Consider the following 54,093-nt stretch of genomic DNA (forward strand, 5'->3'; position numbering starts at 1 on the left):
GGGCAGCAACTGGCCGACGGGGCCGCCGATGCTGTTCACGTCCAGGCTGTGCTTGCGCTGGATGCCGGCATGATTCAATGCGCCCCAGGTGAAGTCCACGCAGTTGTGGCGCACGTCGGCATAGTGCTTGCTGAAGCCGTGCGCCACTGGATCGTCGCCGAACGCCTTGAGCTTGTTGTACTGGGCTTCGGTGATTTCCAGAGAGCGCGTGTAATGCGGGTTCTTGTAGGTCTTTGCATCGCTGTCCACGATGTCGCCAGGTCCGTTCATGCTGCCGTGCTTGATCGGTGCAAAGCCGTAGCTCGCTGGATCTTTCCCCGGTGCTCGCAGGACGTAGAACATGTGACCGGGCCCGGATGTCTGCGGGGAACCATCCGGATTGCTCAGCGGCTGCTGCGTTACGGGGTCGAGAAGCGGTGTACCCGGTGCCGCAATGACGATATCGACGATGTAGCGTGGCTTGTCCATGTGCGTGGTGTTCCTCCTGGAAGGTGTACGAAGGCGCTGTGCTACTTGGCGAGCGGACGCGATTCGTGAATCAGCATCCTGGCGCTTGCGCCACGAAGTGGTGCGATGTCTTCAACCGTGCTGACCTGGACCCGATACCGGCCATGCGCCTGCAACGGCAGCAACGCGACATGCAATCGGTATGCGCCATCGCTGCCCCGTTGGATCTGGGCGTAGTTCAGACCCTTACCGCGGTGCCAGTCTGGCAGTGGCTGGCCAGATTGCGACTGTGCGATCTGATAAGCGTCGGGGCTTGCCAGCGGCTGCCAAGTGCCGCCGGACCATTGCTGAAGTCCAACGCGTAAAGGAATGTGCAGGTCGCGCGGAGAAGCAGCATCTGGCGATGGGGAGACGTGCTGCAGATCCAGTTCCACCGCATAAGTGCGGTAGCTGGCAAAATTGCGCGCCGTGGTTTCGAACTCGAACTGCACCTGCTGGCCGGGCGCGTCCACGGCGATGGGCTGTGAGAGTTCCAGCGGCTCTGGCGGTGGGGGCGGCCCCTTGTCGGCGCAGGCAGCAAGCAGCGCGGTCAGGCCGAGCAGGCTGATGCGCTGCCGGTGCGTGATGCGGGTGGTCATGCAGATTCCTCTGGCTCCTTGCCGTGGCCAATTGAACCCTAACGTTGGCGAGGCAGAGCCCGCAAGCGCAGGGACCGCGGTGTGGTGCATTCACATGTCGCCGCGCGAGGCGAGCTCCTGCGTCACCGTGTCGCAGGGGGCAAACCCTGAACGGGGTCCAAGGTTGGGCACAGGCCCGTAGAATGGCCGGGTGCGTCATTCTGTCCTCCACCGCCGGTTCCAGGCCCTGGCTTGGCTTGCCATGCTGCTGGTGCTGCTCGCCCCGCTGGTGAGCCGCTGGCTGGCGCAGGGTCACGTGGCTGCCGCTGCGCCGGTGGCCGCCATGGACCACGCAATGCACGCAGAGCATGCGCAGCACGCGATGGAAGGGCACCACGACCATCACGCGATGGCGATGCCGCACGGCGAGACCGCAAAGAAGCCGCCCGCCGATCCGCATGCCGATCACGAGATGGGTGTGGACTGCGATTACTGCCTGATCGCTGCACGGCTGATCACCCTGCTGGTGGCGGCCGTGCTGCTGTTGGCGCCGATGGTACCGGTGTGCCGCGCACTGTGCGGTGCGGTGCAGACGTTGCCGCAACGGATCAGCGGCACATTGGGCGCGCGTGGGCCGCCGGCACTGATGGCTGCCTGAGCCGCACGCGCGCTGCATTGAACGTTCTTCCATGAGGTTGCCGGCCACGGCCGGTGCCCGCACGCGCGTGTCTGTCCCTTTCTGATTGCTGCCCTGCCATTGCGGGGTGGCCTTGCATGCCGTGAAAAAATGAAAACGAACCCCAACCCCGCGTGCCTGCGCCGGGCGACGCTGCCTGTCCTGTGCGCGCTGCTGCTGCATGCTGCGCCCCTGCTTGCCGCCGACGCGGCACCCCCGACCACGCTGGATACCGTGCGGGTGGTTGACACCCGCAGCGGCGAGCTGTCCTCCATTGCCAGCGCAGGCTCTGCATTGGGCCTGAGCGTGCTGCAGACACCGGCCAGCCTGACGGTAATTTCGCGCGAACAGCTGGATCAGCGCGGCGACAGCAACCTCAACGATGCGATCAGCCGGGCGGGTGCGATCAGTGCCATGCCGCACCCGGGCAACGGTCTGAGTGCGCTGTCCAGCCGCGGCTTCACCGATGGCGCCTCGGTGATGCGGCTGTACGACGGGCTGCGCCAGTACGGCGGCGTGGGCATCACCTTCCCGTTCGATACCTGGTCGATCGAGCGCATCGAAGTACTGCGCGGGCCGGCCTCGGTCATCCACGGCGACGGTGCGATCGGCGGGGTGATCAACATCGTGCCGAAGAAGCCCTCGCGCGGCGCCATCGAAAACGAGATCAGCGTGACCGTGGGTAGCGAGGACACCGCGCGCCTGGGTTTCGGCAGTGGCGGCGCGCTGACGCCCGAGCTGGCCTACCGGCTGGATGTGAGCGGCAACTACAGCGGTGGCTGGGTCGATCGGGGACGCAACGGCGATGCCACCTTCTCCGGCGCGCTGCTGTGGCAGCCGCGCACCGACCTGCAGCTGACCTTGACCCACGCGCAGGGCCATCAGAAGCCGATGCGCTACTTCGGCACGCCGCTGGTGGAGGGACGCCAGTTGGACGCGCTGCGCCATCGCAACTACAACGTGGACGACAGCGAGATCCGTTATCGCGACCGCTGGACCCAGCTTGATGCGCTGTGGACACCGAACGCGAACGTGGAATGGCGCACGCGCCTCTACCAGATCGACAGCCAGCGCGATTGGCGCAACGCCGAGGCCTATGTCTACAACCCGCGCACCGGCCTGATCGATCGCTCGGGCAACACCCAGATCACCCACAACCAGGACCAGACCGGGCTGACCTCGACGCTGCGCGTGCAGGGCAATGTGGGCGGTAGGGCGAACAGCTTCGCGGTGGGCCTGGACGCCAACCGCGCGCACTTCAAGCACACCAACAACACCTATACGGGCAGCTCCGGCCCGGTCGATCCGGTCCATCCGGTGCCGGGCCAGTTCGCCAGCGACGCGCCGAACCTGCCGCGCTACCGCAACGCCGCCGAGCAGTACGCGCTGTTCGTGGAAGACCGGTTGGCGCTGAGCGAGCGCTGGTCGGTGCTGGCTGGCCTGCGCCACGATCGCGCGCGCATCGATCGCACCGATCTGATCAGTGGCCAGAACGCGTTCTCGAAAATCTACAGCAGCACCGGCTGGCGCGCCGGCACGGTATTTGCGCTGCAGCCGACGCTGAGCCTGTATGCGCAGTACTCGCAGGCGGCAGATCCGGTCAGTGGACTGCTGATGATCAGCCCCGCGAATGGAGCGTTCGATCTAGCCAAGGGGCGGCAGATCGAGGTGGGCCTGAAGCAGGCGTTCGACGGTGGCGAGTGGACGCTGGCGGCGTACCGCATCCGCAAGACCGGGCTGCTCAGCCGCGATCCGCTGGTGCCTGATCGCCGCGTGCAGGTGGGCGCGCAGACCTCGCGCGGCATCGAGGCATCGTTGAACTGGGCGTTCGCGCCGCGGTGGTCGCTCGATGCCAATGCGACGGTGCTGAAGGCCGAGTTCGAGGACTTCCTGGAAACCACGGGTTCGCCGCCGATGCTGGTCTCGCGTGATGGCAACGTGCCGCCGAACGTAGCCGAGCGCCTGGCCAGTGCGTGGCTCAGCTGGCAATTCGCACCGGACTGGAGTGCGGCGGGTGGCGTTCGCTACGTCGGCAAGCGCTACGCTGACAACGCCAATACACTGGAGCTGCCCGGCTACAGCACCACCGATCTGGCACTGACCTGGCAGGCGGCACCGCGCACGCGGCTGTCCGCGCGGTTGTTCAACGTGTTCGACAAGGCGTACTACGCCACCGCGTACTACACCAGCACCCAGTGGCTGCTGGGGGCGGACCGGCGCGTCGAATTCACCGTCGACCATCGCTTCTGAGGGCGCTGGCGATGTCGCTGCGATCCACCGCCAAGCGCTGGACCTACCTGGTGCATCGTTGGCTGGGCGTCGGCGGATGCCTGCTGATGCTGCTGTGGTTCGTCAGCGGCATGGTGATGCTGTTCATTGGTTACCCGAAGCTGACGCCCGGCGAGCGGCTGGCGGCATTGCCAGTGCTGGGTGAGGCCCGCGACCTGCAGGGGCTGTCTGTACTGCCGGCTGCTCTGCAGGCCGAGCCGGAGGCCGTGGCGCTGACCACGCTGCGTGGCGAGCCCGCCTATGTGGTGCGTAGTGGCAGCCACATGGGGGCCTGGTCTGCATACACCGGGCAGGCGCTGCCGCCGGTGTCGGCACAGCGCGCCGAAGCATCCGCTGCACAGTTCGCCGTAGGCCCGGCCTTCGTGGGAGCGATGCGCGTGGAGGAGGACCGCTGGACGCATTCGCGCGCATTGGATGTGCATCGACCGCTGTATCGCGTCGAGGTGGGCGGCGCGCAGCCGGGCGACCTGTATGTGTCCTCGCGTACCGGTGAAGTGGTGCTGGACGCCCCGCATGTGCAGCAGCGCTGGAACTATGTGGGCGCCTGGCTGCACTGGCTGTACTTCCTGCGCATGCAGTCGGTCGACCCGGTGTGGACGTGGGTGGTGATCGTGCTGTCCGCAATGTGCACGCTGGCGGCGATCAGCGGCATCGTGGTGGGAGTGTGGCGCTGGCGTTTCCGTGGGCACTATCGTTCCGGTGCGAAGACGCCGTACGTGGAGTCGTGGATGCGCTGGCACCATCTGATCGGATTGTGTGCTGCGGCCTTCGTGTTCACCTGGATCTTCAGCGGCCTGATGTCGATGAATCCATTGGGCGTCTTCAGCAGCACGCGGGAGGCGATCGATGTTGAGCACTACCGTGGCGGCGCGGTGGCGGTGGACGGTGCGCTGGGTGATCCTGACACGCTTCTGGCAGTGGCCGAAGCCGCGCGCTTTCAGCCGGTGGAGATTCAGTGGCGACGGATCAGTGGTGAACTGTTTGCGGTGCTGCTGGACGGGCAGGGTCATACTCGCATCGTGTCCGGCAGCAATGGGCATCTGCAGGTTACGCGGTTGCTGCCGGCAGCTTGGCTGCAGCAGAAGGTGCGTGCGTTGTCCGATGCACCGATGCAGGGCTTCGTGGTGCAGCATGCAGCGGATGCGTACTTCTATCCGCGTGCGCCCGAGGCCATGAATGGTGCAGCGGTACGCCGCTTCCCGGTGGCCGTGGTGGACTTTGGTGATGCCGAGGCGACGTGCGTCTATCTCGACCTGGCTACGGGCGATCCGTTGCTGACGATGGGTCATCGCGAGCGGGTGGTGCGCTGGTTGTTCTACTTCCTGCACAGCTGGGATCTGCCTGCGATGCTGCGCCAGGAAGGTGTCCGGTTGGCGGTGTTGCTGCTGCTGAGCGCTGCTGGCACCGCGCTGTGCGCCACGGCGACGGTGATCGGCTACCGGCGCGTGCGGATGAAGCTGCGCCGTAGGCGGCGTTGATGCGCCGCGCTACACCTGCAGCCAACGCGTGGACACGGCCACCAGCAACAAGGCCGTGGCCACGCCGATGAACGCGGCGATCAGGCCGAAATGATCTGCGGCGAAGCCGATCAGCGCCGGCCCGGCAAGGATGCCGGCAAAGCCGAGCGTGGACACGGCAGTGATCGCCAGTGCGCCGGGCATGCGGGTCTGGTGGCCGGCCAGCGAGAACAGTGCGGGGGCGATGTTGGCGCAACCGAGGCCGACCAGCACATAGCCCGCCAGCGACGCCTGCCACGGCGTGACCAGGGTCAGCACCAGTACGCCCGCGGCGGCGAGCAACGCGCCGAACACGATCGCGCGCTGGCGGCCCACGCGTGCCACCAGTGCATCGCCGAACAGGCGCGCGACGGTCATCGTCAGGGTGAAGGTCACATAGCCGATGCCGGCGAGGCTGGCATCGACGCGGCGCACGTCGCTGAGAAACACCGCGCTCCAGTCGAGCATCGCACCTTCGCCGAGGAGGGCGACGAACGCCAGCACGCCGATGAACAGCACGATGCCGTGCGGCAGGACCAGCATGGGCATGTCATGCGGCATGCGTTCGCTGTGCCAGTACGCCGCTGACAGCAGCATCACCAGCAGCATGGCACCAACGCCGACCAGCACGGATACCAAGGGAGGCAGATGGGCAGACAGCAGCACGGTCATGGTGGCCGCGCCGAGGAAGCCGCCGATGCTGAAGAAGGCATGGAAGCCGGACATCATCACGCGCCGTGCTTCGCGCTCGACGATGACGGCCTGTACGTTCATCGTGCAGTCCATCGCGCCCACGGCGGCGCCGAACACGAACAGCACCAGCCCCAGTTTCCAGGCCGAGCCGGCCAGGGCCAGGCCGGGCACGGTCAGGCAGATCAGCAGGCTGCTGGCCACCATCACCCGCCGGCAACCGAGGCGCGCGGCGAGCACGCCGGACAACGGCATCGCCAGCAGCGAACCAGCACCCAGGCACAGCAGCGCCAGCCCCAGCGTGGCGTCGTTGATCCCGGTGCGTGCCTTGGCGAACGGCACCAGGGTGGCCCACAGCGCGGTGGCGAAGCCGGGAATGAAGAACGCAGCGCGGGTCGCGTGCTGTTCGGCACGCGCGCGGTTGGCAACGGACATGAGCGGTACGGTCAGGGCGGAGTGGGGTGTACCGCGATGCCGGCGGCGCGGAAGCGTGCCGCCAATGCGGGCGGTGCGGTGGTGGTCAGCACCAGGTCGTCGATCTCGTCGAGGCTGGCGATCTGCCAGTGGCCGCGGGCACCGAGCTTTTCAGTAGTGGCGGCGACGATGACGCGGCTGCTGCACGCGACCATCGCGCGCTTCAGCGTGGCCTCTTCTGCATCCATTGCCCATACACCAGTATCGCCGTCCACCGCGCAGGGGCCGGGCAGGTACACGTCGGCGCGCAGGCGCTGCACCTGGCCCAGTGCTTCTGCGCCGACCGCACCGCCGCCGCTGGCCAAGCGGCCGCCGATCAGCTGCACCAGGGTGCCTTCAAGCGTGCTGGCGGCGGTGGCGATCTGCGGGGCATTGGTGATCACCGTCAGCCCGAGAGCGGGCGGCAGCTGCTGGGCGATCGCCAGGTTGGTTGAACCGGCATCGAGCAGTACAACCTGATTGGGTTGCAGCAACGCGCACACGCGTGCGGCCAGCTCGGCCTTGTCGCCGCGGTCGCGGGTCAGGCGCTCGCGCAGCGGGCGTTCCTTGGGCGGCGGCAGCACGGCGCCGCCGTAGACACGCTGGCACAGGCCCTGTGCGGCCAGCTCGCGCAGGTCGCGGCGGATCGAATCTTCGGAGACGGCATAGCGGCGCGCCAGTTCGGCAGCGACCACGCGCCCCTGCTGGCGCAGTTCCTCCAGGATCTGCCGGGTGCGCTGGGCGGGGAGGGGGCTGGGGTCTGAGCTCATGCCATAAGTCTGCACGTTCGTGCAGTAACGTGCAACACCGTGCATCGGGTATTGGGGGGCACGGGGCGGCTGGACTGCTGGTGAATCCGCCCGCGCCCACGTCTATGGATCGCCCTCGCGGCCCGGCATGATGGCGGGACTCCTGGCATGGAATCCCTGATGTCCCACACCGTTCACCGCAAGCTGCGCATCGGCGCGGACCAGTACACCGGCCAGAAAGTGGTCGATCAGCAGTTCCACGAGTGCGATTTTTCCGGCGTGGACCTGACCGGCACCGAGTTCATCAACTGCAGTTTCTACGATGCCGACAGCCGTACCGGCTGCCGCTTCAATGGCGCCACGCTGAAGGAAGCCAGCTTCCGCAGCTGCGACATCAGCATGTGCCACTTCAATTTCGTCAAGGCATTGGGCCTGGAAATCAGCGAGTGCCGCGCGCAGGGCGCGGATTTCAGCAGCGCCAGCTTCATGAACCAGATCACCCCGCGCAGCGGGTTCTGCAGCGCCTTCATCAAGAAGTCGAACCTGCGCTACGCCAATTTTTCGCGGGTGACGCTGGAGAAATGCGAACTGTGGGAAAACCGCTGGGATGGTGCGAACGTCAGCGGCGCCAGCTTCGCCGGCTCGGACCTGTCCGGCGGCCAGTTCGAGGGCATCGACTGGAACAGCGCCAACTTCACCGGCTGTGACCTGACCACTCGGAGCTGGGTGAGCTGGACCTGCGCAGCACCAACCTGCGTGGCGCCACGCTGGATCTGCAGCAGGTGGCGCTGTTGATGCAGCGCATCGGCATCACCGTGGTGCCGTAGGCTTCACCCGGCGTACGCCACCCAGCCCCTGAAGCTGAAGCCTGCATAGAACAGCTCCACGCCGTCGAAGCCGGCCTCCTGCAGCAGCGCCACTTCCTGTTCGGGCGCCAGCAGTGGCAGTCGCTCGGCAATGGCGTCGATCGCGCGCTGTGCATCGGCGTGGGCAACACCCGAGGCTTCGGCGAACGCGGCGTAGCGCTGCAACCAGCGCAGCTTGCCGTCCGGATCCTGCGGCACGCTGTGGTGGGCCACCACCAGCGGCGCGCCGGGCTGCAGGCGCCTGTGCAGCTCGCGCAGCGTGTGCAGGCGCTGCGCGGCATCGAGGAAGTGCAGGGTCAGCAGGCAGCTGGCACCATCGAAGCGCACGTCCGGGGCATCGTCGATGTAGCCTTCCAGCAGCTCAACGCGTGCGTTCAACGGGCCCAGTGTCTGCTCGGCCAGCGCGAGCATCGGCGCGGCCGGATCCACGCCCAGCAGCTGCCAGCCCGGTTGCGCCTCGGCAAAGGCCTTCAGCTCCAGCCCACCCCCGGCACCGAGTACCAGCACGCGGCCCTGCGCGGGAACGCGTTCGGCCAGCAGCAGGCGGCTCATCTGCTGCAGGGCGAGGAAACCGGGCACCTGGCGCAGCGGTGCTTCGGCATAGCGGGCCACCGCCTGCGGATCGGAGAACGTGGACATGCGCGGATTCCTGCAGCAGGGGACATACCACTGTAGCGCGGCGCGCAAGAGGCATTGCGCGCCGCTGCCGCACAGGCAGGGCAGGACTCAGGCCGCCGCGGCCTCAAGCACGTCTTCCAGCCGCACCTCGCCGAGGAAGCCACCGCTGCTGGTAGCCGGCCGCTGTGCTTCGACGGCGTGGGCGAACTGCACGCCGGCGTCGTCCTGCAGGCGCTCGAACAGCTGCTGCACCCTGGGGAACTCGCGGCGGTCGACCACCTGGTGGTAATCGTTCCAGCGGGCGATGCCGGCGAAGTAGGCGTCGGCGAAGCTGCGCTGCTCGCCCAGCAGCCACGGGCCTGTGCTGAGCATCTGCTCCAGCGCCTGGTGGGCTTGGCGCACCTTGGTGGTGCCATAGGCACGCAGCGCCTTGCCGTCATCGCCCTCGGCGTGTTCCAGCGCGTGCCAGAGCGGGGCGTAGGCACCGAAGAAGCTGGTGTTGAGATAGGCCAGCCGGTGGTTGAGGCGGTCGAAGCCGGAGGTGCCCTGTGCGAAGCCCAGCCCCTGCGCGACGCCCTGGGCGGCCAGGTGGTTGAGGATGGCCAGGCTCTCGCTGAGCAGTTCGCCCTGCGCGGTGCGCAGAGTGGGGGTTTCGCCCAGTGGATTGAGGCGGCGATAGTCTTCGCCCTGCACCTGGCCGGGCATGTCGATACGGCACAGGTGATACGGCTGGCGCAACCATTCCAGCGCGACGATGGAGCCGAACGAGCAGCCCGAGGGCACGCCGTAGAAGAGGATCGGGGTCATGGCAGGTTTCCGGTTCAAGCCGCGATGCGGCGGGCGAGGAAAGCGTGCCTGCGTGGACATTGCCCCGGAAGCGGTTCGAATGGCATCCTGAAGTCCATACCTGTGGACGTTGCGCATGCTCAACCTCAACGATCTGGCCCTGTTCGTGGCCGCAGTGGAGCAGGGCGGTTTTGCAGCAGGCGGACGCCATCTGGGCCTGCCGCGCTCGACGTTGAGCAAGCGCGTGGCGCTGCTGGAAGAACACCTCGAGGTACGGCTGCTGCAACGCAGTTCGCGGCGCTTCGCGCTGACCGAAGTCGGCCAGGCGTTCTTTGATCGCGCACGCGCGGCGTTGTCCGAGGTGGAGTCCGCCGAGGCCATCGTCCGTGACCGCCAGGCCGAACCGAGTGGCACCGTGCGCATCAGCGCTTCGATTCCGGTGGTGCAGGGCGAGCTCGCCGTGTGCCTGCCCCCGTTGGCCCGCCGCTATCCGCGGCTGCGCATCGAAGTTGAAGTGAGTGATCGTTTCGTCGACCTGGCGCAGGAAGGCATCGACATTGCCTTGCGCAGCCACTTCGGTCCGCTGCCGGATTCCGGTCTGGTGCAGCGCTCGCTGAGTAGAGAACGCATCGTGCTGGTGGCGTCGCCTGGCTATCTGGCAGGCGCGCCAGCAGTGGATACGCCCGAGCAGCTAAGCGCGCATGCCGGCCTGCTGACGGCGCGCCACGCAAGGCGCTGGACACTGCACGGCACCGACGCCCGCACCGTGCAGGTGGAGCCGCAGGTGGCGCTGGTCGGCAATGAGTCGCAGCTTCTGGTCGCGGCGGCCGAAGCGGGCCTTGGCATCACGGTGTTGCCGCACAGCCTGTGTGCCGCAGCGATTGCGGCCGGCCGCCTGCAGCAGGTCCTGCCGGCGTGGCATGCCGGCGAAGTGACCACCAGCGTGCTGCTGCCGCATCGTCGTGGACAGTTGCCGGGCGTGCGCGCGGTGGTGGATGCGCTGGTCGCGCATTACCAGCTCAACGCAGCGCCAGCGCCCAGGGAAAAAGGCGACGGAGGGGATTAAGTCGTTTCGGGCACAGTAGGGCCGATTACGACTTAATCCCCTCCGTCCCCTTTCTATGAGGCGTTCTGGAACAGGTTCGCGACGGCATAGTCGATGAACACCCGCAGGCGTGCACTGGGATGGCGCCCACCGGGCCATAGCAGCGAGAACTGGCCCTGGCGCGTAGGTAGTGTGGGCAACACCTGTTGCAGGCGGCCGTCGGCCAGCGCGTCGGCGGCGAGGAAGTCGGGCATCCAGGCCAGGCCCATGCAACCGATCGCAGCGGCCAGCACGGCTTCCATGTTGTTGCAGGTCATCGCCGTGGAAAGGCGCGCCCCGGCGTCGCCTTCGATGCCCGGCAGCTGCCACGGATGCAGTTTTCCGGTGGTGGGGTAACGGAAGCGCAGCGCGGTGTGCAGGCGCAGGTCGCCTACATCGCCGGGAATGCCGTGCGCCTTCAGATACCCCGGTGCCGCACAGAGGATGAAACGAAAGTCGCCCAGTCGCCGTGCGGTCAGGCTGGAATCGGCCAGCTCGCCGCTGCGTATCACCGCGTCCAGCCCTTCGCTGACCACATCGACGATGCTGTCATTGAACTCCAGTTCCAATTGCACCTGCGGATAGCGTTGCTGGAAGCCGGGCAACACCGGCAGCAGGAAGCGGTAGCCGATGGTGGGCAGGCCGATGCGCAGCAGCCCACTTGGAGCGTGCTGTCGTTGCGCCAGGTCCGCCTGCGCTTCGGAAAGTTCATCCAGTGCGCGGCGGCAGCGCTGCAGCAGCAGTTCGCCTTCGTCGGTGAGGTGCACGCGGCGGGTGGTGCGCTGGAACAAACGGGTGCCCAGGTTCTGTTCAAGGCGGGCGATGCGCTTGCCTACCGCCGAGGCGGACAGGCCGAGTACGCGGGCGGCGCCGACGATGCTGCCCGCCTCTGCGGTTCGGACGAAGGCGAGCAGAGCAGAGATGGAGTCCATGACCGACATGATTGCGGAACATATGGCCGCAATCAACGTCCATAGAGCCTGTTTTTCAGGAATAACGGCCCGCTCATCATCAATGCCCCTGATGGAAGGAGGCCCGCATGGCCCCGGATTCGACGTTCCCTGTACCTGCCCAGACGCCGCAACGCTGGACGCTGCTTGCGGTTTGCCTGGCCGCGCTGGCGCTGCCGTTGTCCTTCACCGCCGGTGCCGTCGCGGTGCCGGTGCTGGCCCGCTCCGCAGTGGCATCGCCCACTGCGCTGGCCTGGGTGACCAACGCCTTCATGCTCACCTTCGGCAGCCTGCTGCTCGCTGCCGGTGGCCTGGCTGATCGCCATGGCCGACGGCGGATGTTCCTGCTGGGCACGGCCGGCTTCACCGTCGCGACGGCCGCTGTATGCCTGGCGCCTACGCTGCTGTGGCTGGATCTGGCGCGCGGCCTGCAGGGCGTGGCCGCCGCCGCAGCGCTGGCCTCGGGCACCGCTGCGCTGGCGCAGGGCTGGCAGGGACCGAGGCGTGCCCGTGTCTTCGCCCTGCTGGGCACGACATTCGGTGCGGGCCTGGCGCTGGGGCCGCTGCTCGCGGGCCTGCTGCTGCAGGCGCTGGGCTGGCGCAGCGTGTTCGCTGCGGGCGGTGTGCTGACGTTGGCGGCGTTCGCCCTGGCCGCGCGCGCGTTGCCCGAAAGCCGGGGCGAGCGCGGACGGCTGGACATCGCCGGCATGCTGGGCTTCAGCCTGATGCTGGCGGCATTGACCCTGGCCCTGCTGTGGCTGGGAGAGTACGGCCTGCACGCCGGTCGCGTGCAGCTGGCGCTGTTGGCGACGCTGCTGTTGGGCGGCGCGTTCGTCTGTACCGAACGGCTGCATCCTTCCCCGTTGCTGGACCTCTCACTGTTCTGGCAACCGGCGTTTCTCGGCGTCCAGCTGCTGCCGGTGGCGACCTGCCTGGGCTACGTGGTGCTGCTGGTCGTGTTGCCTCTGCAACTGCTGGGCGTGCATGGCCAGAGCACGACGCTGGTGGGACTGCAGATGCTGGCGCTGTCCGCGCCGATGCTGATGCTGCCGATGCTGGCCGCGCGTTGGGCGGAGCGCGTTGGAAGCGCACGGCTGTGCACGCTGGGGCTGCTGGTGTGCGCCTCTGGCCTGTACCTGCTGTCGCGCCATGCGACGCATCCGTCGCCCTCGCAGTGGGTGCCGTTGCTGATGTGGGTCGGTGCAGGCACGGCCTTGCCGTGGGGGCTGATGGATGGGCTGTCGGTGAGCGTGGTGCCTGTACAGCGTGCGGGCATGGCCGCCGGCATCTTCGGAACCGTGCGGGTAGCAGGCGAAGGTATCGCCCTGGCCGCAGTGACGGCGCTGCTGGCGATGGTGGTCGACCAGCAGCTGCATGGGGCATCGCCCGCGTCGTTGGCGCGTGCCGGTGCCTATCTGGCGAGCGGGTCCCGCGACCAGGCGGCGGCACTGCTGCCGGCGATGAGCGCTGAGCAGCTGCAGCAGGTCAGCGCCAAGGCGCTGGCAACACTGCTGCGTGTACTGGCGCTGCTGACGGCTGTGTGTGCTGTGTTGTTGCACCTGTTGCTGCGGAAACGCAAAGGCATGTTGGCCGAGCATACGGCGTAGCAGGCTCATCGCCCCCTCCGCCGTCATCCCGTTGTCGTCTTCCGCTCACACCGCCCATGCCCACCCAGGTCTAATGTCGATCGTCCCCGTCCCCCACGGAGACCCGCCATGTGGCTGCTCGACCATCTCTGGCCCAGCCGTCGACCGCTTCCTCCCCCAGTCGCGGATGCGCCGCAGGCGCCGCCACGCCGGCCTTGGCTGAAACGACCCGCGCGGGCGGGGCGCAGCGGCATGGCGCCCTGGCAGAAGATCGCCACGCCGCCGCGGCGCACGCGCCACTAGTCGCTGCGGTCTGACGGGTGATTGATCCCGTCGCTGACCGGAATGACCCCCAGCGCGAACGGGTCGATGCCTTCCAGGCAGGCCACGTTGTAGCCGTACTCGTCCGGGTTGGAGCGGCGCCGGTGATGGGTGTAGATGCCGCACACGCCGCAGAAGTAGTGCTCCGCCACATGGGTGTTGAACTGGTACTTCTGCAGGTGATGCTGCCCGCGCACCACCTGCAGGCCCTGACGGGGGACGCTGGCGGCGATGGCGCCACGGCGGCGGCACATCGAGCAGTCGCAGCGGCGGGGATCGACGATCCCGTCCGGCAGGTCCAGCAGCAGCTCGACCGTGCCGCAGTGACAGGTTGCGCGGTGCCGGGGTTGGACCGGAACGCCGGCCACGGAAGTGATGCCCATCGTTGCTCCTGTGTGATTCATCTGGCCGCGGGGCCGCCGCAGACGGTGCGCCGGCGTGCCTGAACGGGCCGTAGATGCCACGGTGAACCCGCTTGTGGCTAACTATGCGGCTTCGGGACCGCGACAGGATGCCAGTGAGAGCCGCAGGACGTTGGATGACAGGAAGTGCCATGGCGCTGGCAGCGTTGTGGGTGACCGGGCTGCTGGCTTACCAGATGCCCGGGCCGGGCTGGCTGGCGAACGGTATTGCCGTGCTGTGGCTGCTGGCTGCGCTGTGGGCCTCGTGGCGGGTCGCGCGTGGCCGCAGCAGCCGTCGCCTGGGCCTGGCGTTCGGCGCTTCGCTGGCGCTGGCTGGCCTCTGGTGGCTGCTGCTGACCCCGCGCCAGGACCGCGTATGGGCCGACGACGTGGCCCAGCGCCTGCATGTGGTGTCCTTCGACGGGCGCCACGTGGTGTTCGACAGCGTGCGTGATTTCACCTGGCGCAGCGAAACCGACTACGACGCGCACTGGGTGCGCCGCGCGTACGATCTTGACCAGCTGCGCTCGGCCGACCTGGTGCTGTCGTACTGGATGGGCCCGGCGATCGCCCACACCCTCATCTCGTTTGGCTTCGAGGATGGGCGCCACGTGGTGTTCTCGCTGGAGATCCGCAAGGAGCGCGGCGAATCGTTCTCGGCACTGGGCGGCTTCTTCCGCAGGTTCGAGATGACCCTGGTGGCCGCGGAGGAAACCGACATCATCCGCACCCGCACCAATGCGCGCGGTGAGGACGTCTACCTGTACCGCCTGCATGGCATGGACCGCGCGCAGTTGAAGGAGCTGTTTGCCGCGTACATCGCACAGGCACGCGAACTGGATGCCAAGCCGGGCTTCTACAACACGCTCACCAGCAACTGCACCACCATCGTCTTCGACCTGGCCCGCCATATCGCGCCGCGCCTGCCGCTGGACTACCGCCTGCTGCTGTCCGGGTACCTGGCCGAGTACGCACAGGAAGTGGGTGCGTTGACCCCGGGTGTGCCGTACGCCGAGCTGCACGACAAGGGCCGCATCACCCAGCGTGCGTTGGACCTGGGCAGCGGCGAACACTTCTCCACCGTGATCCGCCAGGGCGTGCCTGGCACCGAGCAGGACCCGCAGTAATGACTCGACTCCTCCTGATCCGCTGGCAGCGTGCGCTGCCGGTGTTGTTCGCCGCCTTCCTGCTGCTGGGCAGCAGCGGTTGCGCGATGGTCACCGTCAAGCAGGTCAAATCCAGCGATTCGCTGGTCAACAAGCGTGCCGACGTGCTCAATACCGGCAAGCTCAGCCCCGCCGCGCGCGAGACGCTAAGCGCGGCAGGCCTGGACGAATCGCAGTGCGAGAAGGACTTCCTGGTCTGCCGCAGCACGCTGCTGATGACCGACGATCTCAATGTCGAGCAGCGGCTGTCGGCGCTGTCCGAACTGTGGGTGAAGGCCGCGCTGGCGCTGACGCCGAAGAAGACCGCAGCCGGTGATCCGCCGATGAGCGACGCAGCGCTGGACGCCTGGCTGGAAGCCGCGCGCTACGCCTATGCCTACCTGTTCTACAGCGGCCGCTCGCCGTCCGACCGTGCCTTCGAGGACCGGCAGACACAGGTGCGCGACTACTACAACTACGCCGCCGAGAAGGCAGCGGTGGTGCTGTTCGTGCGTGCGCGCGCCGCTGCGTTGGCTGGCGAGGACTACACGAAGCCGATCGCGGTTGGCAGCTGGACGCTGGCCTCCAACTACCAGCAGCTGAACCTGAAAAGCATTCCCGCGCAGCTGGTGCCGGCCGGCACGGTCAGCTTCGTCGGGCTGCGCAGTACTTATCGCCGTGATGGCTTCGGTGCCGAGCTGGTGATGGTGATGGACCCGCCGAAGCTGGTCGCACCGGTGATCGCGCCTGAGGGCCCGAAGGCCGAGACACCGCAGGATGACGAAGAGGGCGCACGCCGTGGCCGTCGCCACCGGCATGACGATTCGGTGCCCGAGTTCAGCGAGATGTCCTCGATCAACGTCACCGCGTTGCTGCGTTTCGAAGGCAGCAGCCTGGACGATGTGATGCGGACGCGCCGGGTTGAACTGGATGCCTATTCGCCGGAAGCCACCGAGCGCATCACCCTGCACGGCGAGCAGGTGCCGCTGGCCGGCAATTTCACCGCAGCCTACGGCCTGTGGCTTGCCCAGAGCGGCTTCGCCCGGCAGTCACTGCGCACCCTGTTCGGCATGAGCGAGGGCATCGGCGAGCCACACATCTACCTGATGCAACCGTGGGACCCGAACCGCCGCATCATCTTCATGCTGCACGGCCTGGCCAGCAGCCCGGAAGCCTGGGTGAACCTGGCCAACGAGATCATGGGCGACCCCGAGCTGCGCCAGCAGTTCCAGGTGTGGCAGGTCTATTACCCGACCAACGCACCGATCGCGCTGAACCGCTACGAGATCGCCAACGCGTTCAACGACACGCTGAAGCACTTCGATCCCAATGGCAGCACTCGTGCATCGAAGGATATGGTCTACATCGGCCACAGCATGGGCGGCGTGCTCGCGCGGCTGCTGGTGAGCGATTCCGGTGACGTGCTGTGGAACGACCTGCTGGCCAACTATGACCTGAAGGGCGAGCGTCTGAAGCGCGTGCAGAACAAGCTGGGGCCGTTGCTGCATTTCAAGGCACAGCCGAACGTGGAGCGTGCGATCTTCATCGCCGCTCCCCACCAGGGCACGGACATCGCCGGCAACAAGGTCGGGCGCCTGCTGGGCCGGCTGGTGCGCCTGCCGCTGACCATTCTCGGCAAGTTCGAGGACGTGTTCATGGCGCTGGCGCAGGCCGAGCAGCAGGTCGATGGCACGGCCAAGCCGAAGATTCCCAACAGCATCGACAACCTCAAGGCCAGCGATCCGTTCGTCAAGGCCGCAGCGCAGCTGCCGATCGAAGCGGGACTGAAGTACCACTCGATCATCGCCCAGCGCAAGCCGGAGCTGCCGGTGGACAAGTCCGATGACGGACTGGTGCCGTACTGGAGTGCGCACCTGCCGGGTGCACAGTCGGAGAAGGTGATCATTTCCGGCCACAGCGTGCAGGAGACCCCGCAAGCGGTGCTGGAAGTGCGGCGCATCCTGCACCGGGATATCGATGACGTGGGGACGGGGACCCGGTAGTGCCGGCCGCTGGCCGGCACTCTCCGCGCACGCGGGAATCCCGTGATGGTGCCGGCCAGCGGCCGACACTGCCGAAACCGGGCGACGCTACACCCGCCGCGCGATCACCGCGGCCAGCACCGCCAGGCCGAAGGTGATCGCCAGGCACAGCAGGTAGCCGGTGTGCGGCGCGCTTTCCACGAACAGCGCGAACAACGCACCGGAGACCGCCAGCGCGGTGGTCACCGACAGGGCCTCGCTCAGCTGCAGGGCCGACGTGTTGGCACCCTGCTCATGCGCTGCTGACAGCGAAAGCGTGAGTACCGAGAGGCTGGCGTAGATCATGCCCATGCCGAAACCGGTGACCGTCCAGCCCACCAGGGCCACCGGCAATGGCACTGCATTGAACAACACCGCAAGCGTTGCGGCGATGCCGACCGTCATCATCGCCGTGCCGACGCGCAGCAGCTGCTGGCGTGACCAGCCGCGCTGCTGGTGACCCTGCAGCCAGGAGCCAGCGAACCAACCGAGTGCGCCGAGGCTGAGCACCGCGCCGGCCCAGCTGGGCGGGAGCCCGCGTTCGCGCTGAAGCAGCAGCGGCAGGTAGGCTTCGCAGGCGAAGAATGCGGCGGCGGCGATGCCGCGCAGTGCGATCACGCTGGGCAGGCCCCTGCGCAGGATCAGCGTTCCGGCCGGCAGCAGGCGATGCACGCATAGCAGCTGCGCCAGCATCGCCACGCTGATGCAGAGCAGGGCGGTCGGACCGTGCTGCTGGCCGCCGAAGTACAGCAGCAGCGCCGCCAGCGATGCACCACTGGCCCAACGTACGACGTTGCCGCGCCCCTCGTCGTCGTTGCTGTCGGCGGAGGGTTGCATGCGCGCCAGCGCAGGCCGCAGCAACAGGGCAGCAGGGACTGCCAGCAGCGGCACCGCCAGGAACACCCAGCGCCAGCCGAGATGCTGGACGATCAGGCCGCTCAGCGCCGGGCCGACCATCGAGGGCACCACCCAGCCCGCCGAGAATGCCGCGAACACCTTCGGCCGCAGGTGCTCGGGGTAGCTGCGGCCGACCATCACGTACAGCGAGACCGAAATCGCGCCCGCACCCAGGCCCTGCAGCAGGCGCCCGGCCACCAGCATGCCCATGCGCACGGCGAAGCCGGCCAGCAGCAGGCCCAGCACGAAGCAGGCCAGGCCGTACCACAGCGGCCGTGCCGGGCCCTGGCGGTCGGCCCAGCGTCCGGCCAGGGTCATGCCGATCACGCTGGTGGCCAGTGTGCCACCGAAGGCCAGCGCATACAGGCGCAGGCCGCTGAGTGCTTCGGCCACCGTGGGCATCGCGGCCGCGACGGCCAATGCTTCGAAGGCGTGCAGCGCGACCAGCGCGACCATGCCGAGGGTGGTGGCGCGGTAGCGCGCGGACAGGATCGATGTGTCAGCCGGCAGGCGGGTGTCGGCGGGAGAGAGGGTCGGGGTCATACCGGTCAGGGGCGGGCCGCGCTTGTCAACGGGCGGCGAAGATAGCAGCATGCCACCTCAACTATAGTTGAGGTCAAGCAATGGCATCCCAGGAACTCAGCGTTGGCGAGGTTTCCCAGCGCAGTGGCGTGGCCGTTTCCGCACTGCATTTCTACGAGCGCAAGGGGCTGATCAGCAGCCTGCGCACCTCGGGCAACCAACGCCGTTACAGCCGCGACGTGCTGCGCCGGCTGGCGGTGATCCGCGTTGCGCAGCGGGTGGGCATGCCACTGGAAGCGGTCGGCCGCGCCTTCGAGAGCCTGCCTGAAGGCCGTGCACCGACCAAGGCTGACTGGGCCAAGCTGTCCGCGCGCTGGCGCACCGAGCTGGAAGAGCGCATCCACATGCTGCAGCTGCTGCGCGATGAACTGACCGGCTGCATCGGCTGTGGCTGCCTGTCACTGCAGCATTGCCGCCTGGCCAACCCTGGCGACGTTCTCGGCGAACGCGGCGATGGCCCGATGCGCTGGGAATGAAAAAGGGGACGCGCTCCCGGTAGCGCCGGGCCATGCCCGGCGGACGAAAACGACTTGATCCCCTCCGTCCCCTTTTTCTTACCAGACCGTGATCGTCTCGCCGCTCTGGATGCCTTCCACTGCACGCTGGAAGGCCAGTGCGGCGCGTTGTGCGCTTACCGCTTCGAAGCCCGGGAAGTAGGGGCCGTAGGCCGCCATTGATTCGATCAGTACGTTCGGGCTGACCACGTTGATGCGCAGGCCGCGCGGCAGCAGCTCCAGTGCGGCGGCGCGCACGAAGCCTTCCAGTGCGGCATTCACTGCGGTGGCGTTGACGCCGTCGCGGATCGGCTGCGCGCTGATGATGCCGCTGGTCAGGGTGATCGAGCCACCGGCATTGAGGTGGTGCTGCGCGGCCAGTGCCAGCCGCACCTGTCCCAGCAGCTTGTCCTGCAGGCCGATAGTGAACTGCTCGGGCGTCATCTCCTGCAGCGGTCCGAAATGCACCGAGCCGGTGGTGGAGATCACCGCATCGACTGCACCGGTGCGGGCGAACAGTTCGGCGACGCTGGCGTCGTCAGTCAGGTCCACACGCAGTTCGCCACTGCGGCGGCCGGCGGCGAGAATCTGATGCTGTTGGCCGAGCTGACGGGCGACTGCCTGGCCGAGGGTGCCGCTGGCACCGACGAGGAGGATCTTCATGGCCGTTCCTTGCGTGTGGGAGTGAGCGCAGTCTGCGCCGTCACAGCGTGGTTAGGTAAGCGGCGTATGATTCGCAGATTCCTAACTCTGGATTAGCAATGGATACCCTTCGCTGCATGCAGGCCTTCGTCGCCGTGGCCGAACGCGGCAGCTTTGCAGGGGCCGCCGAACAGCTGCAGGTGTCGGCGGTGATGGTGGGCAAGTACATCCAGCAGTTGGAAGCACATCTGGGCACCGCGTTGCTGCAACGGAACACCCGCCGCCAGCGCTTGACCGAAGCCGGCAGCGCCTACCTGGCCGGGTGCCGGCAGGTGCTGGAGCAGGTGCAGCAGGCCGAGGCCGATGTGGCCGGCCTGCAGGTACAGCCGCGTGGCCTGTTGCGGGTCAGCGCGCCCACCACCTGGGGCAGCTGCGTGCTGGCGCCGCAGCTGGCTGGCCTGCTGCGTGCGCAGCCGCAGTTGAATATCGAGCTGGACCTGAGCAACCGCCGCGTGGACCTGATCGAAGATGGCTTCGACGCGGCGATCCGGGTCGGGCCGTTGCCATCGCAGGAGGTGGTGGCGCGGCCGCTGCCGCCGTATGCGATGAGCCTGTGCGCGGCGCCGTCTTACCTGCGCAGGCGCGGCACGCCGCGAACACCGGATGACCTGCAGGGGCACGACTGCCTGAGCCACCTGGCCTGGCGCGGCGGGCATGGCTGGCAGTTGGCCAACGGCGAACAGGTCGACTGGGAGGCACGGCTGAGCAGCAACGATGGCTTCGCGTTGCGCGAAGCCGCCGTAGCCGGGGCCGGGCTGGTACTGCAGCCCACCGCACTGCTGGCGGCGGAGATCGCAGCGGGACGGTTGAAGCCGCTGCTGCGCGACTACCTGCCGGAACCGCGGCCGATGCACCTGATGTACCTGCCCGATCGACGCCCGCGCCCGCGTTTGCAGTGCTTCGTCGATTTCGTCATGGCCACGTTGGGGCAGTGATCATCGGGGTAGATGGGGTCAGATCCCTTTGCCTCGGCAAAGGGATCTGACCCCAGGGGATCAATCATTCGCCGCAGACAATTCCTGTCCACGCACCTGCGCGGCGCGCAGTGCGGTGTCCACCAGTGCCTCGAAGCCGCCAGCTTGGAAGCTCTCGATCGCGGCCTGGGTAGTGCCGTTGGGTGACGTCACGCGTCGGCGCAGCTCTGCGGGGCTCTCACCGGCCTCATCCAGCATGCGCGAGGCGCCCAGCAGGGTCTGCACCACCAGCGTGCGCGCGGCCTCGGCCGGCAGGCCCTGGGCAATGCCCGCCGCTTCCATCGCTTCGGCCAGCAGGAACACATAGGCCGGCCCGCTGCCAGACACGGCGGTGACCGAATCCATCAGTGCCTCGCGTTCGATCCACACCGTGCGCCCAGCGCTGGCCAGCACCTGTTCGGCCTGCGCGTGCTGCTGCGGATTCACCGAGGGCGTGGCATACAGGCCGGTCACGCCGGCGCCGAGCAGAGCGGGGGTATTGGGCATTGCGCGCACCACCGGCAGGTTGCCACCCAGCCAGCGCTCCAGCTGTGCGCTGGTGATGCCGGCAGCGATCGACACCACCAGCGGCCGGTTTGCCTGGGCCAGTGCCTGCAGCGACTGGCAGACCTCACGCAGCACCTGCGGCTTCACCGCCAGCAGCCAGGTGCTGCCCTGTGCGCCGGCATCGGTGGCGTTGTCGTGTACCTGCACGCCGAAGTCGGCAGCCAGCGACTCGCGCAGCGCTGCAACCGGTTCGGCCACATGGATGTGCGCGGCGGGCACGCCCTGGCGGATCAGGCCGGCGATCAGGCTGCGGGCCATGTTGCCGCCGCCGATGAAGGTGATGGAATCAGCTGCCATGGAAGTCTCCTTGGAAAATCAGGCCGGGCGCGCGCGCGCGCCGAACAGGGCGGTGCCGATGCGCACCAGGGTGGCGCCCTCGGCGATGGCTTCGGCGTAGTCGCTGCTCATGCCCATCGACAGCGTGTCGACCTGCGCGCGCTGGGCGGCCAGCGACTGGAAAAGTGTGCGCATGCGCACGAACGCATCCCGACGGCGCTCCACCTCGGGCCACGGCGCAGGAATCGCCATCAGGCCACGCAGGCACAGCGAGGGCTCGGCGGCAATCGCTGCGGCCAGCCCCTCGACATCCTCCGGTGCACAGCCGTGCTTGCTCGATTCATCGTCGATGTTGACCTGGATCAGCACATTCAGCGGGCCGCGTGCGGCCGGGCGATGGCGCGCCAGCGCCGTTACCAGCTTGGGCCGGTCCACGCTCTGCACCCAGTCGAAATGGGTGGCCACCGCCTCGGCCTTGTTCGACTGCAGGTGGCCGATCAGGTGCCACTCCAGCGCCAGGTGCTGCAGTGCCTGCATCTTGGCCAGCGCTTCCTGCACATAGTTCTCGCCGAAGGCCTGCTGGCCCTGTGCGGCCAGCGCGGCCACGGCCTCGGCCGGTTGGGTCTTGGACACGGCCAGCAGGCGCGGATCGGGCCGGCCGGCCGCCTCGGCGGCGGCATGCAGGTTGCTCAGGATCTGGGGCAGGGGAGTGGCCACGTAACGCGTTCCGTTGAATCAGGAGGCTATACTGCCGCCCGGGGAAAGATCCTTCCAGTCGAAGCCGTTATTGGGGAGTAGCCGCTCATGGATATCGCCGAACTGCTGGCGTTTTCCGTAAAGAACAAAGCGTCCGACCTGCACCTGTCTGCAGGCCTGCCGCCGATGATCCGCGTGGACGGCGACGTTCGCCGGATCAACATCCCGGCCCTGGACCACAAGCAGGTCCACGCGCTGGTGTACGACATCATGTCCGACAAGCAGCGCCGCGATTACGAGGAATTCCTCGAAGTGGACTTCTCCTTCGAGATCCCGTCGCTGGCGCGCTTCCGTGTGAACGCGTTCAACCAGAACCGCGGCGCCGGTGCGGTGTTCCGTACCATTCCGTCCGAGGTGCTCACCCTCGAGGACCTGGCCTGCCCGCCGCTGTTCCGCGAGGTGATCCAGCAACCTCAGGGCCTGATCCTGGTGACCGGCCCGACCGGCTCGGGCAAGTCGACCACGCTGGCGGCGATGATCGACTACATCAACAAGAACGAATACGGCCACATCCTCACCGTCGAGGATCCGATCGAATTCGTGCACACCTCGCAGAAGTGCCTGATCAACCAGCGCGAAGTGCACCGTGACACGCATGGGTTCAACGAAGCACTGCGCTCGGCACTGCGTGAGGACCCGGACATCATCCTGGTCGGCGAACTTCGCGACCTGGAAACCATCCGCCTGGCACTGACCGCTGCGGAAACCGGCCACCTGGTGTTCGGCACCCTGCACACCAGTTCGGCGGCCAAGACCATCGACCGTATCATCGACGTGTTCCCGGCCGGCGAAAAGCCGATGGTGCGTTCGATGTTGTCCGAGTCGCTGCGTGCGGTGATCTCGCAGGCACTGCTGAAGAAGGTCGGCGGCGGCCGTACCGCGGCGTGGGAAATCATGGTCGGCACCCCGGCCATCCGCAACCTGATCCGCGAGGACAAGGTGGCGCAGATGTACTCGGCCATCCAGACCGGCCAGCAGTACGGCATGATGACCCTGGACCAGCACCTGCAGGACCTGGTCAAGCGCAGCCTGATCACCCGCAACCAGGCCCGCGAGTACGCCAAGGACAAGCGCCTGTTCGAGTAAGGCGGGACAGCGACGGGCGGCGCGCGCAATGGCGCGGCCGCTCCGTGTTGTTTCCTCCACCGACCGTTACCTGGTAAACCGCTTTCCGGGAGCCCGCCGTGAACACCACCGCGACCACCATCGATTTCACTTCGTTCCTCAAGCTGATGGCGCACCAGCGCGCCTCTGACCTGTTCATCACTGCGGGTATGCCACCGGCGATGAAGGTCAACGGCAAGATCTCGCCGATCACGCAGACGCCACTGACGCCGCAGCAGAGCCGCGACCTGGTCCTCAACGTGATGACCCCGGCACAGCGCGAGGAATTCGAGAAGACACACGAATGCAACTTCGCCATCGGCCTGTCCGGTGTCGGCCGCTTCCGCGTGAGCTGCTTCTACCAGCGCAACCAGGTCGGCATGGTGCTGCGCCGCATCGAGACGCGCATTCCGACCGTGGAAGAGCTGAGCCTGCCGCCGATCATCAAGACGCTGGCGATGACCAAGCGCGGCATCATCCTGTTCGTCGGTGCCACCGGTACCGGTAAATCGACTTCGCTGGCGGCGATGATCGGTTACCGCAACCAGAACTCGACCGGCCACATCATCACCATCGAAGACCCGATCGAATTCGTGCACAAGCACGAGGGCTGCATCATCACCCAGCGCGAAGTTGGCATCGATACCGACAGCTGGGAAGCTGCGCTGAAGAACACCCTGCGCCAGGCGCCGGACGTGATCATGATCGGCGAGGTGCGTACCCGCGAAGGCATGGACCACGCCATCGCGTTCGCCGAAACCGGCCACCTGGTGCTGGCCACGTTGCATGCCAACAATGCCAACCAGGCGATGGACCGCATCGTCAACTTCTTCCCGGAAGACCGCCGCAACCAGCTGTTGATGGACCTGTCGCTGAACCTCAAGGGCGTGGTCGCGCAGCAGCTGGTGCCGTCGCCCGATGGCCGCTCGCGCAAGGTGGCGATGGAGATCCTGCTGGGCACGCCACTGGTACAGGACTACATCCGCGACGGCGAGATCCACAAGCTGAAGGAAGTGATGAAGGACTCGGTCCAGCTGGGCATGAAGACCTTCGACCAGAGCCTGTTCGAGCTGTACCAGGCCGGCGAGATCAGCTACGAGGACGCGCTGCGTTACGCCGATTCGCAGAACGAGGTGCGCCTGCGCATCAAGCTCAGCCAGGGCGGCGACGCGCGCACCCTGTCGCAGGGGCTGGATGGGGTGGAGATCTCCGAAATCCGCTGACCTGGCCGGCAACGGTCATGACCGGATTGATGAATTCCAGTCATGACCGACTGCGGTCCAGCCGGCTCAATCCATCGCCACCGCAGGCGTATCGTCAGCACTCCCCCTCTGGAGTACGACGATGCAGACACGTGAACTCGGCCGCAGCGGCCTGAAGGTTTCCGCTCTGGGCCTGGGTTGCATGGGCCTGACCCATGCCTACGGCCAGCCGGTCGAACCGAGCCAGGGCATCGCCCTGCTGCACGCTGCCGTCGAGCGCGGCGTGACCTTCTTCGACACCGCCGAGGTGTACGGCCCGTACACCAACGAAGACCTGCTCGGCCAGGCCTTGGCGCCCTACCGCGACAGGCTGGTGATCGCCACCAAGTTTGGTTTCAAGGACGCGCGCACCGATGCCGGCCTGGACAGCCGCCCGGAGAACATCCGTGCCGTGGCCGAAGCCAGCCTCAAGCGCCTGCGTACCGACCATATCGATCTGTTCTACCAGCACCGCGTCGACCCGAACGTGCCGATCGAGGATGTGGCCGGCACCGTGCGCGACCTGATCGCCGAGGGCAAGGTCGGCCACTTCGGCCTGTCCGAGGCGAGCGCTGCCACCGTGCGTCGCGCGCATGCGGTGCAGCCGGTCACCGCCGTGCAGAGCGAGTACTCGCTGTGGTGGCGCGAACCGGAGCGTGAGCTGCTGCCGACCCTGCAGGAGCTGGGCATCGGCTTCGTGCCGTTCAGCCCGCTGGGCCGCGGCTTCCTGACCGGTGCGATCAACGCCGATACCACCTTCGACGCCAACGACTTCCGTAACAGCGTGCCGCGTTTCGAAGTGGAGGCGCGCCGCGCCAATCAGGCGCTGGTGGATCGCATCAGCACGATTGCGGCAGCGCGCGGTGCGACGCCTGCGCAGGTCGCACTGGCCTGGCTGCTCGCGCAGGCACCGTGGATCGTGCCGATTCCGGGCACCACCAAGGTTCATCGCCTGGAAGAGAACCTGGGCGCGGTCGACCTGCAGCTGGCACCGGAAGAACTGCAACGCATCGCGCAGGCGCTGGACGAAGTGTCGATCGTTGGCGAGCGTTACAACCCGCAGCGTGCGGCACAGGCCAAGGGCTGATCACCGGGTGCGGACCGAGGTGGGTGCGGACCGTTGGTCCGCACACCTCATCCAGCCATCGGCCCGCGCAGCGCATCAAGCACCGTCCGCATCGCCACGGTCACGTGGCGGCGCGAAGGGTAGTACGCGTAGTAGCCATCGAAGTGCGGGCACCAGTCGTCCAGCACTGATTGCAGCCGGCCATCGTCCAGCATCGGCTGCACCCGGTCTTCCGGCAGCCAGGCCAATCCGCTGCCTGCCAGCGCAGCGGTGCGGGTCATGCCCATGGTGTTGAACGTCCACTGGCCGCTCACGCGCACGCTCAGTTCATTGCCGTCCTGGCCGAAATCCCACGGCATCAGCCCACCATGCGTGGGCAGCCGCAGGGTCACGCAGTTGTGCCCGGCCAGGTCGTCTGGATGCCGCGGCACCGCGTGCTGGCGGAAGTAGCTGGGCGCCCCGACCACGCGCATGCGCAGCGGCGGGCTGATCGGTACGGCGATCATGTCGCGCGCCAGCCGCTCGCCCAGGCGGATGCCGATGTCGTAGCGCTCGGCCACGATGTCGGCCAACCCGTAGTCGGCTGCCAGTTCCACCTTCAAATCCGGATACTGCAGCAGCAGCGGCGCCAGCCTGGGCCAGGCGATGTACTCGGCGGCGTGGCCGGTGGCATTGATACGGATGGTGCCGGCCGGGCGTTCACGGTACTCGGCCAGCGCGGCCAGCCCGTCCTCGATCTCGGCCAGGCGCGGGGCCAGGGTATCGAGCAGGCGGGCACCGGCTTCGGTGGTCGAGACGCTGCGGGTGGTGCGGGTCAGCAGGCGCACGCCCAGGCGCTGCTCCAGTCCGCGCATGGCATGGCTGAGCGCGGACTGGGACACGCCCAGCTGGGCGGCAGCCTTGGTGAAGCTGCCCTCGCGGGCAACGTGGACGAAGGCCTGCAGGTCGTTGAGATTTTCGCGGGGCATGCGGGAATGATACGGCCGGGCTGCGCCCGGCACCTGCTTCAAGCCAAGGCAACGTCAACGTCAAATGCGTGCATTCCGTGGGATGGCGGGGTGGGTCCGGTTGAGGGGGACGCCGTCCGTGTGGCTCGGTCGCGCTTGCTCGTGTGCGCTGTCCTGCGCACACGGCAAGACCGGGGGGGCGTCCTGCCCAACCCGCCCGAGGCATGCCTCGGGCCCATGGCGCTCACGCCCCGCAACCTGAGCCACCCCGCCTTCGACAGTTTCCCGCGAGCTGTTGGAACGGCATTCTGCCTTGGTGGGTGCCGACCGTTGGTCGGCACCGGGTCAAACGTGTGGGTATGTCGATTTCAGGGACTGTGGTTCGTCGAATGAATGACTTCAACGGGAGCTGCAGATGAGCACTGACACCAAGCCGAAAGGCCCGGCCTCGTACTTCCCCTCCATCGAGAAGACCTACGGGCAGCCGGTGGCGCACTGGTTCGGGCTGCTGGCGGGGAAGAAGGGCCTGAAACACTTGGAACTGGTCAGCTTCCTGAAGAGCGAGCACGGCCTGGGCCATGGCCACGCCAACGCGCTGGTGGCATACCACCTGGCCGGAAAGGGGTAACCAGCGGCCGGCGGAGGGCAGGGCAGGACGCATTCAGCTGAACGATTTCATCTGCAACTGTCATGCGGATCGTGTCTAATAGCGCTCCCCACCTGCTGTTCCCCCACCCGCATGTCCCTTCCCTCCCATGGCCCCGCGCCGTGCGACGACGCTGACGGCCACCTGGTCACCGCCGGTCCGCTGACCCCGCCGCCCGACAGCGCCGGCACCACCGCCGACGACAAAGCGCTGCGTCACTCGATCGCCGAGGACGTGCAGGGCATGGTGCTGGCCACTATTGTGGCCTCGCTGGGCCTGGCCATCTTCGCCAAGGGCGGGCTGATGATCGGCGGCATGGCGGGCATGGCCTTCCTGCTGCACTACGCGATGGGCTGGAACTTCGGCCTGGTGTTCGTGCTGGTCAACCTGCCGTTCTACTGGGTGGCGCTGCGGCGCATGGGCTGGGAATTCACCCTGAAGACCTTCGCTGCGGTCACCGCCTGTGGCGTGCTGACCGACCTGCTGCCGCGCTGGATCGACTTCTCGCACATCAACCCGCTGTACTCTGCGATCGTCGGTGGTGCGTTGTCCGGCCTGGGCATCCTGTTCTTCATCCGCCACCGTGCAAGCCTTGGTGGCATCGGCATCCTGGCGGTGTACCTGCAGCGCACCCGTGGCTGGAGCGCGGGCAAGGTGCAGATGTCCTACGACGCCTGCCTGATGGTGGCCGCGTTCTTCGTGTTGTCGCCATCGAAGGTGCTGTACTCGGCCATCGGCGCGGTGGTGCTCAGCCTGGTGCTGATGTTCAACCACCGCCCCGGCCGCTACATGGGCGTGTGACGTTCAACGGTGTTGCCGGCCAGCGGCCGGCACTACCTGAACCCATGCATGGCAGCGCCGGGCCATGCCCGGCGGATATCCATCAGCGGGCGGCGGCCTTCAACCACGGCGGCGACAGCATCAGCAGCCGCGCATGCACCGGGCAATCCTCGGCGTGCGCACCGGGCAGGTAGCCCAGGCTCATCAGGAATTCGCCGGTGATCTCGCCGCCGGTGAAGCGGAACGTCTTCTTGAACAGCTTCACCCAGTCGGCCTTGCTGCGCGGGTGGTGTGCATCCAGCCACGCCGCGAAGCTGCCATGGCTGGCCCGCAGCTGCTGGATCACCTGCGCGTTGTGGATCGCCGCCAGCACCTTCAGCCGGTTGCGGATGATGCCCGCGTCCGACAGCAGGCGCTCGATGTCCTGCTCGGCATACGCGGCCACGCGGTCGACATCGAAGCCGTCGTAGGCCGCGCGGAAGCCCTCGCGCTTCTTCAGGATCGTTTCCCAGCTCAGGCCGGCCTGGTTGATTTCCAGCACCAGCCGCTCGAACAGCTCGCGCTCGTCACGCTGCGGGAAGCCGTACTCGTTGGCGTGGTAATAGTCGTGCACCGGATGGCCCGGGGCGATGAGGCAGTAGCCGCTCATGGGGAAGGCTCGTTGGAATCGGATTCGGATTCGGGATCGATGGCCACCGCAGGGTGCCCGCCGATGGACAGCATCGGCCAGCGCGGTGGAATGAGCGTGAGTCTGCCGTCACGCAGGGCCTGGTTGATCGTCTCGGCCTGGCCGCTGACGGTGCCGAACAGCGCACCGGCCCGGCGCCACTGCGAATCCTTGCCACGTGCGTACAGTACGCAGTCCGGTCCACGGTGGGTGTTCAGCTCGCACAGCAGCACCTCGCCGGTACCATCGCCGTCCAGGTCGCGATGCACGATCAGGCAGTCGCGCTCGCTCTGGGCGCAGGATTCGCCATTGATCGATCGGGTGGCCAGAGCTTTCCACCAGTCGTCCGGTGGCGAACTGGATCCCTTGGCCAGCTTCAGCGCGCGCTGAAGCGCGGCGACGTCCTGCGGCCCCTTGTCGAGGCGATGGCCGTCGTCCCAGCGTGAGGTGCGTGCCAGTGCTGCAGCGATCACCTGTGGCGCGTTGGCATCAGCGGTGATGGCCGGATCGCGCTGCAGTTCGCGCAGCGCCTGCACGCCACGGCGCCCCAGATCGAAGCGCAGCACGTTGACGTCGCTGCTGGTGATCGCCGGCGGGTCCGCGCGCAGCCGCTCCAGTTGGCTGGACAGGGTCAGCCGCACCGGGTCCAGCAGGGGCGAGTTGCCCAGCAGGGCCAGTGCCAGCACCGCCCAGCACATCCAGCGGTTGACCGGCTCCAGCATCTGCAGCCAGCGGCGCTGCCGGCGCAGCACCGCCAGCGCGTAGCCCACGGCATAGCCGGCCGTGGCCAATGCGACGAGTACCGCCCAGAAGCGATCCAGGGTCCAGCCGTACTGCGCCACGCGCAGGCCCAATGCATACAGTGCCAGCGCGGCGTAGACCGGCAGCGTCAGCAGGCTGGCTTCGACCAGCCTGCGCAGCACCAGAGGGTAGGAGACACTGTCTTCCCCGTGCTGGTAGACCGCATTGGTGAACGCCACCAGCAGCAGCGACACCACCACCAGCAGGCTGGCGGCCGAACGGGTCTTCCACAGCGGTTCCAGCCCGGTAAGCGGCAGGCTCAGCACGAACAATACGGCGATGAACGACAGCAGCGGCAGCAGCCCACGGCAGATCGCGAACAGCACCTGGCGGGTGATCTGGATCGCGCGGTGCTGGGTGCGCCCGATCAGCACGCCGAACCCGGCCAGGCTGCCGGTGGCCAGTGCGATGAAAGCGTCCTGCCGGAACAGGTCGCGGAAGACATTCACGTCCAGCAGTTGGAACAGCGCTGCCCACAGCCACAGCAGCAGCCAGGTCAGCCCGGTGAACAGCGCCGCCAAAGCGAGGGTCAAACCGTTCTGCCAGGCGCGCTCGAACAACTCGGGATAGCTGGCGCGCCAGTGCCCATGCTGCAGCTGGAACTGCCACCAGGGCAGGGCCACGAACACCGCCACGCCCATGCCCAGGGTCAACGGAAACTGCAGCGCGCCCGATTCCAGTGCGGTCTCGCCATTGAGGTTCCAGCCGATCCAGGCGGCCAGCGCCAGCACCACCGCCGAGCCGAGCGCGGCCTGCAGCCACAGGCGGCGCTGGCCCAGCTCGACCAGGCTCAGCGCCACCGCGCTGGGAATGGCCAGCACCCAGGCGTACCAGCAGTAGCGCCAGCCGATATCGCGGAACGGCCAGGCATCGGACAGCTCCTGCGCGGCGTACAGCATCAGGCCCTGCAGCAGGGCGATCAGGACGATGGCGCTGCGTGCCGGCAGGGTCAGGGGCGATGAAGATGGCATCAATGACCTTCCGTGGCAAAGCACCATCCTAGCCCATCGCGGTTCGGCGCCATCGCGCGACCATCCCGCCCCCAGCAGGTAGAATGGGCCCATGCCTGTAATGCCGACCTCCCTTGCCGATCACCTGCTCGTCGCGCTGCCGTCGCTGCTCGACGCGACCTTTGCCCGCAGCGTCGCGCTGATCTGCCAGCACGACGAGAACGGGGCGATGGGCGTGCTGGTCAACCAGCCTTCCGAATACACGCTGGGTGAAGTGCTCGCGCAGATGGACATCACCACCGGTGATGGCGAGCTGCAGGCGCGCATGGTGCTCAATGGCGGTCCGGTGCATCCCGAACGCGGCTTCGTCATCCATGACGACGCGCGCGCGTGGGATTCCAGCCTGACCGTGGGCCACGGCCTGTACCTGACCACCTCGCGCGACATCCTCGAAGCGATGGCGCGTGGCGAAGGCCCGGCCAATGCGGTGGTCACCCTCGGCTGTGCCGGCTGGGGCGCAGGGCAGCTGGAAAGCGAGCTGTCCGAGAACAGCTGGCTGACCGTGCCGGCCGATGCCGAGCTGGTGTTCCAGCTGCCGCTGGAGCAGCGCTGGCAGGGAGCGGCTTCGCGCATCGGCGTGGACCTGTTCCGGCTGACCGACTACAGCGGCCATGTCTGAGCCCATCACGCCCGCCCCGGTTCCTGCTGCGCCGGCGATCCGCCGTGACGGCACCGTTCTGGGTTTTGATGTTGGCTCGCGACGCATCGGCGTGGCCATCGGCAGTGCTTTCGCCGCCCATGCGCGCGCGGTGGCGGTGGTCGATGTGCACGGCAACGGCCCGGACTGGACCGCGATCGAACGCCTGCTCAAGGAATGGAAGCCCGACGGCCTGGTGGTCGGCGACCCGCTGACCCTGGACGGCCAGGACCAGCCCAACCGCAAGCGTGCGCAGGGCTTTGCCCGCCAGCTGCGGGAACGCTTCAAGCTGCCGGTGGTGATGATCGACGAGCGTTCCAGCTCGGTCGAGGCGGCCCGCCGTTTCGCCGTCGAGCGCGCCGAAGGGCGCAAGCGTCGCCGTGATGCGGCCGCCCTCGACGCCGTGGCCGCGGCGGTGATCATCGACCGCTGGCTGTCGTCCCCCGACGACGCCACCCCCATTCCCTGACTGCACGACTCCCGCCATGACTGCCCAGCAAATCGATGCCTCCGGACGCCTGCGCCACCTGCTGACCCTGGAGGGCCTGCCGCGCGAAACCCTGCTGCAGCTGCTCGATCGGGCAGGGCAGATCCGCGACGCCGCAGTCGGCCGTGTCGGCAACAAGCGCCACGTGCTGGCCGGTTCGGCGGTGTGCACGCTGTTCTTCGAGCCGTCCACGCGCACCCGCAGCTCGTTCCAGCTGGCCGCGCAGCGCCTCGGGGCCGATGTGCTGAACTTCGATGCCTCGACCTCGTCCACGCGCAAGGGCGAAACCGCCTGCGACACGCTGCGCAACCTGGAAGCGATGGGCGTGCGCGGCTTCGTGGTGCGACACCCCGATGACGGCGCCGTGGCCGCGCTGGCCGAGGCGGCGGGCGAGGGCACCGCACTGATCAACGCCGGCGACGGCCGCAGCGCGCACCCGACCCAGGGCCTGCTGGACATGCTGACCCTGCGCCAGGCCAAGGGCCCGGATTTCTCGAAGCTGAAGGTGGTGATCGTCGGCGACGTGAAGCACTCGCGCGTGGCGCGCACCGACCTGCACGCGCTGCGCACGCTGGGCGTGGGCGAGATCCGCGTGTGCGGCCCGCAGTCGCTGCTGCCGGACGACGAGACCCTGAAGGGTTGCGTGGTCGGCGATGATTTCGACGCGATGCTGGAAGGCGTCGACGCGCTGATGATGCTGCGCCTGCAGCGCGAGCGCATGGAAGAAGGCCTGGTGCCGTCGCTGGAGCAGTACCACGCGCAGTATGGCCTGACCCGCGCGCGCCTGGCGCGTGCCGGCAAGGACGCTGCGGTACTGCACCCGGGCCCGATCAACCGCGGCGTGGAAGTGACCGACGACGTCGCCGATGGCCCGCAATCTTGGGTGCTGCGCCAGGTCGCCAACGGGGTCGCCGTGCGCATGGCCGTACTGGAAACCTTGCTGGGCTGACCACTTTGGTGGGTGCCGACCGTTGGTCGGCACTGAACCATCAGTGCGGTGAAGTGCGGGCCTGGCCATTGAATGGTTTCGGGCCTACCTGTATTGACGTGTTGCCCGATAGAAGAGAGATACCGGCAGGCGCACGCTTGGGCCCATGAACCGCGCACGCCTACGCCTTGGCCGCCATTCCCGGATCGGGCAATCCTACATCCTGACCACCGTCACCCAGGAACGTCGACGCTACTTCGATGATGCCACTGCGGCACAGGAGGTGATGGATGTGTTCCGTCGCATTGATGATGATGGCCTGACGCACTCACTTGCCTATGTGGTCATGCCGGACCACATCCATTGGCTTGTGGAGATCCGTGCGTTCTCGCTGGACTACATCATGCAACGCTTCAAATCGAGCAGTGCATTGCGGATCAACCGCATGCTGGGCAAGACAGGACCATTTTGGCAATCGAGCTATCACGATCACGCCATTCGTTCTGAAGAATCACTGTTTCGCCATGCGATGTACATCGTCGCCAACCCGGTCAGGGCGAACTTGGCGAGCTGCCTGGGAGAGTACCCGTATGCCTGGTGCCGATGGGAGATTGATGGGAGGTACCAAGCAATGGATTACCCCGAAGCGGAGAGATAGTGCCGACCAACGGTCGGCACCCACCAATACCCAAGCCGACCAACGGTCGGCACCCACCAATACCCAAGCCGACCAACGGTAGGTATCCACCAACAGATGTTTCCCAGCAGAAGCCGCGGTTCAGCGCTTCTGCGCGAACAGCCATGCCCACATTGCCGGGTCCGCGTAGGTGGCGTCCCAGGCATTGTGGTTGCCTTCGGGGTACTCGGTGTAGCGCACGTCACGCGCGTTGGCGTTCTGGAATGCGGCGTGCAGCCGGCGGTCGTCATCCGGCGGCACCACGTCATCCAGCGCACCATGGAAGATCCAGATCGGTGTGTGCCGAAGCCGCTTGGCGATCACGGCATAAGGATCGAATTCCTGGGCCACCTCTTCGACGAACAGGGTCGGACGCACCGCGCGCGGCGCCAGCACTGCGCCGCATACTGGCACGATCGCGGCGAAGCGCCCGGGTTGATCCAGCGCGATGTTCCAGCTGCCATAGCCGCCCATCGACATCCCGGTCAGGTACTGCCGCGAGGGATCGGCACCGAACTCGGCGATGGTGGCGTCCAGGGCGGCCAGCGCAACGCGGTTGTTGCGCCCGCTCCATTCCTGGCGGCCCGGCACCTGCGGGAATACGGCCAACGCGGGGAAGTCGGCCGCGTGCCTGCGCAGGTGCGGCCCCAGCCCGGCATGGGTCTGCTTGACGCCGTCGCCGCCACGCTCGCCGGATCCATGCAGGAACAGCACCACCGGCAGTGCGCCAGGCGTGCGCGCCGCGGCTGCCGGAATGAACACCTGGTAATAGGCGGTACGGCCATCCACTTTCACCGCACGCGATTCGAAGCGGCCACGTGTGCTGTCCGGGTGCGAGGCGCAGCCGGCCATCATCAGGATCGCCAGCATCGGCAGCCAGCGCATCATCGTACGGACCATCGACGTTCCCGGAGCGGTGGGTTCAGCCGCATCCTAGTCCGCCGCAGGTCAACGCGGCATCATGCGCCGCATCACTGCGGGCGCGGGAAGCTGGCGATGATATCCAGCTGTTCCTGGGCTTCGGCATTGCCGCTGGCGGCGGCGGCCTGCACCTGCGCCATGTCCGGGTGCAGCACCACCAGCAACGGGTTTTCGCAGACCGGGCAGTCGTACTCGGTGGCGTCCTCGTCCAGCTCCATCTCCATGGCACGCGAGCTGCCCTTCCATTCGCAGGCTGGGCAGGTGTGCTGCTGGTCGCGCCAGCCGGGCTGGAAATAGTTTTCGATCGTTGTTGCCATGAGGGTCCAGTTGGAATCGGGTCAGAGCCCCGCGCTGCGGGGATCCGACCCTGGGTCTTGGTGTGGGTCGGAGCTCCGCGTTGCGGGGATCCGGCCCGGCAGGGATCAATGCAGCAGCACCAGCGTGGCCAGGCCGAGGAAGGTGAAGAAGCCCATCGAGTCGGTCACGGCAGTCAGGAAGATGCCACTGGCCAGCGCCGGGTCGAAGCCGAAGCGTTTCAGGGTCAGCGGCACCAGCACGCCGGCCAGTGCCGCGAACAGCAGGTTGCAGGTCAGCGCGATGGCGATCACCGCCGACAGCCCGGGCGAGTGGAACCAGACCAGCACGATCAGCCCCAGGATCGAGCCGAGCAGCAGGCCGTTGAGCGCGGCCACCCGCACTTCCTTCCACAGCAGCGTGCGCGCGTTGGAGGCGCCCACCTGGCCCAACGCCAGGCCACGCACCATCAGCGCCAGCACCTGGGTGCCGGCATTGCCGCCCAGGCCGGCCACGATCGGCATCAGCACCGCCAGCGCCACCAGCTTGTCGATCGTGCCCTCGAAGTGGCCGACCACGCTGGAGGCCAGGAAGGCCGTGCACAGGTTGATCGACAGCCACATCAGGCGGCGGCGCATGGCGCGCCAGACCGGGCTGAACAGGTCCTCGTCCTCGTCCAGGCCGGCGGCGCCCAGCGCCTGGTGCTCGGCCTGGCCGCGGATGATGTCGACCACGTCATCGATGGTGATGCGGCCAACGAGGATGTTGTTCTCGTCCACTACCGGTGCAGAGATCCAGTCATGGTCGGAGAACTGCCGTGCCACTTCCTGGTCGCTCTCGCCGACGTCGATGGCCGGCTGCTCGTCGTCGATCAGGCGGTTGATCGGGGTGGTGTCCTCGTGGGTCACCAGTGCCGCCAGCGACACCCGGCCGAGATACTGGTGCCGCCGGCTGACCACGAACAGGTGGTCGGTGTGGTCCGGCAATTCGCCGCGCAGGCGCAGGTAGCGCAGCACCACGTCGACGTTGACGTCGGCGCGCACGGTCACCACGTCCGGGTTCATCAGGCGGCCGGCGCTGTCCTCGGGATAGGACAGCACCTGTTCCAGCCGCTCGCGGTTCTCGCGGTCCATCGACTTGAGGACTTCATCGATGACCGTATCCGGCAGGTCTTCGACCAGGTCGGCCAGATCGTCGATGTCCAGGTCTTCGACCGCGGCGATGATCTCGTCCGGGTCCATGTCCGCGAGCAGGCTTTCGCGCACGTCTTCGCCGACGTGGACCAGCACCTCGCCGTCGTCTTCAGGATCGACCAGGCCCCACACCACCTCGCGCTTGCCCGGCGGCAGCGATTCAAGCAGGTTGCCGATCTCGGCCGGGGCCAGGGTGTTGACCAGGCGACGTACCGGGCCCAGCCGGCCGCTGTCCAGTGCATCGGACAGCATCCGCAGTTGGCGCGCAGTCTTGTCGTGGCGTACAGCTTCAGCCATCGCAGCTCCCGCGGGATAAGAAAAGCCGCGATCCCGGCAAGGATGCGGCAACAGGGGTGTTCAGCGCGTCATTATCGCAAGGCGATGTTTCAGCGCATAGCCGCCGGATGGCACCACCCTTGGCGCTCAGGCCGTTTCCGCCACCAGCGCCAGCCAGCGTTCGATGGCGCGGCGGTCGCGCGCGGCCAGTAGTTTCGGTGCACGGGCGCGCAGTGCGCCCAGGTCAGCGTCGCGTATCGCGCGGCGTACCTCCAGCAACGTACCGGGGTGCAGGCTGAACTCGCTCAGGCCCAGCGCCAGCAGCAGCGGGGTCATCCGGGCATCACCGGCCATCTCGCCGCAGACCGCCACCGGGACGCGGTGACGCGCGCCGGTCTCGATCACCATCTGCAGCAGCCGCAGCACGGCCGGGTGCAGCGGTGAATACAACTCGCCCAGCGCCTCGTTGTTGCGGTCGGCAGCCAGCAGGTACTGCACCAGATCGTTGGTGCCGATCGACAGGAAATCGACCAGGTCGATGAAGCTCTCCAGCGCCAGCGCAGCGGCGGGGACTTCGATCATCGCGCCCAGCGGTACATGGTCGGACACCATGTGGCCTTCGCCGCGCAGCTGTTCGGTCAGTTTGAGCATGCGCCGGCGCACGGCCAGCAGCTCCTCGCGGGTGCTGACCATTGGCACCAGCACGCGCAGCTTGCCGTACGCAGACGCGCGCAGGATCGCGCGCAGCTGGGTGTCGGCCACCTTCGGCCGTGCCAGCGACAGGCGCACTCCGCGCAGGCCGAGTGCAGGGTTCTCTTCGTTGCTCAGGGTCAGGCCGGTACGGTCGGCCTTGTCCGCGCCCAGGTCCAGCGTGCGTATGGTGACCGGCCGCCCGCTCATGCCCAGCGCGGCATCGCGGTAGGTCTGGAACTGCTCTTCTTCGTCCGGCAGCTCATTGCGCTGCAGGAACAGGAATTCGGTGCGGTACAGGCCGAGCCCCTGCGCGCCCAGTGCATGTGCCTGGGTCACGTCTTCCAGTGATTCGGCATTGGCCAGCAGGGCAATGTCGACCTGGTCGCGAGTACGACTGGGCTTGCTGCGCAGGCGGCCGAGCTCGCGCTGCTCGCGCGCGTGCTCCTTCAGCCGGACGCGGTAGTCCCGCAGGTTGTCGGCCTGCGGGTTGACGGTGATGCTGCCGTCGGCGCCATCGATGATCAGCACATCGCCATCGGCGATGCGGCTGAGCAGCTGCGGCACGTTGACGATCAGGGGCAGGTGCAGGCTGCGCGCCAGGATCGCGCTGTGCGACAGCGCGCTGCCGGCGGCCGTGACGATGCCGACCACGCCCTGTGCCTGCAGCTGCGCCAGCTCGGAGGGCGCGATGTTGTCGCAGACCAGGATCTCGCCGGCCAGGCCTTTCACCGCCGACGGCCGTTCGGGTTGCAGGAAGGCGTGGATGCGCCCGATCACATGGTCGAGATCGTCCATGCGGCTCTTCAGATAGGCATCGTCCATGCCATCGAAGACCTTGGCCAGGCGGTCGCGCTGCAGGCGCAAGGCATAGCCGGCGCTGTACGGGCCGCTGCGGATCAGCTCGTCCAGGCCGTGCAGCAGCTCGGGGTCGTCCAGCAGCAGCGCGTGCAGGTCGAGGAACTCGCCCACTTCCTGGTTCAGGGCGCCATGCAGGCGCTGGCGCAGCTCGTGCATTTCCGTACGCGCGGCATCCAGCGCCCGGTGCAGGCGCGCCAGTTCGGCCTCGACCTGGTGGGCGGCCACGCGCTGCTCGGCCACCTCCAGCGCATGCGGCAGCCGCACGCGTGCCCGGCCCATCGCCATTCCGCGCGCGGCGCCGTGGCCGGCCAGCAGCTGTACCGGCCGTTGGCCGGAAGGGACCTGGCTGGCGCGTGCGCGCGGCACGCTCAGCTGTCCTCGTCGAAGCGGCGTTCGAACAGGCCGACCACCGCTTCCATCGCGGCGGCTTCGTCCTCGCCGTTGATGCGCACGGTGACCGGGGTGCCCTGGCCGGCGGCCAGCAGCATCACGCCCATGATGCTCTTGGCGTTGATCTCACGGCCCTTGGCGGCCATGGTCACGTTGCAGCGGAACGGTGCCAGGGTCTGCACCAGCTTGGCGGTGGCCCGGGCATGCAGGCCCAGGCGGTTGCTGACGGTGAGTTCTCGTTCAAGCATCGTCGACTATCGCTCCATTACGGGTACCCGCCGCGGCTGTGGCGGGCAGTTGATCCAGTCCCTGTTCCGGATAATTCATCACCCGCAGCAACATCGGCAGGCTCAGCGCCGATACCCGGCGAACCGGGGTCCCCAGCCGGGCCAGCTGCCCGGCAAGGTTGGCGGGGCTGGCGCCGTACAGGTCGGTCAGGATCAGCACGCCGTCACCTCCATCGACCCGCCGCAAAGCGGCCGAGGCGAGCGGGAGCAGGGCGTCCAGGTCTGCGTCGAACGGTACTTCGAAAGCTTCGGTTTTCAGCGGCAACTGCCGCAGGAGCCGGGTCGCCACGTCAAGCAGGGCGGTCCCGACCCCGGGATGTGTTACGAGGAGAATGCCACAGGTCATTACTGCACGTTAACAGGTCAAGGTGAATCGGCGATAGCAGCAGATGAGGGGTACTGTGTCCCGTATTCAGTGTTGCTCGGGTCGGGGCCCTTTTTCATTGAAAAAGGGATCCGACCCCATGCGTTTTTCGATGCCTGGCAGCGATTCATCCACGCATGGCATGGATCTACCGTGTCGACCAAGGTCGACACCTACCAACAGCGCACGGAATCTGTCAGAGGCGGGGCGGTGTGGGTAGGCAGGACCGTTGGCGCCATGGATGGCGCCATCGAGCCCCCAGGGGTGAGGGCGCTTTGCTTGCGAAGCACTGCTTCGCAAGCGCCCGAACGCCCAGCCGCCAGCGGCTGGGCCGGACCGCGGAGCGGGGTTCACGGCGTGTCCTGCCTACCCACACCGCCCCGCCATCCCACGGAATGCCGCTTTTGCTGTTGCTGTTGCTGTTGCCGGCCAGCGGCCGGCACTACCAACGGGTGCCGGGCGCAGCCCGGCCGACCACCCTCAATCCTGTTCGCGGTGGTAGGTGGCCACGTCCTGCCAGCCCATCTCGCGGGCGTGCCGGGCCATGCGCTCGGCCAGGAACACCGAGCGGTGCTTGCCGCCGGTGCAGCCGAACGCCACGGTCACGTAGCTGCGGGTGCCATCCCCCAGTTTCGGCAGCCAGGTATCCAGGAAATCCATCAGCTGGGCCAGGTAACGCTGCACGTCGGGCTGCGCTTCCAGATAGTCGCGCACGCCCGGCTCGCGGCCGCTCAGCGCGCGCAGGTCCGGGTCCCAGTGTGGATTGGGCAGCACCCGCGCATCGAACACGAAGTCCGCCTCGGCCGGTACGCCGCGCTTGTAGGCGAATGATTCGAACAGCAGCGACAGGCCGGTGGCATGGTCCATCGCGAACTCGGTGATGATCCGCCGCCGCAGCTGGTGCACGTTGAGGGTACTGGTATCGATCACCGCATCGGCCTCGCGGCGCAACGGTGCGGTCAGCTCGCGCTCGCGGGCGATCGCTTCGGGCAGCGACAGGCCCAGCTGGCTCAGCGGATGGCGACGGCGGGTGTCGGCGTAGCGCTTGAGCACCGTTTCGTCGCTGGCCTCGAAGAACAGTACCTTCACTTCCACGCCGGCGTCGGTGGCCAGCTGCCGCCAGTCGCCCAGCTGGCTCAGGTCGGCCTGGCCGCGGACATCGATGCCTACGGCCAGGCGGCGCGGTGCGCTGCCGTCGTGGTTGGCCAGCAGGCTGCGCACGAAGTCCGGCAGCAGGTGGATCGGCAGGTTGTCCGAGCAGTAGTAGTCCTGGTCCTCGAAGGTCTTCAGGGCGACGGATTTACCCGAGCCGGACAGGCCGCTGACGATGATCAGGGTCGGGGCGGTGGGGATTGCGGTGCTCATGGACAGGCTCTTCGAGGGGCAGGAGGATCAGGGTGTTCGCCGTTCCAGCAGGTTGCTGTGGCGGGCGATGAACATGGCCGCCGGGTCAATGCCCTTGGTGCGCAGGATGTGCAGGCGGGTGGCGGCTTCGGTCAGCACGGCCAGGTTGCGGCCGGGCATCACCGGCAGGGTGATCAGCGGAACGTCCAGGTCCAGCACATGGCGGGTGCCCGAGTCGCCGGTCAGACGCTCGTAGCCATGCGGGGTGGGTTCGGTCATCGGCTTGGTCAGGTGGACGATCAGCCGAAGGTATTTGTTCTTCTTTACAGCCGTGTCGCCGAACATCTCGCGCACGTTCAGCACGCCCAGGCCGCGCACTTCCAGCAGGTCCTGCAGCAGTTCGGGGCAGGTGCCGTCGAGTACATCCGGGGCGATCTGGGTGAACTCGGGGGCGTCGTCGGCGACCAGGCGGTGACCACGGCTGAGCAGCTCCAGTGCCAGCTCGCTCTTGCCCGACCCGGCCTCGCCGGTGATCAGCACGCCAATGGAATAGATCTCCATGAACACGCCGTGCAGGATCACCCTCGGTGCGAGCGTGCGCGCCAGGTGGTAGGACAGGTGGTTGAGCAGTTCGTGGCCGCGCTTGGGCGACAACCACAGCGGCGTGCCGGATTCATCGGCGGCGGCGCGCAGGTCTTCCGGGCAGGCCTGGTTGCGGGTCAGCACCAGTGCAAGCGGGTGCGACTGCATGATCTTTTCGATGGTCTCCCAACGCTGGCGCGGTTCCAGCGCATCCAGCCAGGACAGTTCCTCGGTGCCCAGGATCTGCACCTTGTTGGGATAGATGGCGTTGAGGTAGCCGGCCAGCGAGGGACGCCGCGAGACGGTATTGCCGGCCTCCAGCTCGCGCTTCTCACCGGATTTTCCTGCGGCCCAGCGCAGCCCCAGCCGCTCGCGCTGCTGTTCGAACAGTTCACGGGCGGTGATGCTGGTATTCATGCGGCGCTCGCAGGTGGGGTCATGTCCAGCGCCTCGCGCAGGGCCCGGGCATCGCCGGCCTCACGCAGGGCCTGGCGGATATCCGGCGCGGAAAACAGCTCGGCCAGCTCGGACAGCAGCATCAGGTGCTGGTGGGTGTAGTGGGCGGGGACGGCCATCGCGAACACCAGGTCCACCGGCTCATCGCCGCCGAAGTCGACCGGGCTCGCCAGACGCAGCAGGGCGCCACGGGGGCGGTCCAGGGTCGGCGCGCGGCCGTGGGGGATGGCGATACCGTGGCCGATCGCGGTGCTGCCCAGGGCTTCGCGCTGGCACAGGTTCAGATAGATCTGTTCGGCATTGGCCTGGCGGCAGGCCAGCAACCCGGCGGCGGCCTGCAGGACGCTGTCGCGGTCGGTGGCCGCGCAGAGCTGGGTCTGCACGGCCGCCAGGAGGTCAGTCAGGGGCATGTCTGCGGGGAACGGTGGCGATCAGCCACCATTGTCACCCACCGGCAGCGGTGCGTGCTGCTGTTTTTTCTCCTTGTGCTTGATGACCAGGCGGTCAAGCTTGTCCGCAAGCAGGTCGATCGCGGCATACATGGTCTGGCCGCCGGCCTCGGCGTGCAGGGTCTGCCCCGGGATGTTGAGGCTGGCGTCGACGTGGTGTTCGGTCTTCTGCAGCTTGAGGGTCACCCGCGCTTCGCAGTGCTGGTCGAAGTGTTTTCCGATCCGGGCCAGCTTCTCCTCCACATAGGACTGCAGGGCCGGGGTGACTTCGACGTCTTTGCCAAACGTTTCGATGCGCATCGGGTTTCTCCTGTGTTCGGATGTGCCAATGAACCTCTCCGCCGGGCGCGGCGGTGCGTCAAGCGATTCTGACCCTTTCGTGCGAGGCGGAGATGTTCATGGCTTCACGATACTTCGCCACGGTGCGTCGCGCTACTGGAATTCCCGACGATTTGAGCAGGTCAGCCAGCTTGGCGTCAGAAAGCGGCTTGCGCGGGTTTTCGTCGTCGATCAGGCGCCGGATCATCGCCTGGATGGCGGTGCTGGACGCCTCGCCACCGCCTTCGGTATCGATGCCCGAGGCGAAGAAGGCACGCAGCGGCAACGTGCCGCGCGGTGTGCGCACATGCTTGCGGGCGATCGCGCGCGACACCGTCGACTCGTGCAGGCCCAGTTCGGCGGCGATCTCGCGCAGGGTCAGCGGACGCAGCGCCTGTTCGCCGAACTCGAGGAAACCGGCCTGCTGCAGGATCAGGCTGCGCACCACCCGCAGCAGGGTTTCACCGCGCTGCTGCAGGCCCTTCAGCAGCCAGCGCGCCTCCTGCAGCTGGCCACGCAGGTAGCCGGCGTCGGCCTCGCCACAGCGGCGGATCAGCTGTTCGTAGCCACGGTGGATCACCACCTTCGGCCCGGCATGGGCGGCCAGCGCCGCGCGCCAGATGCCGTTCTGCCGCCACACCACCACGTCGGGCACCACGTAGGTATCCTGCGAAAGCGGCGCGATCTGGGTCCCCGGACGCGGGTCCAGCGAGCGCAGCAGGGCGACCGCTGTCTCGACCTCGTCCAGCGGCTGTTTCAGTTCATGGGCCAGACCGGCGACGCCACTGCGTGGCAGTCGTTCCAGCGGGCCTGCGGCAATCTGCCGCGCCAGCGCCAGGCCCGCGGTGTCGCCAGGCAACAGATCCAGCTGCAGCTGCAGGCATTCGCCGAGCGTGCGCGCGGCAACGCCGACCGGGTCGAAGCGCTGGATGCGATGCAGCACCGCAAGGATTTCATCCTCATCGGCATGAACCGACGGCAGCAGGGTTTCGGCGATGGTGGCCAGCGGTTCGCGCAGGTAACCGTCGTCGTCCAACGCATCGATCAGCGCAGCGCCGATGCTGCGGTCGTGCATGGAAAGATGCGACAGGTGCAGCTGCCACAGCAGGTGGTCGGCCAGCGTCTCGGTTTCGGCCACGCGCTCGGCGGCGCTGCCGGCGTCATCATCATCGTCGAAGCTGCCGCCACTGCCGGCAGCGCTCCAGTCGAGCTCGGCCGGTGCCCAGTCGTCGCCATTGTCGGTGCGTTCGGCCGGCGTGTCGGCGTCCGTGTTGTCGCCGCCTTCATTGGCGGCACTGCTGTCGTTGCTGTCGGCCCAGTCCAGCAGCGGATTGCTTTCCACGGCCTGGGCAATTTCAAGCTCCAGCTCGGTCGCGGACATCTGCAGCAGCTTGATCGCCTGCTGCAGCTGGGGGGTGAGCACCAGCTGCTGTCCCAACGATGTCTGCAGCCGAGTCTTCATGCCTGTGCCGAATGGAAGGAAAGGGACCCAGCACCTGCGGTCACAGCTTGAAGGAATCCCCAAGGTAGACGCGACGTACGTCAGCGTTGTCCAGGATCGCCTCCGGCGAGCCCTGGGCCAGCACGGTACCCTCGGCGAGGATATACGCGCGGTCGCAGATTCCCAAGGTCTCGCGCACGTTGTGGTCGGTGATCAGCACGCCGATGCCACGCTGCTTGAGATGGGTGACGATGCGCTGGATTTCGCCCACCGAGATCGGGTCGACACCGGCAAACGGTTCGTCGAGCAGGATCAGGCGCGGCTGCGCGGCCAGTGCGCGGGCGATCTCGCAGCGACGACGTTCGCCACCGGACAGGCTGGCACCGAGCTGGTCGGCGACATGGCCCAGCTGCAGCTCGTCGAGCAGGCTGTTCAATTCGCGCTCGCGGCCGGCCGAATCCAGGTCTTCGCGCAGTTCAAGCACCAGGCGGAGGTTGTCGGCCACGGTCAGCTTGCGGAACACCGACGGCTCCTGCGGCAGGTAGCCCACGCCCTGCTTGGCACGGGTGTACATCGGGTCGCTGGTGATGTCCTTGCCGTCGAGCACGATGCTGCCTGCATCGGCGGCGACCAGGCCGACGATCATGTAGAAGCAGGTGGTCTTGCCGGCACCGTTGGGGCCGAGCAGGCCGACCACTTCACCGGCGTCGAGGGTCAGCCCGAAGTCCTTGACGACTTCGCGCTGCTTGTAGCGCTTGCGCAGGCCCTTGGCGACGAGCATTACTTCTTGCTCCCCGCCGGCTTGGCCGGCGTGCTGGCCGGAGCCGCCGCCTTGGGTGCGGCGGCCGGCTGTGCCGCCGCGTTCTTGTTCTTCGGCGGAATGACAGTGCGCACGCGGCTGCCATCGCCACCGGAGTTCATCTCCCCGGTGCGGGTGTTGTAGACCATGCGCTGGCCGGCATTGGTGCCGCGCGCGCTGGTGACCTTGTAGCTGCCGGTCAGGGTGATGATCTCGGTCTTGATGTCGTAGTCGATGCGATCAGCCACCGCGTCCATCCAGGTGCCGTCGTCGAGCTGCTGCTTCATCGTGGCCTGCTTGCCGGTGAATACCGCACGCACGGCCTCGCCGTCCTTGAGGTAGATCTCCGCTTCGGACGCGCGGATGTCCAGCGTGCCCTGGGTAACGGTTACGCCCTGCGAGAGCACGGTCTTGCCATCGCCGGTGAGCACGCCCGACTGAGCGCCCGAGTCGATGGTCATGTTCTCGTTGCGGTCGGTGGACTTGGCAAAGCCAACGCTGGGAACAAGGAGACCGAGCGCGAGTACGGCTGCAAAGGGAATCTTCATCGGGGTCCGTTCTACCGGTGGGGCCGTCCGGGAAACCGGCGGCGGGTGGGTGGGCCGCCTTCCTTGCGCCGGTCCGGGGACGTCGCAGGAGGGTGGCGGAATCAGCGTCGGGGCGTGTATCGGCCCTTGGACTGGCTGAGGAAATGATACGTGTTGTTCTTCGAATCCACCTCGAAGCCCACGCCGGACTGTTCCATGCCGGGACGGGTCATGGTGACCCGCGCATCGGTGCGGGCACGGTTCTCCTTCGGGAACACGTCCAGGTGGTCGGTGCGGAACGTGGTCGGCACCACGCCCGGATCGGCCGGACTGTCGCCAGCGACATTGCCGCGCAGCTTCATCTCGTCGCCCTTGGCGCTGAGCCAGCCGGTCTCGGCGCGCAGGGTCCAGTGCTTGCCATCCTTGTCCGGCATCTCGAACAGTGGGGTGGCGATGTTGATGGTCTGGTCGCCGCGCTGCCGTTCCAGCCGCGGTGCGCGCAGGGTGGTCGATTCCTTGCCCTGCTCATCCAGTGCGACGATCTGGAAGTCGTGCAGGATGTAGTCCACGCCGGCGTCCTGGCCGGCAGTGGCCGGGCCCTTGTCACGGTTGCGCAGGGCGGCCCAGCTGCTGAGCAGGGCCGCCAGCAGCAGGCCGATGCCGAGCACGGTGCGCCAGTTCAGGGTGGGCAGGTTCATGCGCCGAACCTCGCCAGGACCGCGTCCACATGGCCTTGGGCGGCCAGCAGGATGTCGCACAGTTCACGGGCGGCGCCACGTCCGCCATCGGCGCGGGTCTGCCAGTGCACGCGCTCGGCGATCCACGGGTGGGCGTTGGCTGGCGCCACCGCCAGGCCGACCGCGCCCAGCGGCGCCAGGTCCGGCAGGTCGTCGCCCATGAAGGCCACCTGCTCCAGGCCGATGCCATGCTGCGCACACAGCGCCTGCACGCTGGCCAGCTTGTCGCCCACGGCGATCTGGGTGTCGATGCCGAGGTCGGCGCCGCGCTTGAGCGCGGACTGGCTGTTGCGCGCGGTGATCAGCACGGGATGGATGCCGTGCTGCTGCAGCAGTTTCAGGCCCAGACCGTCCTGCACGAAGTACGCCTTGCTCTCGTTGCCGTCCTTGTCGTAGTACAGCCGACCGTCGGTGAGGGTACCGTCCACGTCGAAGCAGGCCAGGCGGACGCGGGCCGCAGCGGCATGCAGGTGGGCGGGGAACGCGGGCAGCGGGGACCAGGGCATCAGGCGATCAGGCTCGGTGGGGGCGTGTGGGGCATTACAGACTGAATGGGGTCTACGGACTGTCGGTTAAACCACCCGGGCCCGCAACAGGTCATGAATGTTCAGGGCGCCGACCGCACGGCCCTGGCCATCGACCACGATCAGGCCGTTGATTTTCTGGGTCTCCATCTGCCGCGCGGCCTCTACGGCCAGCTGGTCGGCACCGATGGTGCGCGGGTTGCGGGTCATCACATCGGCGATCTTCGCGGTGCGCACGTCCAGCGCGCTGTCCAGCGCCCGGCGCAGGTCGCCGTCGGTGAACAGGCCGATCAGCACGCCATCGGCGTCGACCACGGCGGTCATGCCGAGCCGCTTGCGGCTCATTTCCACCAGCGCCTCGCTGAGGCTGGCATCGGCGCTCACGCTGGGCAGGTCCTCGCCGGTATGCATGACATCGGTGATGTGCAGCAGCAGGCGACGGCCGAGGCTGCCGGCCGGGTGCGAGCGGGCGAAGTCGTCGGCGGTGAAGCCGCGTGCGTCAAGCAGGGCTACGGCCAGCGCATCGCCCATCGCCAGCGAGGCGGTGGTGCTGGAGGTCGGCGCCAGCGCCAGCGGGCAGGCCTCGGCCGGCACGCTTACATCCAGGTGGATGTCGGCGGCGGTGGCCAGGCTCGACTGCGGGCGGCCGGTCATGGAAATCAGCATGTTGCCCTGGCGCTTGAGCACCGGCAGCAGCATCAGCACCTCATCGGACTCGCCCGAATAGGACAGGGCCAGCACCACGTCGGCTTCGGTGATCATGCCCAGGTCGCCGTGGCCGGCTTCGCCGGGATGCACGTAGAACGCCGGTGTGCCGGTGGAGGCCAGGGTGGCGGCGATCTTGCGGGCAATGTGGCCGGACTTGCCCATGCCGGTGGCGACCACCCGGCCGCGGCTGGCCAGGATCGCCTCGCAGGCCTGCTGGAAGGCCTCGCCAAGGCGGTCGGCGACGGCATCCAGCGCCTGCCGCTCGATCTCGAACACGCGGCGGCCACTGGCGACCAGGCCGGCAGGGTCGACGGAACGGGGGGGCAACAGGGATTCGGCCATGCGGATGCCACGCAGCGGAAGTAGAATGGAGGCACATTTTATTAGGAAAGCCCGTTGGACGCCGACACCATCCGCAATCTGATCGAAACCGGCCTGCCTGGCGCCCGCGCCGATGTGCAGGGCGATGATGGCGTGCATTTCGAAGCGACCGTGGTCTGCGAGGCCTTCGCCGGCAAGATGCCGCTGGCCCGCCACCGCATGGTCTATGCCACGCTGGGCGACCTGATGGGCGGCGCGATCCACGCGCTGGCACTGAAAACCGTGACCCCGGCCGAAGCCGGCTGAACCGCAGAAGATCCCGAATACATGGCCAAGATCGTTGTGACCGGCGGCGCTGCGCTGCACGGTGAAGTGAGCATCTCCGGCGCCAAGAACGCCGTCCTCCCCATCCTCTGCGCGACCCTGCTGGCCGATGAGCCGGTGGAGATCACCAACGTGCCGCACCTGCACGACGTGGTCACCACGGTGAAGCTGCTGGGCGAGCTGGGTGCCAAGGTCACCATCGACCAGGGCACGCTGTCGCGTGGCAGTGCGATCGTGGTCGACCCGCGTTCGGTCAACCAGCACGTTGCGCCGTACGAGCTGGTCAAGACCATGCGCGCCTCGATCCTGGTGCTGGGCCCGCTGCTGGCCCGCTTCGGCGCGGCCGAAGTGTCGCTGCCCGGCGGCTGCGCGATCGGTTCGCGTCCGGTCGACCAGCACATCAAGGGCCTGCAGGCGCTGGGTGCCGAGATCGTGGTCGAGAACGGCTTCATCAAGGCCAGCGCCAAGCGCCTGAAGGGCGGCCATTTCACCTTCGACATGGTCAGCGTCACCGGCACCGAGAACGTGCTGATGGGCGCGGTGCTGGCCGAAGGTACCACCATCCTCGACAACTGCGCGATGGAACCGGAAGTGACCGATCTGGCGCATTGCCTGATCGCGCTGGGCGCGAAGATCGAAGGCCTGGGCACTGCCCGCCTGGTCATCGAAGGCGTCGAGCGCCTGTCCGGCGGCCGCCACGAAGTGCTGCCCGACCGCATCGAAACCGGTACCTTCCTGGTCGCTGCGGCGATGACCGGCGGCAAGGTTACGGTCAACCGTGCGCGCCCGAACACCATGGACGCGGTGCTGTCCAAGCTGGTCGAGGCCGGCGCGAAGATCGAGACCACCGAAGACACCATCACCCTGGACATGCAGGGCAAGCGGCCGAAGGCGGTCAACCTGACCACCGCGCCGTACCCGGCGTTCCCGACCGACATGCAGGCGCAGTTCATGGCACTCAACTGCGTGGCCGACGGCGTGGGCGTGATCAACGAAACGATCTTCGAGAACCGTTTCATGCACGTCAATGAACTGCTGCGCCTGGGCGCGGACATCCAGGTTGAAGGCCACACCGCCATCGTGCGTGGCAGCGAGCACCTGAGTGGCGCACCGGTAATGGCCACCGACCTGCGTGCGTCGGCGTCGCTGATCCTGGCCGGCCTGATGGCCAGCGGCGAGACCACCATCGACCGCATCTACCACCTTGATCGTGGCTACGAGAACATCGAAGAGAAGCTGTCTTCGCTCGGTGCCACCATCCGGCGCGTGCCATGATCCTGCGCGGCAAGTTCAGCCCGCGCCGCAAGGCGCTGCTGGCTCTGGTGCTGATCGTGCTGGCGTGGCTGGGCTATGCCTGGTACGCCAACATCGCCATCACCCAGGGCATCGAGCAGAAGGACATGGACTGGAATGGCGACGGCACGGTCTCGCGTGACGAGATCATCGAATCGTTCTACGCGGTCGCGGTGAACGACAGCCAGGACGGCAACCGCCATTGCCGTACCTTCGTCTGGCGCAGCACCGGCGAACAGATCCGCGTGGACTGCCGCACCGAGTTCAAGCCGGCCGCGGCCGAGGAAAAGAAGTAAGAACAACGCCCGCGAAAGCGGGCGTCTTCTTTTGGCAGTGCCGGCCGCTGGCCGGCAATCCCGTCAATCTCGTGGAGCACTACACAAATGCCGGCCAGCGGCCGGCACTACCGGTTCGCCGGTCAGTTCATCGCCTTGATGGTTAGGTCCAGCGCATCGCGGCCGCTCTCACGCTGCAGCATGCGCGCCGGCACCGGGAATTCCGGCACGATCCAGGCGATCAGCTCCTTGTTGCCGTCGGCACGCGAGACCTTGGTGGCCTCGTAGCTCTTGCCGCCCACGGTGATCGATTCCTTGCCGATCACGCGGTAGGTCATGTTCTTGATGCGGCCTTCGTCGACCATGCGATAGGTCAGCGGCTTGCCGGCGGCCAGGTCGCGGGCGATCGCCAGATTGATCAGCAGCGCGTCCATGTCGCCCGTCTTCAACGCGATGGGGCCCGCACGGTCCGGCTTGATGTCGCCGGTCCAGGTGGCCTGGTTGCTGGTCCAGTTGTAGTTGGCCTGCACATTGCGCTTCTTCACCAGCAGTGCCGAACGGTCCTGGCTGCTGAGCGGGCGCAGCTGGCCACGCACCTCTTCGAACACGGTGCTCTGGCTCAGGTCGGCCAGCTGGTTCTTCACCTGCAGCGTGTAGCGCCACTTGTTGGCTCCCTCGCTGCTCAGCGTCATGCTGCCATTGGCCTGCATGCCCATGTAGCTGGCCAGGTAATCGGCCTTGAATGGCTGCAGGGCCATGGCCGGCAGGCTGGCCACCGACAGTGCGGCTGCAGCGATCCAGGTGAGGGGGCGGGTCAGGGTGCTCATGCTCAGACTCCTTGGTACTCGATCAGGCGCAGATCGACGCGGTCTTCGCCGTCTTCGCGTTGCAGGATGCGCACCGGGGTGGGGACACCGTTGGCGATCCAGAGGATGGTTTCGTTGTTGCCGCCGTTGGTCCGGTAGACCCGCAGCGCGTTGTAGGACAGGTCGCCGACCTCGACATTCTCGGTCTGCGGCGCGGCCTGGTAGTCGTGCTGGCGGACCTTGCCCATGTCCACGTAGCGATAGTGCATGGTGGCGCCCGGGCGGGCATCACGCATGATCGCCAGATTGATCAGCAGCGCGCTCTGGTCGCCCGGCTGCAGCGCGATCGGTTGCGCACGTTCCTTCTTGACGTCGCCGCTCCACTGCGCGGTGCCGGCCTGCCAGTTGTACGTGCCGACCGCTTTCTTGCCCAGGAACAGGCCCTTGCGCACCGTGCTCTGGCTGAGCGGCGCATAGACGCCGCTGCGCTCTTCGAACACCGTGCTCTGCTCGATGTTCAGGCCCAGCACGCTGGCGAAGCCGCGGCGGCCGACCACCTGCATGTCCACCCGCCACTGGTTGCCGCCGGTGTGGGTGACCTGCATGCTGGCGTCGCCGGCCTCCTTGCCTTTGTAGAAGGCCTGGTAGGTCGCGGTGAACGGCTGCAGCGGCGGCGGCTCCCAGGCCAGCGCCGGCGGCATCGGCACGGCCGGTTCCGCAGGCGGTTGGACTGCAGGCGCCGGCTGCGCAGGGGCCGCAGGCGCTTGCATCTGGCCCCAACCCACGCCGGGAAGCACGACAAGCGACAGCAGCAATGAAGTGGACAGCAGGGTCGTGGTCTTCATGGAGGACAGGAGCTGCAGGAGGGGGGCAGGATGCCAGCCCCGCAGTCAGCGGGGCGTGTGCGTGGGCGTTACCGGTTCAGGTTCCCGGCGGAATCTAGGGCCAGTGGGCTAAACAGGGGGTGACCGTCCAGGTGCGGCTGCCCCTCCCGTTCAGTCAGGCGGCCGGCGCACAGCAGCTGGAGGGTGGCGATCAGCAGAGGGTGCTCCACCTCCAGCACGCGCGCGGCCAGGCTGTCGGCGTCATCGCCGGGCATCACCGGTACCCGTACCTGGGCCAGCACGGCGCCGGCATCCAGTTCGGGAACGACCAGATGCACGCTGGCCCCGTGCTCGGCATCGCCGGCGTGCAGCGCCCGCGCATGCGTATCCAGCCCTTTGTGCAGTGGCAGCAGGGAGGGGTGGATGTTGACCAGGCGGCCATTGAAGCGCTGCACGAAGGCTGCGCCGAGAATGCGCATGTAGCCGGCGCAGACGATCCAGTCCGGCGCGACCGCGGCCAGTGCATCGCCCAGGGCCTGCTCGTAGGCGGCGCGGTCGTCGAATTCCTTCGGCGCATGTGCCCAGCGCAGGCGTGCACCGACCCGTTGCAGCGCGGCGGCGGCTGGGCGGTCGGAGAACACGCCGACAACCTCGGCGGGCAGGCGGCCGTCGGCAATTGCATCAAGGATGGCCTGCAGGTTGCTGCCGCGGCCGGAGGCGAGCACGGCAATGCGGGTGGGCGTGGTCATTGCCGGGCACTCCGGCGGATCAACGGCCAGCTCAGCAGGCTGCCCACGGTCGCCAGCAGCATGTCGGCATGCGCGTCCCACATGTCGCCCTGCTGCCCGTTGTAGGCCTCGGCGGCGTCGGGCGAAAGGGCCAGTGCGATGGCCCACTCGAACCACTCGTAGACCAGGCTGGCGCACATCACTGCCATCACCGCCAGGGTGAAAGCCTGGCCGCGGCGCAGCGCCGGCCAGGCATGGCGTGCCAGCTGCAGCAGCGCAGGCGTGAAGCAGACGCCGAACAGGAAGTGGATAAGCCGGTCGAAATGATTACGCTGCCAGCCAAACGCCACATTCGGCGACCAGCCGGTCAGCGTCTGCGCCCATGCGTCGTAGGGCACGTTCGAGTACAGCCAGCGCGCAGCCACGCAGTGCAGTGCAATGAAGCCGCAGATCGCGATGAAGGCACCGTTGCCCAGCCAGCCACCCCGGCGGTCGACCCATAGCAGTGCGGCCAGCCCGATCACGGTCAGGGTGCTGTGCAGGGCCTGCTCGGTGGGCCACAGCGGGTGGATCCAGCTGATCGCGAACACCGCCAGCACGGCGGCGAAGGCCAGCTTCTTGGGGCCCGTGAAACGGGAAGCGGCAGGCGAGGCGGTCGTGGAGAGGGCAGGCGCGGACATGGGGAGTCGATCAGGGGAGGGGGGCGTCTGCCGGCAAGCTCAGACGCTGAGATGGTCGCCACGGTCGAACAGTGCGGCCATGTCAGGCTTGGACAGGAACACCCAGGCATAGGCGGTCAGGGCCATGCCCAGCGGGCCAGCCAGTACCGCCAGCCAGGCCGCGCGCTGGCACCAGGCCAGCCCGGTGCGGCGCGACAGCAGGCGTGCGGTGTGCAGCTGCACGACGCCAAGCGCGGCAGCCAGCAGCGAAATGACCCCGTACACCGTGGCCAGTACCGCGCCATCGGCCAGCCCGCGTGAGCTGGCGACCAGGCCGATGAAACCGAGGAACGCCAGCGCGGCCATCCAGTGGAAAACCGCCAGCGCGTAGAACAGCACCTTCAGCGTCTGCAGGTGGCTGGCCAGCTGCAGCTGCGCCAGGGTCTGCTGCGGCAGCGGCGGTGGTGCGCCGGGTGTCGTCATGTCGTTGCACCCCTTGCATCGAAGGCGGCCTTGACCTGCGGGCGCAGCAGCGTAACCAGGGTGAATACCGCCAGAACGGTGCCCAGCGGCGCGCACAGGCAGAGCAGGCCGGCCACGATCAGGCACAGCAGGTGGCGACGACGCTGGGCCAGGCAGCGTCCGGCCTGGATGACGAATGCGGCCATGCCCAGGCCACCGGCGACGAACACGGTCCCCAGCACCGTGAACACCCAGCCGAACAGGCGCTGTTCGGCCGGCGACGAGGGCTGGCCCCCGGAGTTCATCGGCAGATGGCCGCTCAGCGCACTGATGCCGAGCACGATGTACAGAATGAAAAACAGCGAGAGCAGCGCGATCAGGCCGCCGAACACGTAGTGCGCGATGGACAGCGCGCGCAGGTGGTCAGCGTCCTGCCTGCTGAAGACCGGCACGGCCGCCAACGGCGGCGGTACCGGGGCGGGTGCCAGGGGGGGCGTTGCGTCCATGCGGGCTCCTCGGGGTCGGGTTCAGCCGATGCGGACGCGCTCGGCGCCTTCGGCGGTGACCACCTGGCCGATGGTCCAGTGCTCCAGGCCCTGCGCATTGACCGCCTCGGACACCGCAGCCACCTGGTCCGGCGCGACGATCAGCACGAAGCCGATGCCGCAGTTGAAAGTGCGCCACATCTCGCTGTCGGCCACCGCGCCTTCCTTCTGCAGCCACTGGAATACCGGCGGCAGGGTCCAGGACGAGGCCTGGATGTCCAGGCCGAGGCCGTCGGGCACCACGCGGATGATGTTCTCGGTCAGGCCGCCACCGGTGATGTGGGCCATGCCGTGGATGGCGTCGCCGTGCGACTTCAGCAGCGACAGGATCGGCTTCACGTACAGGCGGGTCGGTGCCATCAGCGCATCGACCAGCTTCACGCCACCTTCCAGTTCCAGGTCGGCCGGGCGGCCGGCGCGGTCGTAGATGCGGCGCACCAGCGAGTAGCCATTGGAATGCGGGCCGGACGAGGCGATGCCGATCAGCACGTCGCCGGCGGCCACGCTGGCGCCGTCCTTCAGCTCGCTCTTCTCGACCGCAGCGACCGTGAAGCCGGCCAGGTCGTACTCGCCCGGGGCGTACATGTCGGGCATTTCAGCGGTTTCACCGCCGATCAGCGCGCAGCCGGCCTCGGTGCAGCCGTTGGCGATGCCGCCCACCACCGCTGCGGCGGTGTCGATGTCCAGCTTGCCGGTGGCGAAGTAGTCCAGGAAGAACAGCGGCTCAGCGCCCTGCACCAGCACGTCGTTCACGCACATCGCGACCAGGTCGATGCCGATCGTATCGTGGCGGTTCAGCTGGTGGGCCAGCTTCAGCTTGGTGCCCACGCCGTCGGTACCCGACACCAGCACCGGCTCGCGGTATTTGTTGGACAGGTCGAACAGGGCGCCGAAGCCGCCCAGGCCGCCCATCACTTCCGGGCGGAAGCTGCGCTTGACCAGGGGCTTGATCCGCTCGACCAGCGCGTTGCCGGCGTCGATGTCGACACCCGCGTCACGGTAGGTGAGGGGGGAGGGGGCGGAAGACGGGGTGTTGGTCACGGGCGTCGGCGCTGGCAGGGGTTGAACGAGCGATTTTAACAGGCCGCATTGGCGCAAAGGCCGTATTCGGGCAACAATTCCCCCGGATTCGTCGAGCCAATGGATGTCCTGATGCGCCGCAGCCTGATTCTGACCCTGCTCCTTGCACTGAGCCTGCCGGTGGCCACGATGGCCCAGAGCGGCCTGCGCACCGAGGGAGATGTTGCCACCGCCTCGGGTGCGTACGAGGCCGAAGTGCCCGT

59 protein-coding genes and 2 pseudogenes (2 of these 61 only partly in view) are annotated in these 54,093 nt (G+C 67.4%); 23 read left to right on the top strand and 38 right to left on the bottom strand.

The genetic code is table 11. The features are described from left to right. Positions 1–270, bottom strand: partial view of an XVIPCD domain-containing protein gene (locus ACSDHM_RS03215; protein ID WP_439426649.1) — the start only. It extends 630 nt beyond the left edge of the window; only the first 270 of its 900 coding nucleotides appear in the window; the start codon lies at positions 268–270; its stop codon lies beyond the left edge, outside the window. Between the two features lie 239 nt (positions 271–509). Beyond that, positions 510–1,085, bottom strand: a complete 576-nt coding sequence (locus tag ACSDHM_RS03220) for a hypothetical protein (protein ID WP_021202618.1) — start codon at positions 1,083–1,085, stop codon at positions 510–512. A gap of 241 nt (positions 1,086–1,326) precedes the next feature. Between ACSDHM_RS03220 and ACSDHM_RS03225 the strand changes: the two genes are divergently transcribed. The 3 genes from ACSDHM_RS03225 to ACSDHM_RS03235 all read left to right on the top strand — a co-directional run bounded on the left by ACSDHM_RS03225 (position 1,327) and on the right by ACSDHM_RS03235 (position 5,507). After that, the gene (locus tag ACSDHM_RS03225) at positions 1,327–1,722 is read left to right on the top strand and encodes a DUF2946 family protein (protein ID WP_353080139.1); all 396 of its coding nucleotides are present in this window, start codon (positions 1,327–1,329) and stop codon (positions 1,720–1,722) included. A gap of 129 nt (positions 1,723–1,851) precedes the next feature. Continuing rightward, positions 1,852–3,990: a TonB-dependent receptor gene (locus ACSDHM_RS03230; protein WP_439426650.1), complete on the top strand. Its 2,139-nt coding sequence runs from the start codon at positions 1,852–1,854 to the stop codon at positions 3,988–3,990. Between the two features lie 11 nt (positions 3,991–4,001). Next, a complete protein-coding gene (locus ACSDHM_RS03235) occupies positions 4,002–5,507 on the top strand; it encodes a PepSY domain-containing protein (protein WP_439426651.1) in 1,506 nt (501 codons plus the stop codon). Between the two features lie 9 nt (positions 5,508–5,516). On the opposite strand, the gene ACSDHM_RS03240 is transcribed toward ACSDHM_RS03235, so the two are convergent. Both ACSDHM_RS03240 and ACSDHM_RS03245 read right to left on the bottom strand, forming a co-directional pair. Further along, positions 5,517–6,650 (bottom strand): MFS transporter, encoded by a 1,134-nt coding sequence (locus ACSDHM_RS03240; protein ID WP_439426652.1) that lies wholly within the window; start codon positions 6,648–6,650, stop codon positions 5,517–5,519. Between the two features lie 11 nt (positions 6,651–6,661). After that, positions 6,662–7,438, bottom strand: a complete 777-nt coding sequence (locus tag ACSDHM_RS03245; protein WP_423172910.1) for a DeoR/GlpR family DNA-binding transcription regulator — start codon at positions 7,436–7,438, stop codon at positions 6,662–6,664. A gap of 156 nt (positions 7,439–7,594) precedes the next feature. On the opposite strand from ACSDHM_RS03245, the pseudogene smqnr reads away from it, so the two are divergent. Continuing rightward, a pseudogene (gene smqnr, locus ACSDHM_RS03250) lies at positions 7,595–8,244 on the top strand (SmQnr family pentapeptide repeat protein). Between the two features lie 3 nt (positions 8,245–8,247). On the opposite strand, the gene ACSDHM_RS03255 reads toward smqnr, so the two are convergent. Beyond that, positions 8,248–8,922 carry a class I SAM-dependent methyltransferase gene (locus tag ACSDHM_RS03255; RefSeq protein WP_111202075.1) on the bottom strand — a complete coding sequence of 225 codons (675 nt, stop codon included), beginning with the start codon at positions 8,920–8,922 and terminating at the stop codon, positions 8,248–8,250. Between the two features lie 87 nt (positions 8,923–9,009). After that, positions 9,010–9,708 (bottom strand): glutathione S-transferase family protein, encoded by a 699-nt coding sequence (locus tag ACSDHM_RS03260; protein ID WP_072168217.1) that lies wholly within the window; start codon positions 9,706–9,708, stop codon positions 9,010–9,012. A 115-nt stretch (positions 9,709–9,823) separates the two neighbouring features. On the opposite strand from ACSDHM_RS03260, the gene ACSDHM_RS03265 reads away from it, so the two are divergent. Further along, positions 9,824–10,753 carry a LysR substrate-binding domain-containing protein gene (locus ACSDHM_RS03265; RefSeq protein WP_334271322.1) on the top strand — a complete coding sequence of 310 codons (930 nt, stop codon included), beginning with the start codon at positions 9,824–9,826 and terminating at the stop codon, positions 10,751–10,753. 25 nt (positions 10,754–10,778) lie between these two features. Here the strand turns inward: ACSDHM_RS03265 and ACSDHM_RS03270 are convergent. Beyond that, positions 10,779–11,703: pseudogene (locus tag ACSDHM_RS03270) on the bottom strand (LysR substrate-binding domain-containing protein). Between the two features lie 107 nt (positions 11,704–11,810). Between ACSDHM_RS03270 and ACSDHM_RS03275 the strand changes: the two are divergent. After that, positions 11,811–13,328 carry an MFS transporter gene (locus ACSDHM_RS03275; protein ID WP_088497794.1) on the top strand — a complete coding sequence of 506 codons (1,518 nt, stop codon included), beginning with the start codon at positions 11,811–11,813 and terminating at the stop codon, positions 13,326–13,328. Positions 13,329–13,606: 278 nt separating this feature from the next. Here the strand turns inward: ACSDHM_RS03275 and ACSDHM_RS03280 are convergent, their stop codons facing one another. After that, complete coding sequence (locus tag ACSDHM_RS03280) at positions 13,607–14,011, bottom strand: GFA family protein (RefSeq protein ID WP_072168213.1); 405 nt, start codon at positions 14,009–14,011, stop codon at positions 13,607–13,609. Between the two features lie 170 nt (positions 14,012–14,181). Between ACSDHM_RS03280 and ACSDHM_RS03285 the strand changes: the two genes are divergently transcribed. Beyond that, positions 14,182–15,156, top strand: a complete 975-nt coding sequence (locus ACSDHM_RS03285; RefSeq protein ID WP_252744683.1) for an Lnb N-terminal periplasmic domain-containing protein — start codon at positions 14,182–14,184, stop codon at positions 15,154–15,156. Further along, positions 15,156–17,177: an esterase/lipase family protein gene (locus ACSDHM_RS03290; protein WP_439426653.1), complete on the top strand. Its 2,022-nt coding sequence runs from the start codon at positions 15,156–15,158 to the stop codon at positions 17,175–17,177. The genes ACSDHM_RS03285 and ACSDHM_RS03290 overlap by 1 nt, the downstream gene beginning before the upstream one ends. 87 nt (positions 17,178–17,264) lie before the next feature. On the opposite strand, the gene ACSDHM_RS03295 is transcribed toward ACSDHM_RS03290, so the two are convergent. Further along, entirely contained in the window at positions 17,265–18,686 is a 1,422-nt protein-coding gene (locus ACSDHM_RS03295) for an MFS transporter (protein ID WP_111007637.1), read from the bottom strand. Between the two features lie 29 nt (positions 18,687–18,715). On the opposite strand from ACSDHM_RS03295, the gene soxR reads away from it, so the two are divergent. Continuing rightward, positions 18,716–19,150: a redox-sensitive transcriptional activator SoxR gene (gene soxR, locus ACSDHM_RS03300; protein WP_005415534.1), complete on the top strand. Its 435-nt coding sequence runs from the start codon at positions 18,716–18,718 to the stop codon at positions 19,148–19,150. 78 nt (positions 19,151–19,228) lie between these two features. On the opposite strand, the gene ACSDHM_RS03305 is transcribed toward soxR, so the two are convergent. Continuing rightward, entirely contained in the window at positions 19,229–19,831 is a 603-nt protein-coding gene (locus ACSDHM_RS03305; RefSeq protein ID WP_072168209.1) for a short chain dehydrogenase, read from the bottom strand. A 98-nt stretch (positions 19,832–19,929) separates the two neighbouring features. Here ACSDHM_RS03305 and ACSDHM_RS03310 point away from each other — a divergent pair, with 98 nt between their 5' ends. Beyond that, complete coding sequence (locus ACSDHM_RS03310) at positions 19,930–20,805, top strand: LysR family transcriptional regulator (RefSeq protein ID WP_188241213.1); 876 nt, start codon at positions 19,930–19,932, stop codon at positions 20,803–20,805. Positions 20,806–20,865: 60 nt separating this feature from the next. Here the strand turns inward: ACSDHM_RS03310 and proC are convergent, their stop codons facing one another. Together proC and ACSDHM_RS03320 are read right to left on the bottom strand one after the other, a co-directional pair. Further along, a complete protein-coding gene (gene proC / locus ACSDHM_RS03315; protein ID WP_188241212.1) occupies positions 20,866–21,687 on the bottom strand; it encodes a pyrroline-5-carboxylate reductase in 822 nt (273 codons plus the stop codon). Positions 21,688–21,705: 18 nt separating this feature from the next. Then, a complete protein-coding gene (locus tag ACSDHM_RS03320) occupies positions 21,706–22,383 on the bottom strand; it encodes a YggS family pyridoxal phosphate-dependent enzyme (RefSeq protein ID WP_005415538.1) in 678 nt (225 codons plus the stop codon). 87 nt (positions 22,384–22,470) lie between these two features. Between ACSDHM_RS03320 and ACSDHM_RS03325 the strand changes: the two genes are divergently transcribed. From ACSDHM_RS03325 to ACSDHM_RS03335, 3 genes are all read left to right on the top strand, one after another. Further along, on the top strand, positions 22,471–23,508 hold the full coding sequence (locus ACSDHM_RS03325) for a type IV pilus twitching motility protein PilT (protein WP_004147099.1): 1,038 nt from the start codon (positions 22,471–22,473) through the stop codon (positions 23,506–23,508). A 98-nt stretch (positions 23,509–23,606) separates the two neighbouring features. Next, positions 23,607–24,749, top strand: a complete 1,143-nt coding sequence (locus tag ACSDHM_RS03330; RefSeq protein ID WP_005415539.1) for a PilT/PilU family type 4a pilus ATPase — start codon at positions 23,607–23,609, stop codon at positions 24,747–24,749. 121 nt (positions 24,750–24,870) lie between these two features. Next, complete coding sequence (locus tag ACSDHM_RS03335) at positions 24,871–25,854, top strand: aldo/keto reductase (RefSeq protein WP_072168205.1); 984 nt, start codon at positions 24,871–24,873, stop codon at positions 25,852–25,854. Between the two features lie 47 nt (positions 25,855–25,901). Here the strand turns inward: ACSDHM_RS03335 and ACSDHM_RS03340 are convergent, their stop codons facing one another. Then, positions 25,902–26,801, bottom strand: coding sequence for a LysR family transcriptional regulator (locus tag ACSDHM_RS03340; protein ID WP_151355008.1), 900 nt, complete (start codon positions 26,799–26,801; stop codon positions 25,902–25,904). Between the two features lie 394 nt (positions 26,802–27,195). Between ACSDHM_RS03340 and ACSDHM_RS03345 the strand changes: the two genes are divergently transcribed. After that, positions 27,196–27,408, top strand: coding sequence for a DUF4287 domain-containing protein (locus ACSDHM_RS03345; RefSeq protein WP_439426654.1), 213 nt, complete (start codon positions 27,196–27,198; stop codon positions 27,406–27,408). Positions 27,409–27,519: 111 nt separating this feature from the next. Beyond that, entirely contained in the window at positions 27,520–28,227 is a 708-nt protein-coding gene (locus ACSDHM_RS03350; RefSeq protein WP_353762006.1) for a YitT family protein, read from the top strand. 82 nt (positions 28,228–28,309) lie between these two features. On the opposite strand, the gene ACSDHM_RS03355 is transcribed toward ACSDHM_RS03350, so the two are convergent. Both ACSDHM_RS03355 and ACSDHM_RS03360 read right to left on the bottom strand, forming a co-directional pair. Next, positions 28,310–28,855, bottom strand: coding sequence for a DNA-3-methyladenine glycosylase I (locus ACSDHM_RS03355; RefSeq protein ID WP_072168202.1), 546 nt, complete (start codon positions 28,853–28,855; stop codon positions 28,310–28,312). Next, a complete protein-coding gene (locus ACSDHM_RS03360) occupies positions 28,852–30,645 on the bottom strand; it encodes a DUF4153 domain-containing protein (protein ID WP_439426655.1) in 1,794 nt (597 codons plus the stop codon). Before ACSDHM_RS03360 ends, ACSDHM_RS03355 begins: the two co-directional genes overlap by 4 nt. 91 nt (positions 30,646–30,736) lie before the next feature. On the opposite strand from ACSDHM_RS03360, the gene ACSDHM_RS03365 reads away from it, so the two are divergent. The 4 genes from ACSDHM_RS03365 (at position 30,737) to ACSDHM_RS03380 (ending at position 33,394) form a co-directional block, all read left to right on the top strand. Beyond that, entirely contained in the window at positions 30,737–31,303 is a 567-nt protein-coding gene (locus tag ACSDHM_RS03365) for a YqgE/AlgH family protein (protein ID WP_072168200.1), read from the top strand. Continuing rightward, entirely contained in the window at positions 31,296–31,790 is a 495-nt protein-coding gene (gene ruvX, locus ACSDHM_RS03370; protein WP_049410643.1) for a Holliday junction resolvase RuvX, read from the top strand. Before ACSDHM_RS03365 ends, ruvX begins: the two co-directional genes overlap by 8 nt. A 16-nt stretch (positions 31,791–31,806) precedes the next feature. Beyond that, positions 31,807–32,757, top strand: a complete 951-nt coding sequence (locus ACSDHM_RS03375; RefSeq protein WP_072168199.1) for an aspartate carbamoyltransferase catalytic subunit — start codon at positions 31,807–31,809, stop codon at positions 32,755–32,757. Between the two features lie 145 nt (positions 32,758–32,902). Then, entirely contained in the window at positions 32,903–33,394 is a 492-nt protein-coding gene (locus ACSDHM_RS03380) for an REP-associated tyrosine transposase (RefSeq protein WP_088497785.1), read from the top strand. Positions 33,395–33,514: 120 nt separating this feature from the next. Here the strand turns inward: ACSDHM_RS03380 and ACSDHM_RS03385 are convergent, their stop codons facing one another. The 16 genes from ACSDHM_RS03385 to ACSDHM_RS03460 all read right to left on the bottom strand — a co-directional run bounded on the left by ACSDHM_RS03385 (position 33,515) and on the right by ACSDHM_RS03460 (position 46,915). Then, positions 33,515–34,312, bottom strand: coding sequence for a prolyl oligopeptidase family serine peptidase (locus tag ACSDHM_RS03385; protein WP_353762001.1), 798 nt, complete (start codon positions 34,310–34,312; stop codon positions 33,515–33,517). A gap of 71 nt (positions 34,313–34,383) precedes the next feature. Continuing rightward, the gene (locus tag ACSDHM_RS03390) at positions 34,384–34,650 is read right to left on the bottom strand and encodes a hypothetical protein (protein ID WP_061479786.1); all 267 of its coding nucleotides are present in this window, start codon (positions 34,648–34,650) and stop codon (positions 34,384–34,386) included. A gap of 105 nt (positions 34,651–34,755) precedes the next feature. Further along, positions 34,756–36,117 (bottom strand): magnesium transporter, encoded by a 1,362-nt coding sequence (mgtE, locus tag ACSDHM_RS03395; RefSeq protein WP_049410631.1) that lies wholly within the window; start codon positions 36,115–36,117, stop codon positions 34,756–34,758. Positions 36,118–36,243: 126 nt separating this feature from the next. Continuing rightward, positions 36,244–38,013 carry a phosphoenolpyruvate--protein phosphotransferase gene (gene ptsP / locus ACSDHM_RS03400; protein WP_439426656.1) on the bottom strand — a complete coding sequence of 590 codons (1,770 nt, stop codon included), beginning with the start codon at positions 38,011–38,013 and terminating at the stop codon, positions 36,244–36,246. 2 nt (positions 38,014–38,015) lie between these two features. After that, a complete protein-coding gene (locus ACSDHM_RS03405; protein ID WP_005408385.1) occupies positions 38,016–38,285 on the bottom strand; it encodes an HPr family phosphocarrier protein in 270 nt (89 codons plus the stop codon). Further along, a complete protein-coding gene (locus tag ACSDHM_RS03410; RefSeq protein WP_005408386.1) occupies positions 38,278–38,670 on the bottom strand; it encodes a PTS sugar transporter subunit IIA in 393 nt (130 codons plus the stop codon). Before ACSDHM_RS03410 ends, ACSDHM_RS03405 begins: the two co-directional genes overlap by 8 nt. A 498-nt stretch (positions 38,671–39,168) precedes the next feature. After that, the gene (gene rapZ / locus ACSDHM_RS03415; RefSeq protein WP_005415554.1) at positions 39,169–40,053 is read right to left on the bottom strand and encodes an RNase adapter RapZ; all 885 of its coding nucleotides are present in this window, start codon (positions 40,051–40,053) and stop codon (positions 39,169–39,171) included. 27 nt (positions 40,054–40,080) lie between these two features. Continuing rightward, entirely contained in the window at positions 40,081–41,031 is a 951-nt protein-coding gene (hprK, locus tag ACSDHM_RS03420; RefSeq protein ID WP_005408388.1) for an HPr(Ser) kinase/phosphatase, read from the bottom strand. Next, on the bottom strand, positions 41,028–41,480 hold the full coding sequence (locus ACSDHM_RS03425) for a PTS sugar transporter subunit IIA (RefSeq protein WP_072168192.1): 453 nt from the start codon (positions 41,478–41,480) through the stop codon (positions 41,028–41,030). Before ACSDHM_RS03425 ends, hprK begins: the two co-directional genes overlap by 4 nt. A 21-nt stretch (positions 41,481–41,501) precedes the next feature. Beyond that, on the bottom strand, positions 41,502–41,819 hold the full coding sequence (hpf, locus tag ACSDHM_RS03430) for a ribosome hibernation-promoting factor, HPF/YfiA family (RefSeq protein WP_005415556.1): 318 nt from the start codon (positions 41,817–41,819) through the stop codon (positions 41,502–41,504). A 58-nt stretch (positions 41,820–41,877) separates the two neighbouring features. Further along, positions 41,878–43,299 carry an RNA polymerase factor sigma-54 gene (locus tag ACSDHM_RS03435; RefSeq protein WP_439426657.1) on the bottom strand — a complete coding sequence of 474 codons (1,422 nt, stop codon included), beginning with the start codon at positions 43,297–43,299 and terminating at the stop codon, positions 41,878–41,880. Between the two features lie 40 nt (positions 43,300–43,339). Further along, positions 43,340–44,059, bottom strand: coding sequence for an LPS export ABC transporter ATP-binding protein (lptB, locus tag ACSDHM_RS03440; protein WP_005415558.1), 720 nt, complete (start codon positions 44,057–44,059; stop codon positions 43,340–43,342). Next, positions 44,059–44,625, bottom strand: a complete 567-nt coding sequence (gene lptA, locus ACSDHM_RS03445) for a lipopolysaccharide transport periplasmic protein LptA (protein WP_088497781.1) — start codon at positions 44,623–44,625, stop codon at positions 44,059–44,061. The genes lptB and lptA overlap by 1 nt, the downstream gene beginning before the upstream one ends. A 101-nt stretch (positions 44,626–44,726) precedes the next feature. After that, positions 44,727–45,302 carry an LPS export ABC transporter periplasmic protein LptC gene (gene lptC, locus ACSDHM_RS03450; protein ID WP_005415560.1) on the bottom strand — a complete coding sequence of 192 codons (576 nt, stop codon included), beginning with the start codon at positions 45,300–45,302 and terminating at the stop codon, positions 44,727–44,729. Beyond that, entirely contained in the window at positions 45,299–45,847 is a 549-nt protein-coding gene (locus ACSDHM_RS03455) for a KdsC family phosphatase (protein ID WP_049415164.1), read from the bottom strand. The genes lptC and ACSDHM_RS03455 overlap by 4 nt, the downstream gene beginning before the upstream one ends. Before the next feature lie 66 nt (positions 45,848–45,913). Continuing rightward, positions 45,914–46,915: a KpsF/GutQ family sugar-phosphate isomerase gene (locus tag ACSDHM_RS03460; RefSeq protein ID WP_227836596.1), complete on the bottom strand. Its 1,002-nt coding sequence runs from the start codon at positions 46,913–46,915 to the stop codon at positions 45,914–45,916. A gap of 54 nt (positions 46,916–46,969) precedes the next feature. Here ACSDHM_RS03460 and ACSDHM_RS03465 point away from each other — a divergent pair, with 54 nt between their 5' ends. From ACSDHM_RS03465 to ACSDHM_RS03475, 3 genes are read left to right on the top strand one after another with little or no spacing between them, the layout of a single operon-like run. After that, complete coding sequence (locus tag ACSDHM_RS03465) at positions 46,970–47,200, top strand: BolA family protein (RefSeq protein ID WP_005408396.1); 231 nt, start codon at positions 46,970–46,972, stop codon at positions 47,198–47,200. Between the two features lie 21 nt (positions 47,201–47,221). Beyond that, positions 47,222–48,493 carry a UDP-N-acetylglucosamine 1-carboxyvinyltransferase gene (gene murA, locus ACSDHM_RS03470; RefSeq protein ID WP_088497780.1) on the top strand — a complete coding sequence of 424 codons (1,272 nt, stop codon included), beginning with the start codon at positions 47,222–47,224 and terminating at the stop codon, positions 48,491–48,493. Beyond that, positions 48,490–48,807: a hypothetical protein gene (locus ACSDHM_RS03475; protein ID WP_032957609.1), complete on the top strand. Its 318-nt coding sequence runs from the start codon at positions 48,490–48,492 to the stop codon at positions 48,805–48,807. Before murA ends, ACSDHM_RS03475 begins: the two co-directional genes overlap by 4 nt. 122 nt (positions 48,808–48,929) lie before the next feature. Here ACSDHM_RS03475 and ACSDHM_RS03480 read toward each other — a convergent pair whose 3' ends face one another. The 7 genes from ACSDHM_RS03480 to purM all read right to left on the bottom strand — a co-directional run bounded on the left by ACSDHM_RS03480 (position 48,930) and on the right by purM (position 53,851). Further along, positions 48,930–49,613, bottom strand: a complete 684-nt coding sequence (locus tag ACSDHM_RS03480; protein ID WP_005415565.1) for a DUF3108 domain-containing protein — start codon at positions 49,611–49,613, stop codon at positions 48,930–48,932. A 2-nt stretch (positions 49,614–49,615) separates the two neighbouring features. Then, complete coding sequence (locus ACSDHM_RS03485; RefSeq protein ID WP_151354958.1) at positions 49,616–50,437, bottom strand: DUF3108 domain-containing protein; 822 nt, start codon at positions 50,435–50,437, stop codon at positions 49,616–49,618. A 68-nt stretch (positions 50,438–50,505) separates the two neighbouring features. Continuing rightward, positions 50,506–51,165: a phosphoribosylglycinamide formyltransferase gene (gene purN / locus ACSDHM_RS03490; protein WP_439426658.1), complete on the bottom strand. Its 660-nt coding sequence runs from the start codon at positions 51,163–51,165 to the stop codon at positions 50,506–50,508. Beyond that, positions 51,162–51,824 (bottom strand): DUF2238 domain-containing protein, encoded by a 663-nt coding sequence (locus ACSDHM_RS03495; RefSeq protein WP_072168185.1) that lies wholly within the window; start codon positions 51,822–51,824, stop codon positions 51,162–51,164. Before ACSDHM_RS03495 ends, purN begins: the two co-directional genes overlap by 4 nt. Before the next feature lie 39 nt (positions 51,825–51,863). Next, positions 51,864–52,286, bottom strand: a complete 423-nt coding sequence (locus tag ACSDHM_RS03500) for a hypothetical protein (RefSeq protein ID WP_005415569.1) — start codon at positions 52,284–52,286, stop codon at positions 51,864–51,866. Continuing rightward, the gene (locus tag ACSDHM_RS03505) at positions 52,283–52,771 is read right to left on the bottom strand and encodes a hypothetical protein (RefSeq protein ID WP_439426659.1); all 489 of its coding nucleotides are present in this window, start codon (positions 52,769–52,771) and stop codon (positions 52,283–52,285) included. Before ACSDHM_RS03505 ends, ACSDHM_RS03500 begins: the two co-directional genes overlap by 4 nt. Before the next feature lie 21 nt (positions 52,772–52,792). After that, a complete protein-coding gene (purM, locus tag ACSDHM_RS03510) occupies positions 52,793–53,851 on the bottom strand; it encodes a phosphoribosylformylglycinamidine cyclo-ligase (RefSeq protein ID WP_088497775.1) in 1,059 nt (352 codons plus the stop codon). Positions 53,852–53,950: 99 nt separating this feature from the next. Here purM and ACSDHM_RS03515 point away from each other — a divergent pair, with 99 nt between their 5' ends. Continuing rightward, on the top strand, positions 53,951–54,093 hold the 5' end (the start) of the coding sequence (locus ACSDHM_RS03515) for a DUF2066 domain-containing protein (protein ID WP_072168183.1). 997 nt of this gene lie beyond the right edge of the window; only the first 143 of its 1,140 coding nucleotides appear in the window; it begins with the start codon at positions 53,951–53,953; its stop codon lies off the right edge, out of view.

It is taken from the genome of Stenotrophomonas sp. T8, assembly GCF_051853085.1.
GTDB lineage: Bacteria > Pseudomonadota > Gammaproteobacteria > Xanthomonadales > Xanthomonadaceae > Stenotrophomonas > Stenotrophomonas sepilia.

Bases quoted from the DNA above. Each gene is read 5' to 3' on its own strand.
- ACSDHM_RS03220 (WP_021202618.1), bottom strand. From the start codon at position 1,085: ATGACCACCCGCATCACGCACCGGCAGCGCATCAGCCTGCTCGGCCTG.
- ACSDHM_RS03225 (WP_353080139.1), top strand. From the start codon at position 1,327: ATGCTGCTGGTGCTGCTCGCCCCGCTGGTGAGCCGCTGGCTGGCGCAG.
- ACSDHM_RS03230 (WP_439426650.1), top strand. From the start codon at position 1,852: ATGAAAACGAACCCCAACCCCGCGTGCCTGCGCCGGGCGACGCTGCCT.
- ACSDHM_RS03235 (WP_439426651.1), top strand. From the start codon at position 4,002: ATGTCGCTGCGATCCACCGCCAAGCGCTGGACCTACCTGGTGCATCGT.
- ACSDHM_RS03240 (WP_439426652.1), bottom strand. From the start codon at position 6,650: ATGTCCGTTGCCAACCGCGCGCGTGCCGAACAGCACGCGACCCGCGCT.
- ACSDHM_RS03245 (WP_423172910.1), bottom strand. From the start codon at position 7,438: ATGAGCTCAGACCCCAGCCCCCTCCCCGCCCAGCGCACCCGGCAGATC.
- ACSDHM_RS03255 (WP_111202075.1), bottom strand. From the start codon at position 8,922: ATGTCCACGTTCTCCGATCCGCAGGCGGTGGCCCGCTATGCCGAAGCA.
- ACSDHM_RS03260 (WP_072168217.1), bottom strand. From the start codon at position 9,708: ATGACCCCGATCCTCTTCTACGGCGTGCCCTCGGGCTGCTCGTTCGGC.
- ACSDHM_RS03265 (WP_334271322.1), top strand. From the start codon at position 9,824: ATGCTCAACCTCAACGATCTGGCCCTGTTCGTGGCCGCAGTGGAGCAG.
- ACSDHM_RS03275 (WP_088497794.1), top strand. From the start codon at position 11,811: ATGGCCCCGGATTCGACGTTCCCTGTACCTGCCCAGACGCCGCAACGC.
- ACSDHM_RS03280 (WP_072168213.1), bottom strand. From the start codon at position 14,011: ATGGGCATCACTTCCGTGGCCGGCGTTCCGGTCCAACCCCGGCACCGC.
- ACSDHM_RS03285 (WP_252744683.1), top strand. From the start codon at position 14,182: ATGGCGCTGGCAGCGTTGTGGGTGACCGGGCTGCTGGCTTACCAGATG.
- ACSDHM_RS03290 (WP_439426653.1), top strand. From the start codon at position 15,156: ATGACTCGACTCCTCCTGATCCGCTGGCAGCGTGCGCTGCCGGTGTTG.
- ACSDHM_RS03295 (WP_111007637.1), bottom strand. From the start codon at position 18,686: ATGCTGCTATCTTCGCCGCCCGTTGACAAGCGCGGCCCGCCCCTGACC.
- soxR (WP_005415534.1), top strand. From the start codon at position 18,716: ATGGCATCCCAGGAACTCAGCGTTGGCGAGGTTTCCCAGCGCAGTGGC.
- ACSDHM_RS03305 (WP_072168209.1), bottom strand. From the start codon at position 19,831: ATGAAGATCCTCCTCGTCGGTGCCAGCGGCACCCTCGGCCAGGCAGTC.
- ACSDHM_RS03310 (WP_188241213.1), top strand. From the start codon at position 19,930: ATGGATACCCTTCGCTGCATGCAGGCCTTCGTCGCCGTGGCCGAACGC.
- proC (WP_188241212.1), bottom strand. From the start codon at position 21,687: ATGGCAGCTGATTCCATCACCTTCATCGGCGGCGGCAACATGGCCCGC.
- ACSDHM_RS03325 (WP_004147099.1), top strand. From the start codon at position 22,471: ATGGATATCGCCGAACTGCTGGCGTTTTCCGTAAAGAACAAAGCGTCC.
- ACSDHM_RS03335 (WP_072168205.1), top strand. From the start codon at position 24,871: ATGCAGACACGTGAACTCGGCCGCAGCGGCCTGAAGGTTTCCGCTCTG.
- ACSDHM_RS03340 (WP_151355008.1), bottom strand. From the start codon at position 26,801: ATGCCCCGCGAAAATCTCAACGACCTGCAGGCCTTCGTCCACGTTGCC.
- ACSDHM_RS03345 (WP_439426654.1), top strand. From the start codon at position 27,196: ATGAGCACTGACACCAAGCCGAAAGGCCCGGCCTCGTACTTCCCCTCC.
- ACSDHM_RS03350 (WP_353762006.1), top strand. From the start codon at position 27,520: ATGTCCCTTCCCTCCCATGGCCCCGCGCCGTGCGACGACGCTGACGGC.
- ACSDHM_RS03355 (WP_072168202.1), bottom strand. From the start codon at position 28,855: ATGAGCGGCTACTGCCTCATCGCCCCGGGCCATCCGGTGCACGACTAT.
- ACSDHM_RS03360 (WP_439426655.1), bottom strand. From the start codon at position 30,645: ATGCCATCTTCATCGCCCCTGACCCTGCCGGCACGCAGCGCCATCGTC.
- ACSDHM_RS03365 (WP_072168200.1), top strand. From the start codon at position 30,737: ATGCCTGTAATGCCGACCTCCCTTGCCGATCACCTGCTCGTCGCGCTG.
- ruvX (WP_049410643.1), top strand. From the start codon at position 31,296: ATGTCTGAGCCCATCACGCCCGCCCCGGTTCCTGCTGCGCCGGCGATC.
- ACSDHM_RS03375 (WP_072168199.1), top strand. From the start codon at position 31,807: ATGACTGCCCAGCAAATCGATGCCTCCGGACGCCTGCGCCACCTGCTG.
- ACSDHM_RS03380 (WP_088497785.1), top strand. From the start codon at position 32,903: ATGAACCGCGCACGCCTACGCCTTGGCCGCCATTCCCGGATCGGGCAA.
- ACSDHM_RS03385 (WP_353762001.1), bottom strand. From the start codon at position 34,312: ATGGTCCGTACGATGATGCGCTGGCTGCCGATGCTGGCGATCCTGATG.
- ACSDHM_RS03390 (WP_061479786.1), bottom strand. From the start codon at position 34,650: ATGGCAACAACGATCGAAAACTATTTCCAGCCCGGCTGGCGCGACCAG.
- mgtE (WP_049410631.1), bottom strand. From the start codon at position 36,117: ATGGCTGAAGCTGTACGCCACGACAAGACTGCGCGCCAACTGCGGATG.
- ACSDHM_RS03405 (WP_005408385.1), bottom strand. From the start codon at position 38,285: ATGCTTGAACGAGAACTCACCGTCAGCAACCGCCTGGGCCTGCATGCC.
- ACSDHM_RS03410 (WP_005408386.1), bottom strand. From the start codon at position 38,670: ATGACCTGTGGCATTCTCCTCGTAACACATCCCGGGGTCGGGACCGCC.
- rapZ (WP_005415554.1), bottom strand. From the start codon at position 40,053: ATGAGCACCGCAATCCCCACCGCCCCGACCCTGATCATCGTCAGCGGC.
- hprK (WP_005408388.1), bottom strand. From the start codon at position 41,031: ATGAATACCAGCATCACCGCCCGTGAACTGTTCGAACAGCAGCGCGAG.
- ACSDHM_RS03425 (WP_072168192.1), bottom strand. From the start codon at position 41,480: ATGCCCCTGACTGACCTCCTGGCGGCCGTGCAGACCCAGCTCTGCGCG.
- hpf (WP_005415556.1), bottom strand. From the start codon at position 41,819: ATGCGCATCGAAACGTTTGGCAAAGACGTCGAAGTCACCCCGGCCCTG.
- ACSDHM_RS03435 (WP_439426657.1), bottom strand. From the start codon at position 43,299: ATGAAGACTCGGCTGCAGACATCGTTGGGACAGCAGCTGGTGCTCACC.
- lptB (WP_005415558.1), bottom strand. From the start codon at position 44,059: ATGCTCGTCGCCAAGGGCCTGCGCAAGCGCTACAAGCAGCGCGAAGTC.
- lptA (WP_088497781.1), bottom strand. From the start codon at position 44,625: ATGAAGATTCCCTTTGCAGCCGTACTCGCGCTCGGTCTCCTTGTTCCC.
- lptC (WP_005415560.1), bottom strand. From the start codon at position 45,302: ATGAACCTGCCCACCCTGAACTGGCGCACCGTGCTCGGCATCGGCCTG.
- ACSDHM_RS03455 (WP_049415164.1), bottom strand. From the start codon at position 45,847: ATGCCCTGGTCCCCGCTGCCCGCGTTCCCCGCCCACCTGCATGCCGCT.
- ACSDHM_RS03460 (WP_227836596.1), bottom strand. From the start codon at position 46,915: ATGGCCGAATCCCTGTTGCCCCCCCGTTCCGTCGACCCTGCCGGCCTG.
- murA (WP_088497780.1), top strand. From the start codon at position 47,222: ATGGCCAAGATCGTTGTGACCGGCGGCGCTGCGCTGCACGGTGAAGTG.
- ACSDHM_RS03475 (WP_032957609.1), top strand. From the start codon at position 48,490: ATGATCCTGCGCGGCAAGTTCAGCCCGCGCCGCAAGGCGCTGCTGGCT.
- ACSDHM_RS03480 (WP_005415565.1), bottom strand. From the start codon at position 49,613: ATGAGCACCCTGACCCGCCCCCTCACCTGGATCGCTGCAGCCGCACTG.
- ACSDHM_RS03485 (WP_151354958.1), bottom strand. From the start codon at position 50,437: ATGAAGACCACGACCCTGCTGTCCACTTCATTGCTGCTGTCGCTTGTC.
- purN (WP_439426658.1), bottom strand. From the start codon at position 51,165: ATGACCACGCCCACCCGCATTGCCGTGCTCGCCTCCGGCCGCGGCAGC.
- ACSDHM_RS03495 (WP_072168185.1), bottom strand. From the start codon at position 51,824: ATGTCCGCGCCTGCCCTCTCCACGACCGCCTCGCCTGCCGCTTCCCGT.
- ACSDHM_RS03500 (WP_005415569.1), bottom strand. From the start codon at position 52,286: ATGACGACACCCGGCGCACCACCGCCGCTGCCGCAGCAGACCCTGGCG.
- ACSDHM_RS03505 (WP_439426659.1), bottom strand. From the start codon at position 52,771: ATGGACGCAACGCCCCCCCTGGCACCCGCCCCGGTACCGCCGCCGTTG.